We start from the raw sequence: 57,671 nt of genomic DNA on the forward strand, positions 1-57,671 counted from the left end.
TTTTAGTACAACAGATCAATTGAATAAAGATAGTCTATTAAAAGAAGGTTATGTAGTAGAGTTTGCTGGTAAGATTAAGGCATGCTTTGAACTAGCCTCTGTAGAGGACGGTGTGTTTTGGTTGAAGCAGCTGTATATTGCCCAAGAAGAAGCGCAAAAACTGCCAGTCCTATTAGAAACCATTATTGTTTTAGCAAAATCAAAGGAAGCGAAGAAGGTATATGTATTTAGTCACCAACCGGTTGTGGATATATTGCTTGGTTCCTTACAATTCTATCCTCAAAAAGAGGCATTGAATGTAGAGCCTATGAAGAATAAGCAGGGGAACTGGTGGGCTTATGAAGTTTCTTGAAACATGATCTTAGTAGTAGCGTATCTTTACTAGAAAGAATTTTCAATTTATACACATAATCCACATGCACCTGTGTACAAGTTGTGAAAAAACTGTCGATAAATAGAAAAACGGTGGATTGTATGTGGATAATACATGGATAAAGCGTTTAAATAAACGTTAGCTTTAAAAACCTGTGGATAATCTGCGGGTTTTTCTTCATTTTTTGTGGATAACATAATGCTTTGCGAAACCTTCCTTGTTTAGATAAAATGGGGGAAGGAAAAGAGGTAGTTTTCATGATAGATACAAAACGTTGGAATCTAGTGAACGGAAATAACAAAGAAGAAATGATAAAAGAAGCAGCAAAATTACTAAAAGCAGGAAGTACAGTTGCTTTTCCAACCGAGACGGTTTATGGATTGGGAGCAGATGCCACGAATGAAAAGGCAGTAGCGAACATATTCCAAGCGAAAGGTCGTCCACAGGATAATCCACTAATTGCACATGTTGCCACGAAAGAGCAGCTACTTCTGTTAGTGAAGGATGTACCAGAATATGTGAATAGACTAATTGATAATTTCTCGCCAGGTCCAATTACGTATGTGTTACCTAGTAACGGCACTTGTGCAGATAATGTTACGGCCGGCTTAGAAACAGTGGGCGTAAGGATTCCAAGTCATCCAGTGGCAATTGCTCTATTAAAAGAATGCAATATCCCAATTGCTGCACCTAGTGCTAATATTTCTGGGAAGCCAAGCCCCACAGCAGCTGACCACGTATGGGAAGACCTATATGGGAAAATTGCTGGTGTTGTTGATGGTGGTCCGACTGGTGTTGGTGTAGAATCGACGGTTATCGATTGTACACAAGATATTCCCATCATTCTTCGTCCAGGTGGAATTTCTAAGGAAGAATTAGAAGAAGTTGTGGATAAGGTGTTAGTAGACCCTGCCATGTTGAATAAGGAAGAGGGACATGTACCGAAAGCCCCTGGAATGAAATATCAACATTATGCACCAGAAGTACCTTTGTGGTTAATAGAAGGTGGAAGCGAGCGAGTGCAGCGGGTATATGACGAGCTAATAGAAGAAGGAAAACGAGTTGGCATCTTAGCAAGTAGTGTAACGTTGGAACCTTTGCATGTAGATCAGAAAATCTCACTTGGTGAAACGCTAGAGGATGTCGCAGCGAATCTATATGATGGTTTGAGGAAGTTTAGACAAGAGGATGTGGACATTATTTTGTGTGATACATATCCTGAATATGGTATAGGACAAGCGATTATGAATCGATTGCGTAAAGCAGCTAGTCGTTATATCAGTAGTGAAGAGTGACCATTTGTATGGTTGCTCTTTTTTGGTCGTTTTACATATAACAAATCAATGGAAAGCTAGGATTATCTAGTATCAGTAATTGCTATAACAGGTTTTAAATTCTTCCACCCTTACGCGGTGAATCATATTCCCCTTTGTAAAAGCATATAGTGTAAAAGCATGTCCAAGGGGGATATTTCATGGGTGAACTATTATCAATATTCATTATGTCTTTAGCAATTGGAATGGATGCCTTTTCTGTAAGCCTTGGCTTGGGAATGCAGAAGATTCGACTGAAGCGGATTGCCTTAATTGGCATTGTGATTGGATTATTTCATATGATCATGCCTTCTTTAGGTATCATAGCTGGTACGTTGATTTCTACCAAAACTGGTGGATGGACTACATTAGCAGGTGGTCTTTTATTATTTGGAATTGGAGCCCATATGTTATTCTCCGCCTTTAACCATGAGGTAAACAAAGTGATTCAAACAACTGGAATTGGATTAATCATCTTTGCACTAAGTGTTAGTATGGATAGTTTTTCTGTTGGACTAGGCCTAGGATTATCAGGGGCAAAAACGGTACTTATTATTTTATCCTTTGGTGCTGCAAGTATGGTCCTTACCTGGGCCGGAATGTTGATTGGAAGAAAAGTGCACGGGTTTTTGGGAGTGTATAGTGAAATAGTAGGAGGGAGCATCCTTTGTGGGTTCGGTCTCTTCATTATTTTTTAATCAACCATAATTGCCCCCAAGTTAGTAACTTAAGGGGCAATCATTTTTATTAGCTAACTTTACGAAATAATACTATATCTACCATGCCTCACAACAGTGTTAGGCATTTCATAACCTAAAACCTTTGCGGCATCCTTTGATAATTCTACTAAAACGCTATTTTCTCTTACTTGAAATACTTTTCCCTCATACTGCCCGTTTCTTCGATCGAAAAGTACTGTATCCCCTACGCTTGCAGTTTCAGCTTTCTTCATAAATAAAACCCCTCCCAAAGGATAATACCTAAATGAGACTACTCTATATTGTATAAAGAAATAACAAAGGTTATGTGGTGATAATTGGTATTTAGTTTATGTTCATTACTAAATTAGTTACTTAGGTATTAAGTTTATTATGTTAATAGTAATACTTATGGATTATAATTTCCACAAATTTTTATCATTTTTTGACAATTTACTGATTTGTAACTAGGTAAAAAGTACTACAATTCATATGTTCGTAATTCTAAATATTCATTTGTTGTTTTTCTGTCAACTCACTTTATTCTATGGTATATTTTAGTTAGAAATATGATTTTGCCTGGAATTGGAGGATTCTTCATGAAGATTTTATTTGTCTGTACAGGTAATACTTGTCGCAGCCCAATGGCAGAAGCTTTATTAAAAGAGAAAATGCCAAATATAGAAGTGAAATCTGCCGGGATTTTTGCTGCGAAGAATCAACGTGCCTCTCATCATACCATAAAGGTACTCGAGGAGAAGGGAATTATATTAGATCACCAGTCACAACCTGTGGAAGAAAAACTTCTTCATTGGGCGGATGTCGTTTTAACGATGACAACCGGACATAAGCAGTCATTAATGATGCAATTTCCCAATTTTCAGGACAAGTATTATACCTTGAAGGAATTCGTATCTGATTCCGATAAAAAAGTATGGGAAGAACTAAAATCGCTATATGCCGATTATGAACTAAAGCGTTCCCAATTCATTCAACAATATCAGCACAAGCTAAAAAATGACCAACTAGAGGAAAAGCTTGAAGAATACTTACACCCAGAGATAGAAAAAATTAATCAGTTGGAGAGTAGTCTAATTAATTATGATATTTCCGATCCATTCGGAGGCGATATAAGCACCTATCAGAAAACATTAGACGAATTAGAGGATTATATTATGTTATTAATTAAAAAATATAAAAAGTAAAAATGCTGGGGGATAACAAGATGAACAAAAAATATCGCTTTGGGCTACGGTTAAAGCTGGTATTGTTTACAACAATTCTAGCGATGATTACCTACTCCACTAGTGCCTTTTTCCTTTATTTTCTCTATGATTATGTAACAGAGTTTTGGCAAGTATCGATGGAAGTGTATACGATTCTCATTCTTTCTCTAGGGATAATTTGGTCAGGAATATTGGCCTATTTTGCAGCTCGATTGATTACGAAGCCTTTGAATCGTCTGGCAGAAGTAGCGTCCGAGGTTGCAAATGGGAATCTTAATCAGGAAGTGGAGATTCCATCTTCTGATGATGAAATTCGCGCGTTAAGTACTTCTTTTGCCGCGATGGTAACAAATCTAAAAGAAATTGTGCATAATATAGATGTTCATTTCAACAATACCAATCAATCGGTTGTTCAATTGCGGGAAGCTTCTAGTTTAGTATCCCAGCATTCTGAACAAATTAGTGCATCTGTAGAAGATATTTCGAAAGGAGCAGAGAACTCCTCAGAGGCTATTCAACAAACAGTTGAAGCAGTGGAAGAAGCAACAGCCTTAGCAGAAAAGGTTCAGGAAAAAGCTGGCCAATCTAAAGAAAAATCCAATACGATGCTGGAAACATTAAATAACAGTAAAAAGGTTGTTAATCAATTAGTAGATGGCATTCAAAAGCTTGCGAAGGACCAGGAGCTATCGTTAAAGGATGTAGACCACCTAAAAGAAAATGCCCTTCAGGTCGAGTCGATTATTACAATGGTTGGAGAAATTGCAGAACAAACGAATTTACTTGCCCTTAATGCATCCATCGAAGCGGCAAGAGCGGGCGAGCATGGGAAGGGCTTTGCGGTAGTAGCAGAAGAAATCCGCAAGCTTGCTGACCAAAGCGCACAAGCAGTTCAACGTATTTCTGAATTGATTGAAGCGATTCAAGATGATGTAAGTAGAGTAGTGAAGAAGATTAATGAAAATGTACAGCTAGCAATGAAAGAAGCGGACAGCGGTGTAACGACGAATGCTGCTATTGAGCAAATGTCTGGTTCTGTTGAAGAAGTAGCAGGTGAAATTGAAGTAATCTTAAAAATTGTTAACCAGCAATTAGCGTCTATTCAAGCGACAGCATCTCAATCTCAAGAGGTGGCGGCTATTGCTGAAGAAACCTCAGCCGGTGCTGAAGAAGTGAATGCATCGATTCATGAACAAGCAGCATCCATAGGCAAGGTAGATAACTTAGTACATGATTTAGAACAACAGGCTAATGGATTAAACAAGCAAATTCAAAAGTTTAACGTAAACTAATCACAGCTAGAAAAGGAGCTAATAAAATGAAGGTAATTATCTCAGGTGACCATGCCGGAATGACAATTCGTAATGAAGTAAAAAGCTTACTTGAAGAGATGGGTATTGAATATGAGGATACAGGCTGTTCTTGTGAAACCTCTGTAGATTATCCAGACTATGCTTTACCAGCAGCAGAGCGTGTTGCGAATGGAGAGTTTGACCGTGGGATTTTAGTATGTGGAACAGGTATTGGCATGTCAATTGCTGCAAATAAGGTGAAGGGAATTCGTTGTGCATTACTTTCCGATGTTTATAGCGCTAAGCTAACCCGTATGCATAATGATTCGAATATGATTGCTTTAGGGGAGCGTGTACTCGGACCAGGTCTTGCGAGAGAAATCGCAAAAGCCTGGTTAGAAACAGACTTTGAAGGTGGACGCCACGAGAACCGTCTTAACAAGCTTAAAGAATATGAGGATAAAAATCTTTAAGAGTTGGAGGCGAAGTGAAGAGCTTCGTCTGCTTCGTTTAGGCTAGGTGAGCATATGAATAACAAAATTCAAGCAGATTTAGGGGAGATTTTGCACGAGCTTCAACAGGTAGATTACTTGAAAAAGGATAGCATTCTCGTTGTTGGTTGTTCTACTAGTGAGGTTGCGGGAGAAACTATTGGTACCGCTGGTAGTGAGGAGATCGCTGCTTCAATATTTTCCACGTTGAATAAACTAAAGAGGATAAAAGGTGTGCAGCTAGCATTTCAGTGCTGTGAGCATCTCAATCGTGCCATTGTTGTCGAACAGGAAACAGCTGACCAGTACCAATTAGAAGAAGTCTCTGTCGTTCCGGTTCCAAAAGCAGGAGGCTCGATGGCTGCTTATGCATATAAAAATATGGAACATCCGGTAGTTGTAGAACATATTCAAGCGCATGCGGGAATCGACATAGGGGAAACATTAATTGGTATGCATATGAAACATGTAGCTGTCCCAGTACGATTAAAACAACGCTATATTGGGAAAGCAAGAGTGACCATGGCAAAAACGCGTCCAAAGTTAATAGGTGGTATGCGAGCAGTATATGACGTAAGAGGATCGTAATACATGTACTTAGATACAGACAAAACAGGGAGGATTTTACCAATGGAACATTTAAAGCAAACAGATATTGAATTATTTGAAGCAATGGAAGCAGAGAAAAAGCGTCAACAAACGAAAATCGAGCTAATTGCATCGGAAAACTTTGTATCTGAAGCAGTTATGGAGGCAATGGGTTCTGTTTTGACCAATAAATATGCGGAAGGCTATCCGGACAAACGTTATTATGGTGGATGTGAGCATGTTGATGTAGTGGAAAATCTTGCTCGTGATCGTGCAAAAGAACTATTTGGTGCAGACCATGCTAATGTACAACCACATTCAGGTGCACAAGCGAATATGGCTGTTTATTTTTCCGTTCTAGATCCTGGCGATACAGTTCTTGGTATGAATCTTAACCATGGTGGACACCTAACACATGGTAGCCCTGTAAACTTCAGTGGTACATTGTATAATTTTGTTGATTATGGTGTTGATCAAGACACAGAACAGCTTAATTATGATGTAGTACTGGAAAAAGCAAAAGAAGTAAAGCCAAAATTAATTGTAGCTGGTGCTAGTGCATATTCTCGCACTATCGATTTCGCGAAGTTCCGTGAAATAGCTGATGAAGTAGGCGCATATTTAATGGTAGACATGGCACATATTGCAGGTCTTGTCGCAGCAGGATTACACCCAAATCCAGTACCGTTTGCTGATTTTGTTACGACAACGACACATAAGACATTACGTGGACCACGTGGTGGTATGATCCTTTGTAAAGAAGAATTTGCAAAGAAAATCGATAAAGCGGTCTTCCCTGGAATGCAGGGAGGTCCATTAATGCACATCATCGCGGCAAAAGCTACGGCATTCAAGGAAGCTCTATCCGATGACTTTAAAGTATATTGCCAGCAAATCATCGCCAATGCAAAGGCACTTGGCGAAGCATTAGTTGAAGAAGGAATTCGTGTCGTTTCAGGTGGCACGGATAATCATTTATTGTTACTAGATGTAACACCACTTGGTATTACTGGCAAAGTTGCAGAACATGTTTTAGATGAAAGTGGAATCACCGTAAACAAAAACACGATTCCTTTTGATACAGAAAGCCCATTTGTTACAAGTGGTATTCGTATTGGAACACCAGCAGTAACGACCCGTGGCTTTAAAGAAGCAGAAATGCGTGAAATTGCTGCCATTATTTCCATGACATTAAAAAATCACGAAGACGTAGCAGTGTTAAAAGAAGCTGCAGATCGTGTACTAGCGTTAACAGAAAAATCACCGTTATATGTATAGAGTGTGGAGGGGATACCTTTAGGTGTCCTCTTTTTTTGGTGGGAAATTGTAGCTGGTTGTATGTTGAGTGAGGTCGGTCGCAAGATTGGGTGGGTGTGGTGAAGTGTAGGGCACAAGTAAGGATGAACCGGTCGCATGTGGTGAAGTAAAGGTCACAAGCAGGGATGAATTGGTCGCATGTGCTGCAATAAAGGTTACAAGCACTGAAATAAAGGTCACAAGCAAAAGCGAACTGGTCACATGTACTGAACTAAAGATCCCAAGCAAAAGAAAATCATTCGCATGTGCTCTACGTAACCATAATCAAACCCAAATCTCCATGACATCTTATTAACAATTTCAACCTTAACCTTGAATAACTAGTTATTTTTCAGTACAATTTTAAAGATGTAATTAAACTAAAGGAGTGGTCGTCAAAATGGGAAATGTACATGTTTTAGATCATCCGTTGATCCAACATAAATTATCGTTTATCCGTGATAAGAAGACAGGAACAAAGGAATTTCGTGAATTAGTGGATGAGGTTGCTATGCTAATGGCATTTGAAATTACCCGTGATTTACCACTAGAAGAGACCACGATTGAGACACCAGTTACAACTACAAAAACAAAAGTGTTAGCTGGTAAGAAAATTGGCCTTGTTCCAATTCTTCGTGCAGGTTTAGGAATGGTGGACGGAATGCTAAAGTTAATTCCTGCTGCAAAGGTTGGTCATGTTGGATTATACCGTGATCCAGAAACATTAAAACCAGTTGAATATTACATAAAATTACCTTCTGATATTGAAGAACGTGAGCTAATTGTAATTGATCCAATGCTTGCAACTGGAGGATCTGCAAATGATGCAATCGAATCTCTTAAAAAGCGTGGCGCTAAAAATATTCGTCTGATGTGCTTAATCGCAGCTCCTGAGGGTGTAGAAGTAGTTAAAAAAGCACACCCGGATGTTGATATTTATTTAGCAGCCTTGGATGAAAAGCTAGATGATCATGCATATATCGTACCTGGTCTTGGCGATGCTGGTGACCGCTTGTTTGGTACAAAATAATAACTTTATGTTGGAGTGATATTGATGCCAAAACGTCTTAAAGTAATGACGATTTTTGGGACAAGGCCAGAAGCGATTAAAATGGCTCCGCTTGTTCTAGAGTTGAAAAAGCGTTCAGATGAGTTTGAGCCTATTGTTACGGTAACAGCTCAGCATAGAGAAATGCTGGATCAAGTGTTAGATATTTTTAACATTACGCCAGACTATGATTTAAACATTATGAAGAAGGGTCAGACACTTGCTCAGATTACAACTCGTGCACTAGAAGGCTTAGATGAAGTAATGAAAAAAACAAAGCCTGATATGGTGCTAGTTCATGGTGATACAAGTACGACTTTTGCAGCATCACTTGCCGCTTTATATAATCAGATTGCAGTTGGTCATGTGGAAGCAGGACTTCGTACGTGGAATAAATATTCTCCATATCCTGAAGAGATGAATCGCCAGTTAACAGGGGTAATGGCTGATTTGCATTTTGCTCCGACAGAAAAGTCAAAGCAAAATCTATTAAATGAAAATAAACCAGCAGAACGTATCGTTGTAACAGGGAATACAGCAATAGACGCGTTAAAAACAACAGTAGATGAAGCGTATCATAATTCCATTCTTGATGATTTAGACGGGAAGCGATTAGTATTAATGACTGCTCACCGTAGAGAGAATCAAGGAACTAATATGCAGCAAATGTTCCGCGCAATTAAGCGTTTAGTAGAAAAACACCAAGATATTCAAGTAGTGTATCCGGTTCATTTAAATCCAGTCGTTCGCCAAACAGCTCATGATATTTTAGGAAATGATGACCGCATTCAATTAATTGAACCATTAGACGTAGTGGATTTCCATAACTTTGCTGCTCGAGCACATTTAATTCTGACAGACTCAGGTGGTGTTCAAGAGGAAGCACCTTCCTTAGGTGTTCCAGTGCTAGTATTACGTGACACGACAGAACGCCCAGAAGGTATCGAGGCTGGCACGTTAAAGCTTGCTGGAACTGATGAAGAGACAATCTTCCAGTTAGCAGATGAACTACTGTCTGACCAGGAAGCACATAATAAAATGGCTAAAGCCTCTAATCCGTATGGAGATGGGGAAGCATCCCGCCGGATAGCAGATGCAATAGTCGACTATTTTAATCAATAATCCAATTCAGAGACCCATTTGAAGGTCTCTTTTTTTTGTATCAAACCTCTTATTTCTACAAATGCTAAGCATAAGGAGGGATTACGTGCGCTTTTTACTACTAGCAATAATGCTTTGTAGCTCACTTTTGGTTATGCCTAGTAAATCGTTGGCAGACGATAATCTGCAATCGATTATCATTGAAGTAGAAGGAAATCCATCTGAACACAAACGATACTTAGAGACATATCACCCATTTATAACGGTTATTGCGACCTATGAAAAGCTATTTAATGGATTGGCATTACAAGGCTCTCCAGATCAGCTTGAAAAAATGGGCACATTGGATTTTGTTAAAGCTGTTCATTCTGTGCAAACCTATGAAACAACCCAAACACTAGAACCCATTATTCCCTTTGAGGAGATAGAGAAAGATAGCCCGGATATGGTACTTCCTTCTGAACTGAATAACACGACTTATACAGGAAAAGGAATTACAGTAGGGGTTGTAGATACGGGGATTGATTATAATCACCCAGATTTACAGGGAAATTATTCGGGTGGATATGATGTAGTCGATTTGGATGATGATCCGATGGAAACTTTAGAAACAGAAGGAATACCTACGAATCACGGCAGTCATGTAGCTGGCATTATTGCGGCAAATGGAAGCCTCCAAGGGGTTGCACCGAATGCTGAGATTCGAGCATATCGAGCACTCGGGCCAGGAGGAAGCGGTACTTCGGTACAAGTAATTGCAGCAATGGAGCAGGCGGTGGAGGATGGTGTCGATATCATTAATCTTTCCCTTGGAAATTCTGTGAACGGACCAGATTATCCGACAAGTATCGCTGTAAATCGCGCTGCAGATTTGGGGGTAGCCGTTGTGATTGCGAATGGAAATAGTGGGCCAGATAATTGGACGGTAGGCGCCCCAGCCACGGCATCAAAAGCACTCGCTGTGGGAGCATTCGCAAATGCACATACCGCACCAATACTATATGACGCTCTTTCTGGGAAAAAAGTACCCATGACCCTCATGATGGGATCAAATCCATGGGATCTCTCCATGGATTATGAAATTGGCTTAGCGGATGAAGATAAACTAAATGGAAAAATTGCTTTAATCCAACGTGGGGAAATCCCATTTTATGATTTAGCGAAGGAAGCGGAGGAGAAAGGCGCAATTGCGGCCATTATTTATAACAATGAGGAAGGTAATTTTCAAGGTGCAATCACAGGTCCTAATGAGCAAGTTCAAATCCCAGTTGTGTCTGTATCCAAGGAAGATGGTGAATGGTTACAGGAATTTGCGAAGGAAGAGAACCATCCCTATATCGACACGATGTATGAAGAAGTCCCAAGTGGAATTGCTACGTTTAGCTCTAGAGGTCCAGTGACAGTCAATTGGGAATTGAAGCCAGACGTATTAGCACCAGGAACGAATATTGTGAGCACTGTTCCAGGTGGTTATATGCCACTTCAAGGAACGAGTATGGCGGCACCGCATGTTGCGGGTGTCATTGCCCTAATGAAAGAAGCAAAGCCTACATGGACCAATGAACAAATATTTGGCGCTTTAAAAACAACAGCAGTTCGCATGGATGATGAAGCAGGTAACCCAATTGAACCAATAGGGCAAGGTATGGGACTAGTTGATCCAAAGCGAGCCATTGAAACACCGACCATTTTGTATAACCCATCCTTAGCCTTTGGGAAAATTAATGAATATCGGAAAACACAAACAGTAAATCTAACTATCGAAAACACATCCAATCAAGACCAGACCTATTCTTTTCATATACCAAAGAAACGAAAGGGGTTAAGTTGGAAGTTACCAATGACGTTTAGCATCGAAGCCGGAGAAAAAATTGAGGTTCCTGTCGAACTAAGTATTACTTCCCCACAGCTTGAAAAAGGAATTCATCAAGGATGGATTGAATTAGATTCAGAAGGGGAGACGTATCATCTTCCTTATTTGTTTATCAATGAAACAGCAGATTATCCAAAAGCATCGGGATTTGAATTTACCCTAAAACCTTTTTCGAAGAATGAATTTGTCTACCGCCTTTATTTAATAGAGGATACACGATATGTGGAAGTAGAACTCTATGACCCGCAAACATTACTATATGATCGAACACTACTTCGTTTAGAAGAAACACAAATTGGCATGAACGAAGGATATTTAGAACTGAGAGATATCGGTCAAGCAGGTAGCTATCTAGCAGTCATCACCGTGCAACTGGAAGACGGTAGATTCGAAAGCTATGAAACAGAACTGTATATCAGTCCATAGCAATCATCATGTTATTAGGAATGGAACGATAAATCATTCCCCTATTAGCCCCGGAAATAGGCTTTGCTCTTATCGAAGTGAGCGGCGGTATGCCAGATATTATAAGTCTATTTTCGGAGCGATTATATGCTTTATTTATCTTCTAAGATTGTAACATCGTAAAACTAATGAAAATCTTTTAAAAATGTCTACCAAATTCACAAAAATGTCACGAATTACACTAGTTATTTCCGATATAATTAAAGTGTTAAATGAACCATTCATAACCTTCCGAATCATCATCACAAAATACAAAAATTGGAATGGGTGAAAAATGTCAAAAATACTAGGAAACCAATTGACAAAGGAAGGCATGCTAAGGTAAACTGACTTAGTGTGGAATGATAAGGTTTTCATCAAGGTATCTTGACGGTATAATTTTTTTTGCTTACATATGAAATCTTGATAAAAATCTCTCCAAAATGACTCCCCAAAATAAAACTCTAGATTAGGAGTGGACAAAATGGGGAAAAACCCACACCTAGCAATTATATTAGTAAGTGCGGTTTCTGCTAATTTAGCGGGTGGAACACTTCTCGGAATTTTCCTAGGCATAGAAGCTGATAAACTACTATCTACAAAACCAATTTTCACAATAATTGGCCTTTTAGTAGGATTAGCTGCAGGAATCTATGGAATGATTCTGACTGTAAACAAATTCACGGAGCGGGAGAAGAGTAGGGAATGACCAACATTGAAATACAATATGCCCGTCAACGTAAGTGGATGTTTTACCTTCTAGCAATACTCGTACTTGGGGCAGGCTTTACTCCTTATTTACGTATTTTCCTCGGGCTACTTTTAGGAAGTGCCATCAGTTTCTACAATCTATATCTTTTACAAAAGAAAACAATTGAATTTACGGAAGCGGTAGCAAAAAAACAGAAAGCACGAGGATTAGGTACAATTTCAAGGTTTGCCGCAGCTGCGTTAGCAGTCATTATAGCACTTCGCTATGAGGAATACTTCAATATGATTGCAGTAATAATTGGATTAATGACTTCTTATTTGGTCATTATGATAGATTTTATTATAAACAAAAATAAAAACAGCGCTTGAAAGAGGGGTGAATAAGTATGGATCACGGAGCGCCGATAGTACACGACGTCTTTGGAATTAGCTGGCTTTCTTTCAATTTGTCTAACATATTTATGATTACTGTAACATCCTTAATTGTGTTTATCCTTTCTGTTCTAGGTGCTAGGAAGTTACAAATGAAACCAACTGGTGCTCAGAATGTCATGGAGTGGATTCTTGATTTCGTTAAAGGAATCGTAAATGACACTATGAATTGGAAAACGGGTAAGCTGTTTTTACCATTAGCATTAACTCTATTTTCTTATATATTAGTTGGAAATATGTTGGGTGTTATCACAAATGGAGTTTACGATCATAATGTTTGGTGGAAATCACCAACAGCAGATCCTGGTATTACCCTAACTCTAGCAGCAATGGTGATTGTTTTATCTCATTTCTATGGAATCAAACTTCGTGGTGGTAAAGAATATGTGAAATCATATTTCCAACCAATGTGGCCACTATTCCCGATTAAAATTATTGAAGAGTTTTCAAACACATTAACATTAGGTTTGCGTCTATTCGGTAATTTATATGCAGGGGAAGTATTACTTGCCTTATTAGTAGGTTTAGTGTCTTCTGGCTTCTTAGGATTTTTCGGTGGAGCAATTCCGTTCTTAGCATGGCAAGGGTTCTCTGTATTTATCGGAGGTATCCAAGCATTCATCTTCACAATGCTTGCAATGGTTTACATCTCACATAAAGTAAGTGAAGAACATTAATCTCATTAATTAACCAGTTTTAATAGTAATCTGTTAAAACCGGAAATTATTAAAAATTTATTTATACATTTTAAGGAGGATTTTATATTATGGGAGCTTTAGCAGCAGCAGTAGCAGTAGGTTTAGCAGCACTTGGTGCAGGTATTGGTAACGGTTTAATCGTAAGTCGTACAGTTGAAGGGATCGCTCGTCAACCTGAACTTAAAGGTCAACTTCAAACTACAATGTTCATCGGTGTAGGTCTAGTAGAGGCTATGCCTATCATCGCAGTAGTTATCGCATTAATGGTAATGGGTAACTAATTCATATATCTATTAAAATGGCGAAGATTGTCCAATATAACTTCGCCGTTGTTTTTACTCAGAAACTACATGAACAATTAATGATGATTGTTGAATCAGGTTGAAAGGAGTGAATTCAGTGCAAGCATTCACTATATACGCTTCAGGTGTAATTTGGGGATTCCATGTTGGTGACATGTTATATCAATTATTCTTCTTCGCCATCTTACTTTTCTTAGTGCGCAAGTTCGCATGGGGACCAGTAATGAATATGATGAAAAAGCGTGAAGAATATGTAGCTAATGAAATCGAAGCTGCAGAACAAAGTCGTTTAGAGGCTGAGAAAGCAGCGAAAGAAGCTAATGAACAATTAAAACAAACAAAATTAGAAGCTCAAAAAATGATAGAAGATGCTAAAAATGCAGGTGTGAAGCAGGAACAAGATATTATCGAGTCTGCTCGCCAAGAAGCAGAACGCATCAAAAAAGCAGCACAAGAAGAAATTCAAAACGAAAAAGAAAAAGCACTACAAGCACTTCAAGATCAAGTTGCGTCCTTATCTGTTCTTATTGCAAGTAAAGTAATTGAGAAAGAATTAAGTGCACAAGATCAAGAGAAGTTGATCAACGAATACATTAAAGAGGTAGGAGAAGAGCGATGAGTGAAGCAGTAGTTGCCAAACGTTATGCAGATGCTCTTTTCCAACTCGCAAGCGAAAAAGCGACACTTAATGAAGTGTTAGAAGAGTTGCGTGTTGTAAGACAAGTATTCAATGAGAACAGTGAATTACAAACATTCTTAGCACATCCACGTGTTACAAATGATAAAAAGCGTGCCTTCTTAGATGAAGTGTTCAAAGGAGTTTCTAAAGATGTACTAAATACATTAAAGCTTCTTGTTGAACGTCATCGATTAAGTGGAATTTCTGACGTTGTGGATACGTACGAATCGCTTGTTAACGAAGCTAGCGGAGTTGCGCAAGGAAAAGTATATTCTGTTCGTGAGTTATCGGATGCGGAAAAAACGGAGCTTGAAAACTCATTTGCCAAACGTTTAAACAAATCAGTGGTCAAGCTTGAAAACGTAGTAGACCCACACTTGGTTGGTGGCGTTAAAATCCGTATGGGTAATACGATTTATGATGGAACAATTAGTGGTAAATTACGCCGTATTGAGCAAAACATTAAACTTGCGAACATTTGATGATAGGGGTGAAATGGTATGAGCATCAAAGCTGAAGAAATCAGTAAACTGATAAAACAGCAAATCGAAAATTTCGATTCAGATATTGAAGTAAGTGATGTCGGAACAGTTATTGAAATTGGTGACGGTATCGCACGTGCTCACGGTCTTGACAATGTCATGTCTGGAGAGCTTGTTGAATTCTCGAATGGTGTAATGGGTATGGCTCAGAACTTAGAAGAGTCTAACGTCGGTATCGTTATCCTAGGCCCTTACACAGAAATTAAAGAAGGCGATGAAGTTCGTCGCACAGGACGTATCATGCAAGTACCAGTTGGTGAGGAGCTAATTGGTCGTGTTGTTAACCCATTAGGGCAAGCAATTGATGGTGGTAAGCCAATCGAAACGACGAAAACTCGTCCAATCGAATCTCCTGCTCCAGGGGTAATGGATCGTAAATCTGTTCATGAGCCATTACAAACTGGTATTAAGGCGATTGATGCATTAGTACCAATCGGTCGTGGACAACGTGAACTTATCATTGGGGACCGTCAAACAGGTAAAACAACTGTAGCAGTTGATACAATCCTGAACCAAAAAGACCAAGACATGATTTGTATCTATGTTGCAATTGGTCAAAAAGAGTCCACTGTGCGTGGAACAGTTGAAACATTCCGTCGTTATGGTGCATTAGACTACACTATCGTAGTATCTGCAGGTGCATCTGACCCGGCACCACTATTATACCTTGCTCCATACGCGGGTGTAACAATGGGTGAAGATTTTATGTACAATGGCAAGCATGTGCTTGTAGTATATGATGACTTATCTAAGCAAGCAGCAGCATATCGTGAGCTTTCCCTATTGCTTCGTCGTCCTCCAGGTCGTGAGGCATTCCCAGGGGATGTATTCTATTTACACTCTCGTTTATTAGAGCGTGCAGCGAAGCTTAGTGATGCAAAAGGTGGCGGTTCTTTAACTGCACTTCCATTTGTTGAAACACAAGCAGGAGATATCTCTGCTTATATTCCAACTAACGTTATCTCCATCACAGATGGACAAATTTTCTTACAGTCTGATCTATTCTTCTCTGGTGTACGTCCAGCGATTAACGCGGGTCTATCGGTATCACGTGTTGGTGGTTCCGCACAAATCAAGGCGATGAAGAAGGTAGCGGGTACATTGCGTCTAGACCTTGCTTCATTCCGTGAACTAGAAGCATTCGCACAGTTCGGTTCTGACCTTGATAAGGCAACACAAGCAAAGCTTAACCGTGGTGCACGTACAGTAGAAGTATTAAAACAGGGCTTGCATAAGCCACTTAAAGTAGAATATCAAGTAATGATTATCTACGCACTAACGAAAGGCTTCTTAGATGATATCCCAGTTGAAGATATTACTCGTTTTGAGTCTGAATTCAATGTGTGGTTAGATTCTAATAAACCAGAATTACTTGCTACAATTCGCGACACTGGTAACCTACCAGAAACAGAAGATTTAAACAGTGCAATTGAAGCATTTAAAAAGACATTTATCACATCTGACAATTAATAAATACCTTTAAGAGTGATGAGTAAAAAGCTTAGGGATTTACCGAAACGTTTAAGCTTTTTACCTCCTGCACTCTGCCTACGAAAGGGTGGTGAAAGAGCTTGGCATCACTTAGAGATATTAAAAAGCGTATTGATTCAACTACGAAAATGAAAAAAATCACAAAAGCGATGGAAATGGTATCGGCAGCTAAAATGAACAAAGCAGAGCAAAATGCGAAGAAATTTGTTCCTTATAGTGAAAAGATGCAAGAGGTTGTAGCAAACATTGCTAAAAATACCGATGCAACTCATCCGATGCTACAAACACGCGAAGTGAAAAAGACGGGTTATATCGCCATCACTGCGGATAGCGGTTTAGCAGGTGCGTATAATGCGAACATTTTACGTAATTTAAACAATACGATTCAACAAAATCACAAATCTTCCGATGAATATACGATTATTGCAATCGGACGAATGGCAGTTGACTTCTGTAAGAAGCGCAATCTTCCAATGGCTAAAAGTATTATTGGCCTTCCAGATCAGCCGTCATTTGCATTCATTAAAGAGATTGCTTCTGAAACCGTACAAATGTACAGTGATGAAGAAATTGATAAGTTAGTAATTATCTATAACCATTATGTAAGTGCAATATCTCAAGTTGTTACAACGAATCAGCTATTGCCAATTGAAAATATGAATACTGCTGGATCTAGCAGCCAGTACGAATATGAACCAGGTGAAGAAGAAATTTTAGCAGTGCTCTTACCACAGTACGCTGAAAGTCTAATCTATGGTGCATTACTGGATGCAAAAGCAAGTGAACATGCTGCACGTATGACGGCAATGCGTAGTGCAAGTGATAACGCATCTGATTTAATCGATGATTTATCCTTGTCTTACAACCGTGCTCGCCAAGCAGCAATCACACAGGAAATTACCGAGATTATTGGTGGAGCAAGCGCCCTAGAATAGTCTTAAGGAAAGTAAGTTAGGAGGGAAATCGATGAGCAAAGGACACGTTACTCAAGTAATGGGACCAGTCGTTGACGTAAGATTTGATGACGACAAGCTTCCTGAAATTTATAACGCATTAACAGTCCAACTTGATGAAGCAAATGGTGGTGGAACGTTAACACTAGAAGTTGCTCTTCATCTAGGTGACAATTCTGTTCGTACCATTGCGATGGCATCAACAGATGGTCTTAAACGTGGAATGGAAGTCGAGAACTTAGGTAGACCGATTTCTGTACCAGTTGGTGAAGTAACATTAGGACGTGTATTTAACGTATTAGGAGATAAAATTGACTTGGATCCAGATCTTCCAGAAGGAATTCGTTTAGATCCGATTCACCGTCCTGCTCCTAAATTTGAAGAACTATCTACTGAAACAGAGATTCTTGAAACAGGAATCAAGGTAGTTGACTTATTAGCACCATATATTAAAGGTGGTAAGATCGGTTTATTCGGTGGTGCCGGTGTAGGTAAAACCGTATTAATCCAGGAATTAATCAACAACATCGCTCAAGAGCATGGTGGTATCTCCGTATTCGCAGGTGTAGGAGAGCGTACTCGTGAAGGAAACGACCTTTACTATGAAATGAAAGACTCTGGCGTTATCGCGAAGACTGCCATGGTATTCGGACAAATGAACGAACCACCAGGTGCACGTATGCGTGTTGCGTTAACTGGTCTTACAATGGCAGAATACTTCCGTGATGAACAAGGTGCAGACGTACTATTATTCATCGATAATATCTTCCGTTTCACACAAGCAGGTTCAGAGGTATCAGCCTTACTTGGTCGTATGCCATCTGCCGTTGGTTATCAACCAACACTTGCTACAGAAATGGGACAATTACAAGAACGTATTACATCTACTAATAAAGGTTCTGTTACATCAATCCAAGCGATTTACGTACCAGCCGATGACTATACTGACCCGGCTCCAGCTACAACATTCGCTCACTTAGATGCAACAACAAACCTTGATCGTAAACTTTCTGAGCAAGGTATCTATCCTGCGGTGGATCCACTTGCATCAACATCTCGTGCACTTGACCCTGAAATTGTTGGCCAAGAGCATTACGAAGTTGCACGTGAAGTACAGGCTACACTGCAAAAGTACCGTGAACTACAAGATATCATCGCTATCCTAGGTATGGATGAATTATCAGATGATGATAAATTAACGGTTGCTCGTGCACGTCGTATCCAGTTCTTCTTATCTCAGAACTTCCACGTTGCAGAACAGTTTACTGGTCAACCAGGATCGTATGTACCAGTAAAAGAAACTGTAAAAGGATTTAAAGAGATTTTAGAAGGTAAATATGATGATCTACCTGAGGATGCATTCCGTCTAGTTGGTCGTATTGAAGAAGTAGTAGAAAAAGCGAAAAGCATGGAATAATATGTAGGCTAAAGGGGGATTATCCCCCGCAAGTCTCTAGGAGGGGTTACATTGAAAACACTAACTGTGAGTGTTGTTACTCCTGATGGCCCTGTTTTAGAAGATACGTATGAAATGGTTAGCTGTAAAGCAGAAAATGGTGAACTCGGTATTTTACCAGGGCATATTCCATTGGTTGCTCCACTTGCAATCTCAGGCGTTCGCCTTAAGCGTGATTCAGGTGAAGACAAGCTAGCTATTAACGGTGGATTTTTAGAGGTTCGTCCAGATAAAGTAACAATTCTTGCTCAATCTGCAGAGAAACCTCAAGATATTGATGTTGCACGTGCTCAAGCAGCAAAAGAACGTGCAGAACGCCGTCTTCAATCAAAAGAAGATCATATCGATCGAGTAAGGGCAGAATTAGCACTCAGAAGAGCAGCGAACCGATTGGACGTTGCTCAAAGATAATATGTATGAAAAAAACCCCCTACTACTAGAGTGGGGGTTTTTGATATTAGCTAAGATATCACTTTGACATAAACCATGGATACTGCTTACATGTTGTCAGTGACCATATTGGTAATAGGAATCCCCGTATCACCTGCCTGGTTACCCTAACTGAAAACTAAATTAGCGTTGTAATCTAGTTAAGGTTTTCCTTAAGTTCGAAAATGGTATGAAAAAACCTTATATTACTATTCAACTCCAACCTAAATTTTTTGATCAAAAACTTCTCTAACTATATCCAAACAAAATTGAAACAATGTTCAGCATATTTGTCGATATTTCCCGGGAAATGCAAAAAATATTGACTGAAACATTCTATATTGTCGAAGAAGCAAAGCGACTTCAATTCAGTTGACATTATAAGAAATACATGGCATCTTCTAATAGAGTGAAACTAACGCTAAAGGTGGTTATTATGTTGTCAATTGGACAAATTGCGATGATGAGTATTATCTCGCATATCATTTTCATATACATTACATGGCGACTCATCCAGACTATTAATTTTGAGCCTTTAATTCGCAAAGGCAGAGGGATGGAAGCAAGAATTTTAATTCTATTCCTTACTATTGTGATTGGTACTGGTGTGAGTAGGTTCTTCTTAGAGTTTTTACAGTGGTCACTAGATCTTTCTTATCTTCTTTAAAATAGGAGGTACTACAATCTATTAAACTATTAAAAACGATGTATGTAATGTCTCTCTCTTGTTCATACTGATGGTAAGTTGAACAAGGGGGATTTACTTATGAAAAAAGCTTTAGTTATATGTCTAATTGTATTATTTTATGCTAATACAGCCTTAGCGGTTGAAAAAGAACAATACGAGTTAATAGATATTGCTGATTTTATGTTAGAGAATAATTTAGCAATTAAGGAGTGGCAAGTAACATTAAAAGAACATCTTAGAGTGGAAAGATTAGAAGCACTTATACAAGAGCTAAGTACTAGCCATTCCATCACAAAACAAGAAAATGAAAACAGTACTATCTATTTAGCAACAAACACTCAAAAAAATAGTAATGTAAACGTAAATTATAGTGTAATTTTCCCCAAAGACAAGCATTATGAATCAGAATTAGTGATAACAATTAATGGAACTGATTGGAATGAGGATATTCAATCTTCTTATATGCAATTATTGTCGGTATTAACAAAGAAACATTTTACAGATGATATTAAAATATTCTCTTGTATGACTACTATGGCAGATGATATAATGGAAAATGGTTATATTGCGGATTTTTTTATTGAAAAGTTCAATTTGCAACATGTAAAGGAACAATATGACACGATAAAATCGACGAAAAATGCAGAATATATATATGGGTATACCTCGTTTTGGGGACGAAAAATTACCATTCAGGATACGCCAGTAAATGTACAAATTGTTACAGAGATACTTGGCAATGGTGATGTCCAATACACGATTGGAACACCTATCCTAATAAATGAATATTAATATAGGGAAATTGGATCTGAAGGAGATTTGGAATATGGATAAAATCATCGTAAGAGGCGGACAGCAATTGAATGGTAATGTTCATGTAGAGGGTGCGAAAAATGCCGTTCTACCTGTAATTGCTGCGAGTATTCTTGCTAGTGAGGGAACTAGCGTTGTTCATGATGTCCCAGCTCTAGCTGATGTTTATACAATTAATGAAGTGTTACGAAATATGAATGCTGATGTTCAATTTGAAGATAATAAAGTGTTGATTGATGCTTCAAAGGAATTAAAGACGGAAGCGCCATTTGAGTATGTTCGAAAAATGCGTGCCTCCGTTCTTGTTTTGGGTCCATTATTAGCACGTTATGGCCATGCAAATGTTGCCATGCCTGGTGGATGTGCAATTGGCTCACGACCGATTGATTTACACCTTAAAGGCTTTGAAGCAATGGGTGCTAAAGTTCATGTTGGGAATGGCTTTGTAGAAGTAGAAGTTGACGGTAGGTTACAAGGTGCTAAGATATATCTTGATGTACCTAGTGTAGGTGCTACCGAAAATATTATGATGGCAGCGACATTAGCGGAAGGAAGAACCTTCATTGAAAACGCTGCAAAAGAACCAGAAATTGTTGATTTGGCTAATTTCTTAAATAAGATGGGTGCGCGAGTTGTTGGTGCAGGTACGGAAACCATTCGAATCGATGGCGTAGAGAAATTACATGGCACGGTTCATTCTATTATACCAGACCGTATTGAAGCGGGTACATTCATGATTGCAGCAGCAATTACTGGTGGAAATGTATTAATTGAAAATGCCGTTAGTGAGCATTTAAGACCGTTGATTTCTAAACTAGAGGAAATGGGTGTAACCATCTTTGAAGAAGAGAATGGCATCCGTGTTATCGGTCCAGATGTATTAAAAGCAACAGATATTAAAACGTTACCACATCCTGGTTTCCCAACAGATATGCAATCACAAATGATGGCGTTAATGCTTTGTGCCCATGGTACAAGTGTGATTACAGAAACTGTATTTGAAAATCGTTTCATGCATGTGGAAGAATTCCGCCGCATGAATGCGAAAATGAAAATTGAGGGACGTAATGTTATTATCGACGGACCATCAGAACTTCAAGGTGCAGAAGTAGCTGCAACCGATCTTCGTGCAGCAGCTGCATTAATTCTTGCTGGACTTCGTGCAAATGGTTTAACAAGAGTTACAGAACTGAAGCATTTAGATCGTGGATATGTAAACTTTGCTGGGAAATTAGCAAACCTTGGAGCAGATATTGAACGTGTGGATGAAAACGGAGATATCGTAAAACCATACGAAATTAATTATGTAGCAGAGTTATCTTAATAAAATACAAGAGATTAATAGAGTGGAGCACTTTGACTTTGTGCTTCACTTTTTTATTTCTTTACCCCCCTACTAAAACCAATATATTCCATTAATTGAAATAATGATAAATATTATAAATTATCTTGCAATTTAATGATAAAAAAGGTAAAATATTATCATATTAACCTAACTTACTTAAGGGAAAATGTCGAGTTTTGTCACTACTACATGATGACTTCTCCTCCCAAAGCTCGTTATTTTCCTATTGTTATTTGACACTACTCCATTATCCAATCATCTATATCAAATCCAATCATATAATTTAATAAAAACATCTAAAGGGGACATAGTATGAAACTTTATCTATCAGTAGATATGGAAGGTATTACAGGTTTACCAGATTACACATTTGTTAGCGCTTCCATGCATAATTATGAACGTGCTCGCAAAATCATGACCGATGAAACGAATTATGTGGTCGATGCTGCATTTCAATCTGGATGCGCCGAAGTGCTAGTTAATGATAGTCATATGAAAATGAATAATATATTAATTGATCAGCTTCATCCAGAAGCAGAGTTGATTACAGGTGGAATTAAGACCTATTCCATGGTGCATGGTTTGGATGATAGTTTTAGTGGGGCAATGTTTATTGGCTACCATACAAGAGCAGGTATGCCAGGGGTAATGTCACACTCGATGATACATATGGTACGGAATTTCTATATTAACGATACGCAGCTTGGAGAAATTGGAATGAATGCGATGGTTGCAGGATACCATGGTGTACCGGTGCTTTTGGTGTCAGGGGATGATGAAACGGCAAAAGAAGCAGAAGAACTAATTCCTAATATAACGACAGCGGTTGTGAAGGAAGCGGTTTCCAGATCTGCTACGAAGAGCCTCACACCGAAAAAAGCAGGGGAACTATTACAAGGAAAGGTTAAACAAGCAATTGAAAATCGTCATCAAGTTAAACCATTACTTCCGCCGGACAATCCAGTCCTAAAAATAGAATTTGTCAATTATGGTGCCGCAGAATTGGCGCATATGATGCCGGGAACGGAAATTATTCCTGGAACCACAATCGTAACATATCAGGCTAAAGATATTTTGGAAGCTTATCGAGCTCTACTCGTCATGATTGAGCTTGCTTACTATACACAATATGCATAATAGGGGCGAACAGTATTGAAAGTGCTTACGGATCGAATACGTGAAATTACAGTACAAGCTGGAGGCAAATGGGGGATATCATTATTCGACTTAGATCGGAATGAGTCATGGGGGATAAATGAGCAGGAACATTTTTATTCTGCGAGTGTGATTAAAGTACCAATCATGATCGCTGCTTTTGCTCGAAGCCAACAAGGCGAGATTAAGCTTGGTGATCAAATGGTGTTAAAACGGGAAGATATTGTTGGTGGTAGTGGTGTATTACAGTACTTGACCCCTGGGACTAAATTTAGCATCTATGATTTAATCACTCTGATGATCATCCAGAGTGATAATACGGCAACGAATATCCTGATTGACTTATTAGGTACGAAGTATATCCAGGAAACGATGGAAGCTATCGGGTTAGAGAAGAGTAAGTTTTATCATAAGATGATGACGATGGAAGTAGATCGTGAAGGTAGAAATACGATAACAGCACAAGAAATGACAGATATGTTGAGAAAGCTAGTAACAGGAAAGATTATTTCCGTTTATGCTTGTGAGCACATGATAGAAATTATGAAGAAACAACAAATTCGAGATTCGTTACCAGTAAAAATACCAAAAGCAGACGATACGGTGATTGGTGCTTTACCAGAATGGGAGCTCGCTAATAAAACAGGCAATGTATTGGGAATTCGTCATGATATAGGCATTTTTTATGTGGAGAAGCGTACATTTATTGCTTCCATATTAACGAGTGGCTTGGATGAGCTAGAGTCACCAGAACTGATTGGCAGAGTTGGTCTGGAAATCTATCACTATCTTAAACAAGAAAATTAGGATTATCTCATAAAGAGAGTCAAGTTATCATAGCTTATTTTTAGAAGCTTATCTACATTATCTGCGCTTATTTGAGCGTATCGATACAGGAGTTGGAGGCAGTGCTGAAATATATTTTAAAGCGATTATTCATCATGGTCATAACACTTTGGATCATTATAACCTTAACATTCATCCTAATGATCTCAGTCCCTGGGTCCCCCTTTAACAGTGAAGGGAATTCCAATGAGATTGTCCAACAAAACTTAGAGAGACATTACAATCTTGATAAGCCATATCATATACAATATCTTCTCTACTTGAAGTCAATTGTAACATTAGACTTTGGTCCATCAATTAAACAACCGAATCAGACGGTAAATGATTTATTAGGAAGAGGGTTTCCGATATCTGCTGAATTAGGGATTGTTACCATTATTGTTGCGGTTATTTCTGGAATTATATTAGGAATTCTTGCTGCACTACGACATAATGGTGTCATTGATTATTTAGCGATGGGGATTGCAGTACTTGGAATATCAGTACCAAACTTTATATTAGCAACGCTACTCATTCAACAATTAGCGGTTAATTTGGAATGGTTTCCTGTTGCGACTTGGAAAAGCCCAATGCATATGGTCCTTCCCGTAATAGCACTTGCGACAGGGCCAATGGCAATCATTGCCAGGTTAACTAGATCAACAATGCTCGAGGTCCTGACACAGGATTATATAAAAATGGCACGTGCAAAAGGATTACCACCATGGAAAATTATCTTCAAGCACGCACTTCGTAATGCGTTGATGCCGGTTATTACGATAATGGGAACCTTAGTCGCAGGTATTATGACTGGATCCTTTGTTATCGAGCAAATTTTTGCAATACCAGGGATGGGTAAATACTTTGTAGAGAGTATCAATCACCGAGATTTTCCTGTCATTATGGGAACGACAGTATTTTATAGTGCATTTTTAATTATTATGCTATTCCTAGTAGATATCGCTTATGGAATATTAGATCCAAGAATTAAAGTTAGCAAGAAGGAAGGGGAATAATATGAAGGCAAATCAAAATCCCCAATTCTCAAGAGATAATGTACCAGATGAATGGTTTACATGGCGGGAAAAGAACAAGAGTGAACAAGAAATTGTGGCAAGGCCATCACTTTCCTATTGGCAGGATGCATGGCGAAGATTGAAGAAGAACTATTTAGCGATGGCGGGTTTAGTATTTTTAATTCTATTAATCCTGATGGCTATTTTCGGACCGATTCTCTCACCATATGATGCCAATACACAAGTATTATCCAAACAATATCAGCCACCTTCTCTAGAGCATTGGTTTGGAACAGATGGTGCTGGTAGAGATGTATTTACTCGAACATGGCATGGAGCGAGAATTTCCCTTTTTGTCGGGTTTATGGCGGCACTTATTGACGTTACTATCGGTATTATCTGGGGAGGAATATCCGGCTATAAGGGTGGACGTACAGATAATTTCATGATGCGTATTATTGAGATTTTATATGGGATTCCATATTTACTAGTTGTTATTTTGTTACTAGTGGTGTTAGGCCCAAGTTTATCAACCATTATTATCGCCTTGACCGTCACGGGATGGGTCGGCATGGCGAGGATTGTCCGGGGACAGGTCATGCAGATTAAAAACTATGAATACGTCCTTGCTTCCAAATCATTTGGGACGAAAACACCTCGGATTATCCGAAAGAACTTATTACCGAATTCGATGGGCCCAATTATTGTGCAAATGACCTTAACCGTACCATCGGCAATTTTTGCAGAGGCATTCTTAAGCTTTATTGGACTAGGTATTTCGTCACCAAACGCGAGCTGGGGTGTGATGGCCAATGATTCACTTGGTGCCATACTATCTGGTAATTGGTGGACATTATTCTTCCCAGCATTTTTTATATCCTTTACGATGTTTGCCTTTAACGTTCTAGGGGATGGATTACAGGATGCGCTGGATCCGAAATTAAGGAAGTAGGTGTAGTGATGGAAAAAATTCTAGAAGTAAAAAACTTACATGTTACCTTCACAACCTATGGAGGTACCGTTCAAGCGGTAAGAGGTGTGGACTTCCATTTAAATAAAGGCGAAACATTAGCAATCGTTGGAGAGTCTGGTTGTGGGAAAAGCGTTACATCCAATGCGATAATGCGACTTATTCCAAATCCTCCCGGTAAAATTACGGCTGGAGAAATCAAATTCAAAGGGAAAGATTTAACTAAAATTTCGGAGAAACAAATGCGTACTGTTCGCGGTGTAGATATTTCTATGATATTCCAGGACCCAATGACGGCGCTGAATCCTACTTTAACGATAGGGACGCAGCTTACAGAAGGTTTGAAGCAACATCGGAAACTATCCGATAACAAAGCCAAAAAACGCGCTCTGGAGATGATGGAACTAGTTGGTATTCCTAATCCAGTGGAGCGAATGAAACAGTATCCACACCAATTTAGTGGTGGAATGAGACAACGCATTGTCATTGCGATAGCGCTAATATGTGAGCCTGAACTATTAATTGCAGATGAACCAACAACCGCACTGGATGTAACGATTCAGGCCCAGATTTTAGAGTTATTTGAAAAGATTCAAGAGGTTACAGGTGTCTCAATTATCCTGATTACACATGATTTAGGGGTCGTTGCCAAAATTGCTGACCGCATTGCTGTGATGTATGCAGGGAAGATTATCGAAACAGGGACAAAACGGGATATTTTCTATAACCCTGAGCATCCGTACACGAAAGGCTTATTAAACTCCGTGCCTCGCTTGGATATGAAAGGGAAACTAAAGCCAATCGATGGGACACCACCAGATTTATTCTCACCTCCAAAAGGATGTCCGTTTACTGCAAGATGTCCTTTTGCGATGGAGGTGTGTAATAAAGTTTACCCGGAATCTACTACCATTAGTGATTCACACACTGTGGATTGCTGGTTGCAGGATGAACGGGCAAAAAAATTACTGGCCAATATGGTCACAAACTAATGAATAAGGGGGATAAAAGATGAAGAAGTTTCTGTTTCTATTGTTTGCAGTATTAACAGTAGTGGTGTTAGCTGCATGTACTGCCAACGACGATACCGATGAAGAAGATCCTACAGAAAATGTTGATGAGCCAGATGGGGATGATAATGGTGAAACAGCAGATGCAGATGGCAAAGTACTTTACCTGAATAACGGCACAGAGCCAACTTCATTAGATCCATCTATTGGATTTGATGCTGTATCATGGGATCCACTGAATAACTTGATGGAGGGCCTTACAAGACTAGATAACGACCATAGAGCAGGTCCGGGAACCGCAGAAACTTGGGACATCTCAGACGATGGTCTAACGTACACATTCCATTTGCGTGAAGATGCTAAATGGTCGAATGGCGACCCTGTGGTAGCGGAGGATTTTGTATATGCCTGGAAGTATATGCTTGATCCAGAAACAGGTTCTCCTGCAGCATTCTTAGGTTATTTTATCGAAGGGGCTGAAGCCTATAACAGTGGGGAAGGGTCTGCTGATGATGTAAAGGTCACAGCAAAAGATGAGAAGACATTGGAGGTTGTGTTAGCGCAACCAACCGGTTTCTTCCTTGATGTATTAACAAACCCTGCATTCTTCCCGATTAACCATCAAGTAGCACAAGATAATCCTAAATGGCATGCAGAAGCAGATACATTTGTTGGGAATGGACCATTTAAATTGGAGTCTTGGAAGCATGATGAGGAAATGGTGTTCGCCAAGAATGAACATTATTGGGATGCGGATGTCGTGAAGTTAGATAAAGTTCATTTTGCTATGATTAACGATTCCAATACCCAATATCAAATGTTCCAAAGTGGGGACTTAGATACAGCGAGTATTCCACCAGAGCTTTCAGACCAATTAATTGATGGAGATAATGTATTTATCGGTCCATATGGTGGTTTAGAATTCTATCGTTTTAACCTAACAATGGAACCATTCCAAAATAAGAAGATACGCCAAGCGTTTGCCTATGCGGTTAACCGTGAGGACATCGCCCAGTACGTTGTGAAAAACGGAGTAGAACCAGCATTTGGATTCATTAATCCTGGTTATACTAGTCCAACAGGAGAAGATTTCCGTGATGTAAATGGTGATCTTGTACCGTTTGATCCAGAACGTGCCAAACAGTTACTAGAAGAAGGTATGGCGGAAGAAGGCTATGACGAGCTTCCGGAAATTACGTTAACTTACAGTACTAGTGATACGAACAAAGCGGTAGCGGAAGCATTACAGTCGATGTTCCAGGAACACTTAGATGTGAAAGTGGAATTAACTAATCAGGAATGGAATGTATTCGCTGAAGCCCAACAAGCATTAGAACTACAATTCTCACGTAGTTCATTTATCAATGACTACAATGACCCGGTTAACTTCTTAGAGAGCTTTATCACGGATTCTTACATGAACCGTACTGGTTTCTCTAGTGAAGAATATGACGCCTTAATCGCTAAAGGTAAATCCGCAACCGATGAAGAAGAGCGTTGGGAGGCTTTATACGAAGCGGAAAAAATGCTAGCAGATGAAATGATGGCATTCCCGATTCGTTACTACAATACTGTAGTACTAGAAGCAGATGGTGTGGAAGGAATCCTACGCCACCCTGTTGGATACTTTGATTTGAAGTATGCGGATAAGAAATAAGCAAAAGGAATTATGTCTGTAGTTGATGTAGGCAGAAGTAGGAAGGCTTTAATCGAAGCATTGCATATAGGAGAAGGTTTCTCAAGGGATTTTTCGTGTCTTCTGTTTGCATGATTGGTGCTCTACTATGTATACAATTTGAATCTCTCGGAAGTAAACTTTTTTAACGAAGGATTGGCTCACTGATAGTGGTGAGCTACTCCTTTTTCATTCATTATCTACATACAGAAAGAAGGTATTCAGATGCTACTTCCTAAAAAGTTACGTAAAGGTGATACCATTGGTGTAATTGCCCCTGCAAGCCCTCCAGATATGAAACGCCTCCAACAAGCTATTCCTTTTTTCACGAATTTAGGTCTCAACGTGAAGCTAGGGAAATATATCAATCAAACATATGGTTATTTAGCCGGAACCGATGAACAGCGCCTTGCAGATCTGCATGATATGATTGCCGATAAAGAAGTTAGAGCCATTATCTTTGCGCGCGGTGGTTATGGAACCGGGAGAATAGCTGCCTCGATTGATTACGAGTTAATAAAAGACAATCCCAAAATCATTTGGGGTTATAGTGATATTACCTATTTACATACTGCGATTAGGCAAAAGACCGGACTTGTTACCTTTCACGGACCGATGCCCGCCTCTGATATAGCAGACCCGAGTTTTGATGAAATATCTAGCAACTCCTTTTGCCAATTATTTAATCCAATAACACTTGTTTATGACGAGCGTATAGCGCCACTCGATGTTCTAGTAGAAGGAGAAGGTACAGGGGAATTAGTAGGCGGGAATCTTTCCCTTATTACCAGTACACTTGGAACGGAATTTGAAATAGAAACAGATGGAAAAATCCTTTGTTTAGAAGATATAGGGGAGCTCCCATACCGAATCGATTCTATGCTAAATCAATTGAAGCTAGCGGGGAAACTTGATCAGGTATCGGGAATTGTTGTTGGGGACTTTGCCAATGCCGACCCTAATGATAAGCCTTCCTTATCATTAGAAGAAGTATTCGAGTATTATTTTAGTGACTTACATTGTCCGGTAATGACAGGCTTTAAAATTGGGCATTGCTTCCCGCACTTCGCTGTTCCACTAGGTACAGAAGCGACTTTGAATACCGTAAATAAAACCTTAACCATATGTCCGGGGGTTCAAGAATAATGAATATACAGCAAATAGAAACGTTTAGCGCTGCCATTCCTTTGAAGAAGGCTTTTAAAACCGCACTCAGAACCGTGACAGTGGCTGAAACCATTGTAGTAAAGGTTATCTGTGACAATGGAATAATTGGCTATGGGGAGGCACCACCAACCCATGTTATTACAGGTGATACATTAGCTAGTATTAATTATACGCTTACTAACGTTATTTCCCCTGCTCTAATCGGGATGTCCTGCATAGAGCGAGAATTACTTTTTGAAAAGTTGAATCATGTAATCGTTGGGAACACAAGTGCAAAAGCAGCAGTGGATATGGCGATTTATGACTGTATTGCACAACATGCCAATATGAGCCTTGGACAATTTTTAGGAGGCTATCAAACGAATATCGCAACGGATTATACCGTTAGTGTTAACAGTCCGGAAGAAATGGCGCAGGATGCAGAAGCGTATGTGAAGGATGGTTTTTCTGTCCTGAAGGTAAAAGTAGGAAAAGATGTAATCGAGAAAGACATCCAACGTATTCAAGCGATTCGTAAACGTGTAGGGTCGGATATTACGATACGGTTAGATGCTAACCAAGGTTGGAATCCAAAAGAAGCAGTTCGAGCAATTCAAAAGATGGAAGAGCTTGGATTAGGGATTGAATTTATTGAGCAGCCGGTAAAAGCTCATGACCTACAAGGGTTAAAATATGTCACCGATAATACCCAGATTCCAATTATGGCAGATGAAAGTGTCTTTTCTGCAAGAGATGCAAAGACAGTCCTAGAGCTAGGAGCGGCCGATTTAATCAATATAAAACTAATGAAATCTGGCGGCATACAGGAGGCCATTAAAATAGCGAAACTAGCAGATATCTATGGGGTAAAGTGTATGGTTGGTAGTATGATTGAAACGAAAATTGGCATTACAGCTGCAGCACATTTCGCCGCTAGTCAGCCTAATGTACACTATTATGATTTTGACGCCCCATTAATGCTAGCGGCTGACCTAATCCAAGGTGGTATTACATACAGTAATAGCGCTATCTCATTAGGGGAGGAAAGCGGATTAGGAATCGAAGGATTAAATAAGGAGTACCTAGTAGAACACTAAATCATCATTTGGAAAGGGGATATTGATGTATGTTTAAGCAAGATTTTCCATTACCAGATTCATTCCATGTTGCCACAGTTCAGGTGGCAACTGTTTGGACGAATCCCGAATCTACAAGAGAAATAGACCAACTGGGAATTGATAATCCCACTAATATAGAAAAATGGTTAGCGACTCTAACTAACGGGGAAAAAGTGGCCTTATGTAATGATAATCGCGTACAGACCCAGTTGCTATATGGAGAAATCGCTGTTATTACAGAAATAGAGGGGGAATGGGCAAAGGTTACAATCCCAAGCCAGCCCTCGAAAAAGGATGTGAACGGGTATCCGGGATGGGTGCCGTTGAAGCAGTTGCAGCCAGTATCTAAAGACTCCTGGATTCGACCAGAAACCGCCGCAATTCGGAAAAAGCATGCTTGGTTAGAGAATGAATCGGGAGAAAAGCTACTTAAATTGAGTTATATGACGTGCTTACCAGTGGTACGGGTTATGGGTGACCGGGTTGAGGTTATGACACCAGTTGGTTCGAGATTTTTACCGAAGCAGGTAGTCGAAATCTTCCCTACGGATAAAGGTGGTCCTAAAGGGAATGGAGATAGCGTGATAGAAGCAGCTGAAGCGTATGTAGGCTTACATTACCTCTGGGGTGGTATGAGTTCGTTTGGCTATGATTGCTCTGGGTTTGCCTATAATATGCATAAGGCTAATGGTTATCAGATTAGTAGAGATGCATCCGATCAAGCTGCATTTGGCAAAGAAGTTCCTTTTGACCAACTACTCCCTGGTGACTTATTATTTTTTGCTTATGAAGAAGGAAAAGGAAGTATTCATCATGTCGGATTTTATTATGGGGGTGGAAAGATGATTCACTCGCCAATGACTGGAAGAGGAATCGAGATTATTAGTTTGAAAGATACAAAATACGAGAAAGAGCTCTGTATAGCGAGACGATATTGGGAATCGGCAGGTGTGTAGAAAATGGTGGAAGAAAAGATATTAGAAGTTAAACAGTTAAAAAAGTATTTTGACCTGGGGAAGAACCAGGTTTTAAAGGCGGTTAATGATGTCACCTTTCATGTGAACAAAGGGGAAACCTTTGGACTGGTAGGGGAATCTGGTTGTGGAAAGTCAACGATTGGGCGGACGATTATCGGCCTTTATAACCGGACAGAAGGAGAGGTTCTGTTTAAAGGACAGAATGTGCATGAATTAGATGAGAAGAAGATGTTCCAACTACGTCAAAAAATGCAAATGATTTTCCAGGACCCGTATGCATCATTAAACCCACGCTCTACCGTTCGAGAGGTTATTGCGGAGCCAATGGAGGTTCATAAGCTATATAAAACAAAACAAGAACAAACGGAGAGAGTTTATCAATTGCTAGAAGAGGTAGGATTAAACCGTGACCATGCAAACCGCTATCCACATGAATTCAGTGGTGGACAGCGGCAGCGGATTGGTATTGCCCGTGCGTTAGCACTTAACCCCGATTTCATTATAGCGGATGAACCAATCTCGGCACTGGATGTATCGGTTCAAGCACAAGTAGTCAATCTATTAAAGGAACTACAAGAGGAAAAAGGGCTCACGTTCTTATTTATTGCTCATGACTTATCGATGGTAAAGCAAATTTCAGATCGGATTGGTGTTATGTATTTAGGGAATATGGTAGAGTTAACGGCTAGTGAGCATCTCTATGAAAATCCTCTTCATCCTTATACTCAAGCCCTACTTTCCGCTATCCCAATTCCAGACCCGGATATTGAAGAGTCAAGGGAACGAATTATCCTACAAGGGGAATTGCCAAGTCCAATCAATCCACCAAGTGGCTGTGTATTCCGAACTCGCTGTCCATTAGCGATGGATATTTGCGGAAAGGAAAAACCAGAATGGCAAGAGGTAGAGGAGAATCATTATGTAGCTTGTCATTTATATCATGAAAAAGAGAAAAAAGGCCAGATTCGTGAACCAATCGTGAATGTAAGGTAAGCGGTTTGTCAGGAGGGAGCTTTATATTGTAAGTAGATTTTACTTAGAAAGTTTCAATGTCCTGCCTGGCTGGCAAGAGATAAGGGTACATAAATCATTTTGTACCCTTACTATCTATGCCTTCTTATTCAACTCTTTTAAAGTACCAAGGAATTTCCTATCTTTTTATATCCTTTCCTCAAAGGTGATCGAATTGCTGCATTCTCTGCCGCCATTTCAATGCTTTATCTAAGTTTCCATTTTCCTCGTAGATGTCAATTAAACATTGATAGAGTTCCATGTCCGGAGAAAATTGTAACGCTTTTTTTAACTGGTGAATTGCCGAATCATAGTCCTTTTGCTTTTGGTAATGCTGAGCATTCCAGAGAACAAGTTCGATGATGTCTTCTTCTAGTTGCGTATGCCATGCTAGTAGCCAATCGGTGGCTTGGGTATCCTCTATAAGATTTATGGGGAGGGATTGAACTAGCTGGTCAATAAGCTGTTGCCGAATACTTGGTATGCGTTCTTTCATTGCTTCGCGTATTTGTTCCAATAAAGTAGTTACATCGCAATGGATGTCTCCTTGTAGATATACATGGCTACCGTCAATGACTAAAAAGGAGTACTCACTATCGGGAATGGTTAAAAGTTTTCGCAAATGAGATAAATATACTCGTAGATTAGCTCTTGCTTGTTGAATCGGCATATTCGGCCACAAAGCTTCACAAATATTCTCCCTTGTTGTGGAGCGATTAAGTAACAGATAAAGCAGTAATTGTTTTGCAAATCGTTTATTCCATCCGACTTCACTAGGTTTACCTTGAATCGTAACACGAAAATATCCTAGCATTTTAACTTGCAGCTGCTTGTGAGCATGGAGCTTATGAAGCCATTCGTTTTGAATTTGATTGACATACTCAAGCATAGATTCCCCTAAGTCTCGGATGAAAGAATCTTTTATAGTGGGTGTATCATGCTGCTCTGTGACAAAGTCATCGATAATCTGAGCAATCAATTTTGGTTGCTCCAAAACGATGAAGCTTGCAGCATTTGGAATGATTAAATGATGGCAATGTGGAATATGCACGGTATGTAATTTTAAATAATGAAACGGAAATAGCATCTCCTTTGCACCGGATAATATTAGCACGGGGCAGGAAATTTGTTTGATAGGAGTAATCGGATCAGCACTTACACTTAGATCCATCGCTTTAACATATAATTCAAATTCAATTCCTTTAGCATATTCTCGCAGTCGTTTAAGTTCTGAGTGTCCCTTTGGTAATGTGGTGGCCATAGCTTCAAGGTAATCAAAGGGAATCTCCTTTTGATTAGCTGATAATTCCCTGCGATGAGTACGGATACTTTCAATCATATGTGGAGGATGGCATGGCATTGCCATCAACATAACCGTCTTTACCATAGTAGGGAATTGAGCAGCATAGCCTGCGCTAATCAGTGCACCTAATTGCCAGCCTACAAGGTGGACAGACTTTAGGTCTAAGGCGTCTATTAAATCACGTAGGTCCATAATGAAATGCTGAATTGTCAGCTCGTTTATGGGAATATCATTTTCGCTCTTCCCATACCCTCTTAAATCGTAACGTAAAATGGGATAGCTACAGTCTAAAGTCTTGAGGAGTGAATCATAGGCACGCAAATCGACTGCGTTTGAGTGGACAAAGATGAGCGTGTCGTTGGTGCTAGGGTTCGAGGAGGGATTATGCAGCTGATAATGAACGTTCCTACCGTTTATCCTTTTGAATGGCATCCGAATGCCTCCTTTCCCTTATGTTTAATCGGACGTATATGGTTGTGTTTATGTCTAACATTACCGTTAGATAAAATCCTGTAATAGAAGTATATGAAACTACCTTGCTAATATAGGACAAGTTTTAAATGAGAGCTGCAAATTTTATCCAGTTTACCTTGTGTCATGGGAAACAGGATAGGTTAATCTGAGGTGTGGAAAATAATGGGGAAGTATGCTTATACATGTTTCAGTATATAGGAAAAGAAGTATTTTGAGTATTGAGAAGTAACGTGGAACAAGATAATGCTGTTTGTTGTGGTGTACTTACGGCGGGTGAAGAGCCTGTGTTAGGTAAGAATGGGATCAAATGGGGGGTGGTGAGCTCGTATGAGTTTAGGGTGCGTCCAAAGGGTGAGGAGATAGGCCGTTCTCCGGTTAGGATGAGCCCAAACTCCCGCAGAGATGAGCCCGTCTCGGGTTAGGATGGACCCGAAATTGGAATGCATGCGCCCAAGTGAGAGGGACATGAGCCCGAACATGGAGCACATGCCCGAGGGGGAGAAGGACGGACCCGAAATTGGAGTACATGCGCCCAAGTAAGAGTGAGATGGACCCGAACGTGAAGCAGATGAGCCCTTCCCAGGTTAAGATGGGTCCAAACGCCCGAGAGATGAGCCCTTCCTAGGATAAGATGCGCCCAAACGGCCGAGAAATGAGCCCACCCCCAGGTCGAGATGCCCCCAGACCCCCAAGAGAAGATCCCATCTGCAAGTCCAGATGCCCCTAATCCCCGGAACCCCCCCCACCCCTGGTTAGTTGTCCTATTAAATCTTTCAACAATAGATTTTTAATTTCTAGTTCTATTATTTTCACGAACTGTATAAGTTTAATAGTAGGATTACTAGATATGAAAAAGTCTAAAGAGGAGGATGCCCTATTGAAAAATCGTAAAAATTCTATGAAACAAATCCAGAAATTAAAAAAGAAAAAAGCTGCATCAAAGTATCACTCTCTTCAAAGACGGTTGTCGACCGTATCAAATATGAAGCCCCTCCCCATGAATAGAGGGAGCTTAAAATGGAAATATCCGGCTGTATTTCTGTTTACTATATCGTTTCTCATTCTGGCTGTTCCGACATTAGTTGTCCTTCCATTTATCTCGAGTACAGAGGTACTGTCACAATCTATTGAACATAAGCAAACACCGGAACAGGAAGAAGTGTTGGTAGATGATTCGGCTGTAGAAGTTGCAGTAATGCGAGCTCAAAGTGAGGTAGTAGAAAATGTACCGCTAGAGACATATGTAATGGGGGTTGTGGCGTCTGAAATGCCAATTGAATTTGAAACAGAAGCCTTAAAGGCTCAGGCCCTAGCAGCAAGAACCTATATTGTCAATAAAATGATGTACCAAACAGAGGAAGCGGCTTCCAATGTCACGGATACGATTCAAGATCAGGTTTATAATGATGATGCTGAGTTACGTGCGAAATGGGGCAAGAACTATCAGAAGAATATGGAGAAAATATCCGAAGCGGTTATGGCTACAAAGGGGAAAATTATTACGTATAAGGATAAGCCTATCGACCCGCAGTTCTTTTCGACAAGTAATGGGTATACCGAGAATTCGGAGGATTACTATGTGAACGAAATTCCATACTTACGGAGTGTACCAAGCCCATGGGATGAAGCATCACCATACTATTTAGACCAAGAAGTATATTCCTTGGAGCAAGTGGAAGAGGCACTCGGAATTGATTTACCAGCGGAAAAAAAGCTAACTATTGATGTAACTAGAACAGAAAGTAATCGCGTTGATGAATTAAACCTTGCAGGTAATGCCTTTTCAGGTCGTGAAGTACGAGAAAAGCTTCAATTACGCTCAAGCGATTTTACAATCGAACAAAAAAATGACTACCTGATTTTTACGACGAAAGGAAATGGCCACGGAGTTGGAATGAGCCAATACGGTGCGAATGGAATGGCTAAAGAAGGAAAGACATATGAAGATATCGTAAAGTATTACTACAAGGATGTAGAATTAAGCAATCTAGATGATACAGTACCAGCATTGGTTATGCAGTGAAACGAATTTAATACAATGAGAATTGCCTCCGGATCCTTAGTTCTGGAGGTTTTTTGTGCTAGGGACTTTGTCCTTCAGTGTTAAAACATTAACTAGTCTGGTGGATGGTTCCAATAATAATGGGCGAAAGACTAGATCACTTGAAGTCAACTTTCCCCTAAGCTAGTATTACCGCTCACCTATACCTTCTCATCTAATAAATTCCGCTATTAAACCCTCATAACCCCATCCTTTCTACCGCATAAATGTCTTAATATCCCCAAAAGGAAAAGAAAAATGCATGTAAATATAAAAAAAGTGTTAGAGAATGTATAGTTTTTTCCTTTTCTGTTCAGAATGGTTGTTGAGGTGATGTTAGATGAAAGAGGAAAACAAAGCGCCAAAAAAAGGTTGGCAAAGTATTTTCCGTAAAAAATGGTTTTTCCCTGCAGTATACTTAACGATTGCTGCAATTTTACTAGCAGTAGTAGTTTGGTATCAAAATATGGACAATCAATTACCAGAGGCTGGGGATGACCAAGAGTTAAGTGACAATTATAATCCGAATCCACATGAGGATGCACAGCCTGTAATGGAAAATCAAGAAGTTATTAAGATGCCTGTTGCCGATCAGGAACAAGCAGAAATCGTAACGAAATTCTTTGATTACAATGCATCCCAAGAAGATCAAGAAAGTGCACTGATCCTTCATAACAACCGCTATTACCAAAGCACAGGTGTTGACATCGTTTATCCGGACGGTGAAGCATTTGATGTATTGGCAGCACTTAGTGGATCTGTTATGGAAGTGAAGGAAGATCCATTACTAGGAAATGTTGTCATTCTATCACATGACAATGACGTGACAACTTATTATGCTAGTCTTGGAGAAGTTGGTGTGAAAGCAGGGGATGAAATCAAACAGGGTGATGTAATTGGTACTGCTGGTGAGAACATTTTCGGTCAAAACCATGGTACCCATGTACATTTTGAAATTAGAAAAGATGATCAAGTATTTAACCCTGAAGCATTCTTCAACCAACCTGTAAGTAAGCTGGATGAAGGCAAATCGGAGGATGTTTCCGAGGAGCAAGATACTTCTAGTACGTCATCTGAAGAAGTAGATTCTGAAAATGTGGATGAGGAACAACCAGCAGAAAACGATAACGAAAATGATAACGAAGATTCACCGGAAGATACTCCTGATTCATCTTCTGACTCAGAGGAGTAATGAAGAGAAATCCTAGCAATTTACCAAGCTAGGATTTCTTTTTCTGTTTAGAAGATAAGAAGTATAACAGTCTTTCAGGCTGGATAAGTAAAAGTGAATGTGGGCTGGGACACAATTAAAAGAAGTAAATGTAAAACGGAATGATGCAAAATACTAGGTCCAGAAATAAAGGTAAATAAAAATCTGGAGGATAGTGCACATGCCCAGATACCTTGGGCCAACTAATAATGATCCGTAACGAGCTTCTTCGGTGCAAGACCGCACGGAGGATTACCCCTGTAATAGCATGGCATGAGCAGCCGCTAGGAGCAAAGTAGGCACTGCGAGGGTCTTTACTAACAGAAGTCACCCCCGAACTGGAAGTAAGTGCAAGTATATTTCTGGAGCGGGGGCTTAGTTCATCATTTGGTTTTTCCATTATATTAAATCCTTTGTCTAACCTTCCTAGTTATCCGCTAAAGTTACATTAGTCTAACTAGTGAAATTTTCCTATAAATGCAAATTTAACACGATTGCAAAATAACGATGCAATATTATGTAATATTCCTATATAAAAAGTCCCTATCTATCTCCAAAATATCCGATAAATCACCATTTCTCCTGAAAAATATGTCGAACGATTACGACCCTTTTTCACTTGAATGTATGGTAATATGAAGTAGTGAAAAAATACTAGATTTAATATATTGCATAAACACCAACCTACAAGAAATGTACTAATTCATAGATAAAATGTGATATATCGTACAAGTTTGAAAGGGTGGAATAACCAAAAATGAGCTTCGGAAACCTAAATCTCCTAGCAGATAACATAGCGTCAATGGTAGAAAGTCCAGAATTAACAATTGGACAAGTTATCTTATTACTTTCCCAAGAACATGAAGAACAAAAAGTGTTAGAATTAACTAGAAAATTTTGCTTACAATCGTCCTCCAAAGAGATCCAGAAAAAAGGAATGGAGTTTCTATATATTAATGGATATTTTGAAGATCTAAAAATATTAATCGCCAAAAACTCACTATCCAATGATGCCTCCAACCAAACCTGGGCGCAAGTATATCAAATTATGCTAGAACGTCGAATGAATGAGTCTTCCAGTATGGGAAAAATGAGAGCTAGGTTGAAGGATATCAAAACGACAGATGCTGAATTAAGATGCTTAATAGAAATTACCATTATAGATACATATTTTTACCAAATGGATTTTGGGAAGATTGGTAACTTCTTAGAAAAGCAATATGAACTGTTTGAACCAATTCAAGATAATTTCATGCTTTCCTGCTTAAACTTGAGACTATATCAAAAACTATTTTTCTATTATTGGAAGCGAAATGAATTAATAATTGCAAGGAAATATGCGTTTCGTGCATTAAACCAGACAAATAGTTCCCCAACTAAAGTAGGCCTTCATATGAATTTAGGTTTATCTTACACATTTGATACGTACTACCAAGGTATGTACCATATGAAGGAAGCATTGAAAATAGCTAAGCAAAATAATCTCACGGGCTATGTCCGTCAAATAGAGAATTTTTCCATTCCATTTTTAGCTGCACATTTTCGAAAGCCTAATGGCATTACCACCGACGATATAAGTGAACAAGCACATTTAGAAATTGCTAAAGGAAATAATGAGAAGGCAATTACGTTATTAGAGGATATTTATCCGACTAGTCCGTTTAAGATGTACTATATGGGACTAGCGAAACAGGATAAGAACATTTTATCAGAAGCTTGTAGAATGTTTGTGGAAAGAAGTGACTATTTCTTTAGCCGATTACCGATGACAGCCATGCAACATCTTTAATTGGGTTATGATAGGATTCAGCTTATTGAAGGTAATGTCTTATACGAGAGGAGGAATAAAATGGAGAATATTAAAAAGTTTAGCTTTTGCCTATTTCTAAGTTTTATAGTTCTCTTCACGATAATTCAACCGTTTAGTTCAGTAACTGCAGATCCTGAGTATGGTACCGTCGACTAATATAATTTTGATAGCATAATAAGCTGAATCCTTTCATATATAACCAAAAGTGCCTCGTGTACTTTTGGTTATTTTTATGCCTGTTAATGCTAAATAGGGGAATTTTCTAACTAAAATTAAAAAACATCTTGTCCCCCTTGCGATTAAATGGAATTTTAATCATAATCCCCCCCCTCCGTTAATAAAATGTTACAAACCAAGCATTCAGTAAGTCTGAGGTGAGAGCTTATGTGGCTCTTCTATTACACATCGTATTTGCTTGATTACATATAAACCTAACACATAAAATCGCAATGCATTTAAAACGTATACATACATATGAACGTAACGTCTTTTTATTATATTAATTCCATTTTATACCATATATGTAACTAAGTACCTGTTAGTTATCGACGTCACAGCCACGGAACATCCATTCTTTACATTGTAAAGGTGGACAGTCGAAAAATGACCACTATTCATTTTTCGGATCACCTAGTCTCTGGAATGACACCTCAGAAATATTCAACATAGGGAGGCGAAAGGTGTGCACGATTACATCAAAGAAAGAACTATCAGGATCGGAGAGCATATCGTAGAAACGAGAAAGACCGTCCGGGTGATAGCAAAAGAATTTGGTGTTTCCAAAAGCACAGTTCATAAAGATTTAACAGAACGCTTACCAGAGCTAAATCCTGAATTAGCTCTAAAGGTAAAAGAAATCCTAGAATACCACAAATCTATTCGACATTTACGAGGAGGAGAAGCAACCCGAAAAAAATACAAAACCGAAGAAACGGGAGCCTCAGTATAAACAAATACATGCAATGATCATCATCCTCTTAAGGAGGTGAATGGTAGGAGAGTACTTAACGTAAGGAGCAAGGGCTTGGCTAAGAAAAAAGTATTTTCTTATTGCATGGGAGGTATGCAGAAGAGGGAAACGCACCCAGGGAGAGGGGTGCGTTTTTTAGTGGGGGGCGGGGGATGAGCCCGAGTGAGGAGAAGATGAACCCGAAAGAGGTGGCATCAAAGTAAAGGGGGATAGTCCCACAGATTACCCCAAAAAAAGTTGCTGTAAAAAGAGCCTGAAGGTAGAAATAAAAAGGCTCATATTCCTTGGGAAAGAATATGAACCTAAACATGGATTCAATCATTAAATATAGATTGTTTTCCTAATGGTAAGAAAGAATCTTGGGGGAATTTTTCTGATGGGGGGCTATGGTACCTTCTGCCAAAATTTTTACCGGTCAATTCAAGATTCATTGAATAGAGGAGACGTCTTGTTGCTTTAGTGGACTTAAGTTGAAGAATTTCTCGACAACTTTGGTTTGTAATAGTTGGTTCAAAAAGCAAAAAATAACTAATATTTTTTGCTCATGTGCTTTAGCATCCTCTTTGCCGCAATTTAGGCAAACCCATAAACCGAAAGATGAGCCCGCTCCCAGGGAAGAAGCTCCCAACCCTGCCCCCAAGATAGTCCCAATAAACCAAAAGATAAGCCCATCCCAAAAAAAAGATGCTCCCAAACCAACCACATCCAAACCTATACCCCAATCCCAGTTCACCTAAACTAATTTTTACTACTTTTTTCCTAATTTGCAGTTTTATGTAGAATTTTGTGGTATTATATTATATAAGTAGCATTGTGTTTTCTAAACAAGTGCGGAAAGTTTCTTACGAGGAGGATTTTGATGTTTTCAAGGGATATTGGGATCGACCTTGGGACTGCCAATGTGTTGATACATGTTAAGGGAAAAGGAATTGTATTAAATGAACCATCGGTAGTTGCAATGGATCGAAATACAGGCAAAGTACTTGAGGTCGGAGAAGCAGCGAGACGTATGGTTGGACGGACACCAGGAAATATAGAAGCTATTCGCCCACTTAAGGATGGGGTTATTGCTGATTTTGATGTAACAGAAGCAATGTTAAAATATTTTATTAATAAAATCAATGTAAAAGGGTTTCTTTCAAAGCCTAGAATGCTTATATGCTGCCCGACAAATATTACAAAGGTAGAGCAAAAAGCGATTAAAGAGGCAGCTGAGAAATCCGGTGGTAAAAAAGTATACTTAGAAGAAGAGCCAAAGGTTGCGGCTATTGGTGCTGGGATGGAGATTTATCAGCCTAGTGGGAATATGGTCGTGGATATTGGTGGCGGTACGACAGATGTAGCCGTTCTTTCCATGGGTGATATTGTAACCTCAGAGTCGATTAAAATGGCCGGGGACAAATTTGATGTAGAAATACTTCAATACATAAAGCGTAAATATAAGCTTCTAATTGGTGAGCGTACAGCAGAAGATATTAAAATTAATATTGCAACAGTATTTAAAGATGCTCGCCAAGAAGAAATGGATATTCGTGGGCGTGATATGGTTAGTGGACTTCCACGTACGATTACAGTTCATTCTAATGAAATTGAAGAGGCACTTCGCGAGTCAGTGTCGTTGATTGTACAAGGTGCGAAGTCTGTTCTTGAACGTACACCACCTGAATTATCTGCAGATATTATTGATCGAGGTGTTATCTTAACTGGTGGTGGTGCACTAATCCACGGTATAGACCAGTTATTAGCAGAAGAATTGAAGGTACCAGTGTTCCTAGCAGAGGAGCCAATGCATTGTGTGGCAAAAGGAACCGGAATTATGCTTGAAAATATTGATAAAGTAGAACGTAGAAGTATCGTTTAATTTTTTGCAGGTGGAATAGTGTAAAGTTCTTTTCCGCTAGCAAAAAAACTACCATTCGATAAAGGAAGAGCGAATGAGTTTTGCTACTAAGTTTATGCGAGAGCGCATCACAGATTTCGTACGCATAAGGGGAGGCGTAATTGTAATGCTAAGAGGATTTTATACTGCTGCAAGTGGAATGATTTCGATGCAAAGACAACAGGAAGCTTTAGCGAATAATATTTCCAATGCTAATACTCCTGGTTACAAAGCAGATCAAGCGACGCTACGAGCGTTTCCTGAGATGTTAATGTACCAAATGGGGCAAGAGACGCTTCCAACCAAACAACCAAAAAACCTACCAGTTCAAAATCCCATTGGATCTTTGAACACAGGGGTTTATGTGCAGGAATATGTGCCAGATTTTGTTCAAGGTGCTTTAAGGGAGACAGGAGTTTCCACGGATCTTGCATTAATTGATGGTGTATTCCCTGATGAGACTGGAAGCATCTTTTTCACCGTGCAAAATGAAAATGGTGATCCACGTTATACAAGAAACGGTAATTTTACGGTTGATGGACAAGGATTCCTAGTAACAACGGAAGGATATTATGTTCTGAACCAAGCCGGTAACCCGATTCAAACGAACGGGATGGAATTTATCGTGACACCTGATGGGCAGCTTCAATTAGGTGGGCAACAAATCCAGCTTGGAATTGCATATACACCGGATGTCAATCAGTTAGCTAAGGAAGGAAATGGCCTATATAATGGGGAAGCAGGGCCAGTACCTGCAGGGGCTACGTTCTCTGTTCAACAAGGCTTTCTAGAACAGTCTAATGTTGATTCGGCACAAACGATGACGCAAATGATGGAAGCTTATCGTACGTTCGAAATGAATCAACGTGTATTAAAAGCATATGATGAAAGTTTAGGAAAAGCAGTAAGTGAGATTGGGCGAATCGGATAATTACTAGTGGAGAAGGAGGGAACCTCATGTCTAGGTCTATGATTCAAGCAGCAGTAACCATGAATCAGCTCCAACAAAAAATAGACGTTATTGGGAATAACTTGGCAAATAGTCAGACGACCGGATACAAGGCAAGACAAGCTGAATTTTCTTCCTTGTTGTATCAACAAATTAATAATTTGAATGACCCAGCGAACGCTGAAGGTAGATTAACACCGGATGGTGTACGTGTCGGATCGGGTGCAAAGCTTGGTTCCATTAATATTGATTTATCTGTTGGTTCTCTTCAAGAGACTGGTCGTGCCTTAGATATTGCATTATTACAGCCAAATCAGTTATTCCAAGTTTCGGTAACCGAGAATAACGTAACAGAAACACGTTATACAAGAGACGGTTCATTCTATCTAAGTCCAATTGCGAATAACCAAGTCATGTTGACAACAAAAGATGGTGATCCTGTACTAGGAACAACAGGACAAATCATTTTTGAAAACGGATTTGATGATATTCAAATTGCAGATAATGGATTAATTACCGTAAAACGAGGAATGAATACGGAAGTCGTTGGGCAATTAGAAGTAGTCGAAGCAGTTAGACCAAGACTTTTAGAGGCTACTGGCAATAACAATTTCCGATTGCCAACAGATTTAGCGGGACTTGGGTATAATCAGGCAGAAATTATTCAAGAGGTACCAGCACAGTTAAAAAGTGGTACTCTGGAAACATCGAATGTTAATATGGGTAAGGAATTAACAGATCTAATCACGGCTCAACGTTCATATCAATTTAATGCAAGAACAATTTCCATGGGCGATCAAATGATGGGATTAGTAAGTCAACTACGTTCGTAATCCGAATAAGTATTGACGTGCATATCAAGAATAACTTATATTTAGATAAATAATGATTTGTATGGAAATAGGTGAACCAAGTTATGACCACAACGAACCAAGTGGAGAAATCGAATGAAGAAAAATCTACTAGAAGCAGGCGTTTGGAAGTAACCGCAGAAGAAAAAAGTGGTGCAAAGAAAAATGACACAGCGGAAAAAAAACAATCCAAACCACCGGTAAATAAAGAGGAAAGTTCTTCTAGTAAAAAAGCTTCTACTGCTAAAAAGCAACGGAGGAAGAGGTCTGCTAATGCTGAAGCGGAGTTAGACGAAACGTTACAGCAGACTAGGAAACAACAAAAGAAAAAGCGAAAAGAAGAAAAACGTAAGAATAAAAAACCAAGATTACGTATTTTTCCAATTTGGTTACGTCTTATTGTTGTTGCAGGCCTTAGTGTAGTTGCTTTTGCCGCAGGATTAATGATTGGTTATGGCATAATAGGTGATGGGGAACCTGGTGATGCATTAAAATGGGAAACTTGGCAGCATATAATTGATATTGTGAAAAAAGAAAACTAATGAATTGGACCTGTACTACAGATAAGTACAGGTTTTTTATATTTTTTAGAAGGAAAAATTACCCAAAATGTAGAAATAGGATACAAAACCTATTTCGAAATGAGGTGCGTGGATGTTTTTTCTTCAAATGTCAGGCTTTCCTGGTTCGGGAAAATCAACATTAGCAAGAGAGATTGCCCTCCAAACAGGTGCGGTTTTAGTAGATCATCATCTGACGAAAACGGCATTACTAGAAGAAATACCTGATATTGATACAAAACAAGCTGGTAAAGCTTCTTATAAAATGGATTGGGCAATTATTGAGGCGAATCTTTCTATAGGAAATAGTGCCATTTTAGACAGTCCTTGTCTATATCAACCGATGATTGAAAAGGGAGAACGACTTGCGGAGCAATATAAAGCTAAATACAAATATGTGGAATGTTATCTGGATGATTTTCAAGAAATCAATCATCGTCTTAAGCAGCGAGAAAGCTTACCTAGTCAGATAAAGGAAGTCAGCTCAGAGGTTGTTTTTCAAAGCACGCTCCGCAATAGTAAAAAACCAATGAATCATCCAATTTTAGTTATTGATACGAAAAAAAGATTGGATACATATATACAAAAGGTGATGGATTATGTAAAAGCATAAATTACTAATACCTACTACTATTATCTGGTATAATAGAAGAAACATACAAAAAGGAGCGTTTTAACTTGGATATTAATGAAATTAAAAATACGATTCCACATCGCTATCCCTTCTTATTAGTAGATAAGGTTCTTGAAATGGAAGAAGGAAAGCGTGTAGTCGGTTTAAAAAATGTAACAGTAAATGAACCATTTTTCCAAGGACATTTTCCAGATTATCCTGTAATGCCGGGGGTATTAATTGTCGAGGCTTTAGCCCAGGCTGGTGCTATCGCTATTCTAGGGAAAGAAGAAAATCGCGGAAAGCTTGGATTTCTTGCCGGTATTGATAAATGCCGCTTTAAACGACAAGTAAAGCCAGGCGACCAGCTCAAACTAGAGGTAGAAATCGTTCGTGTGAAAGGTCCAATCGGAAAAGGTAAAGGAATCGCAACAGTTGATGGTGAATTAGCTTGTGAAGCGGAAATCACCTTTGCTATTAAATAAAATTAAGAATGCTGCCTTGAAGGTAGCATTTTTTATTTTCTCCAAGGTTTCGGAACTAAAAAGATAATAAAATATTCTTTCTTCCTATAAATACATTAAATTTCCGTAAAAAAATCCGTATCAGATTTGTTATAAAGGGGTAAGCTATTTCCGAAAGTTATTACTACAAGGAGGAAATGTCATGAACAAAAAATGGCTAATTAAACTAGGGGCACCTGTTTTGGCATTATCGCTTATGGCGGCATGTGGAAATAATGATACTGAAGATCCCATTGAAGATGAAGCGCCGCTAAATCAGGAAGACGATAATGGCCTTAACAATGGTTTAGAGAACGATGGTACGAATGATGGTACTGGAACAGATGGTGGTATGGGTGATGGCCAAAACGGTGGTACTGGAACTGATAATGGTACCGGTACTGGCGATGATGGACAAATTAATAATGATGACAATTTATTAGAAGATGAGAATAACAGAAGAGACGACGAAAATAATCAATAATGATGAAATAATCCCCTCTGCACAGTAGGCTAAGGGGATTTTTCATGGTTATAACCGAATATCCACACTTTTACCAAGTGTTGGATGGGGAGCTTGTTGAACAGATTGACTTAGCATCTCCGTCAATTGTGCTCCCTGCTGCTGCATGAGATCTTTAACATTGGCTATCATGGCTAGGCTAGCATCTGAACGAACTTGACTATTTGCCATCACCACTGACATTGCTGCAATATCCATCTTAAAAAACCTCCTCACCCGATACATCAATTGTAACATACTTAACTTTATATGAAACCATCGATACATCAAGGAGCGTGAAGAGCGAGGGAAGGGATTATTTGCTGTTGTAGGGTCGTATGAACAAGTGAACAGGTAACATTTGAGATAGAAACGGTCACAAGGTTGTATGAAAGGGGAGCATCTATCGCGGGCCTGGTCGCATGGAAGGGAGAAACGGGTGCATCAAAATAAGAAAAGGTAACAAGGTTTTCAGGAAAGGGAGCATCTAACATGTGCCCGGTCGCATGAAAGATAGAAACGGTCACAATTACCGTGAGAAAGGTACATCTCCAAGCACCCGAACACATAAAAAATAGAAACGATCACAACATAATCAGAAAATGCCCCAAAAAAGAGCGCACCTACCCCTTACCCAAGCCTATCCACAATAGTTTAAAACCTCATACAAATAAACAAGCATGCTAATCTATTTATCTACTTTTTTTATATGTACCTATGATAAAATATAAGCATCATGTAATTTCAAATGCTTTATGCGATGAGGTGTGAATTATGAATGAAAGATTTTCTGTTTCTTTAGCTAATTATTTACGAGCACGGTTTGCTTTTTTGTCAATCACGACGTGGGAAGAGGATCGACTTATTCGTGATATTAAAGAGGTATGTTATGAGCCTGAACTAATCAAAACTCCGCGGAAGGTGTATACATGGAGTGTAACCGAAGGGTTAGTGGATGACGATGGAAGAGCGAATCATAATACGAAGCAGCCACTACCAGCTCTTGATCAAATCGAAAAAATAGATGAACCGTCTGTTTTTATTCTGAAGGATTTTCATATTTATTTAGGTGGAGAAAATAGAAATCCTGATTTTAACATTGTCCGTCGCATCAGAGATCTTGCATCCGTCTTAGTGAATAGTCCGGTACCTAAAAATGTTATTTTTGTTGCTCCTTCATTTTCTATTCCATTGGAACTGCAAAAGGATATTATTATCGTAGATTACGGATTACCTACATATGATGAAATTAAAAAAGTATTACATCAAATGATTGAAGCGAATAAAAATAATTCTAGAATTCAAATTAATTTAAATAAGGAAGAAGAAGAAAAACTTATTAAGGCTGCATTAGGGTTGACGATACAAGAAGCAGAAAATGCTTTTGCTTTATCGATGGTTTATGATGGAAGATTAGATATTAATACAGTGGAGCACGTACTTTCTGAAAAACAGCAAATCATCAAGAAGAACGGTTTGCTTGAGTATATACCTCAAGATCCAAGTATGGAAGATATTGGTGGGTTAGAAAATATAAAACGGTGGTTAAGAAAACGGGACAATTCATGGTTAGAATCTGCGAGTGAATATGGCCTTCCTGCTCCTAAAGGCTTATTAATAACTGGAGTACCGGGATGTGGAAAAAGTTTAATTGCGAAGGCTGTCAGTTCCTTGTGGAGGCTTCCACTTTTAAAACTGGATATGGGGAAAATATTTAGTGGTATTGTGGGCAGTAGTGAGGAGAATATGCGCAAAGCGATTGAAACCGCGGAAGCAATTTCACCTTCTATTCTTTGGATTGATGAGATTGAAAAAGGATTAGGTGGAACCAATACTAGTGGGGATAGCGGTACTTCCACGCGTATTTTTGGTACGTTATTAACATGGATGCAAGAGAAAAAAGAACCTGTATTCCTAGTCGCCACTGCAAATAATATCCAAGCATTACCTCCTGAGTTACTTAGAAAGGGTCGGTTTGATGAAATCTTTTTCGTCGACCTACCTACACATAAAGAGCGAAAAGAAATCTTTAAAATTCATATTCAGAAACGGTTAACATCTGATAAAGTAAGAGGACATTTTCAACTTAGTGATTTAACCTTTGAAAAATTAGCAGAAGCCTCAGAAGGGTTTATCGGTGCAGAAATTGAGCAAGCAGTTATTTCTGGATTATTTGAGGCATACTCGGAGAAACGGTCACTTCAGGAAGAAGATATTTTAAAGGCAATTGAACGAACGGTTCCTTTGTCGATTACACAATCTGAACAGATCCGTTCTATTCGGGAATGGGCAAACGTCCGAGCGGTTGCGGCAACTCCTCAAGATGATCGAATAGATTATCATCAAGTTATGCACAAGGAAGAGCCAAAAGAAGCGCCGGAAGACGAAGATATTTACCGGTCACGGGGTGGAAGGACTTTAGATTTTTAAGCCTGAAAGGAGTTTATATAAATGAGTTTATCTGTTGTACTTGTTCCGCTTGCTCTTGCAGCAGCAAATTCTGCAGTTTCATTTGCTATAAAGGATAAAGTGGAAGAAGGAGTTCTGTACAGAATTGAGACAAACATGAAGGATGAGAGTATATTAGCAGAAGCGTTAAAAGGCTTCGGCTGCCAAGTGGAATTGAATGAACAAACATTCCATTCGACTATCGGGGAAATTCAAATGGCGTTCCAGCAACAAGAAGATGGGACATTTAGTGGAATCTTTAATGAAAGTGTATCAACCGATGAAGCGACCGAGTTTCTACAAGATGTACAGAAGGAGTATATAAGAATCGTCCAAAAACAAACATATGAAAAATTAATGGCACGAGCAAAAGTAGAGGGATTAGTACTAGAACAAGAAAGTACAAATGAGGATGATTCCATTGTGTTGACTTTTCAGGTAAAGGAGTCGTTAAAGATTGAGTAAAAAAATCAAATTTGAAATAACACCAACAGGTGAGATTCGAGTAAAAACACTCGGAATGAAGGGTGAAGAATGTTTAAGCTATGTTGAATTAATGGAAAGATTAGCTGATGCAACCTCGATAGATTCGGATTTTACAGAAGAGTACTATGAGACTAATATAATTCAAGAGCAACAAATTCGGCAGCATAGTAACTTGAAAGGGGAGTAGAAGGAGATGGATCCAATTACCCCTTTTGGGCGGAAATGGGAATATCGACACTCCTTGTGGCTTAATTGGTTATTTGGCCCATTTTTACTAACAGGATTTATAAGTTTTCTCTATATCGGAATTCGTACGAAGAAAAATAAGTGGATTATTGCAGGTGTTATTTACTTTATTGTAATGGCCCAATACTTTTTTTACTTTGGAAACTATGACAGTGATTCGACTTTTTTTAATTTATCAATTCTGTTGGTATGTGCGGGGTGGGTTGCTGCCTGGGTGCATGCCTTTCAAGCACGGAGAGAATACCTACGGATTATAGCACTCCAAGTCATTAATGATCCTTTACGTCATACACCGCCATATATAGTGAACACAACCTATCCGTTTCCAGGTGCGAAAGAACCATTTGAAAACATAAAACACGTGAAAAAGCAGAAGACCTCTACTTCAGTTACGGAACAAAAAGAACCATTTGTTATTAATATTAATGGTGCTAGTATGCAAGAAATTGCGTCCCATCCTTATATCGGGAATATACTTGCAAGGCAGATAGTACAAGTTCGTGATAAGGTTGGGGAATTCAAATCATTTGCACACTTAGTCGAAGAAACGAATATGAAGCCGCATATTATCGCAAAAGCGAAGCCATATATTCAGTTTAGTGAGGAACTACAAACAACTCCAAGCAATTGGGAAGATAAAGAGAAAAAACCATCAGGCTCAACTGTGAAAAAAGAGCCTACCTCAGGAAGGATTGTCGATTACTAATGGAAGTTAATTTACATCGTTATTTACCATTTACTACTTCCGAAGGCCCTGGAAAAAGGGCGTGTGTATGGGTACAAGGCTGCCCCATCCATTGTAAAGGCTGTGGTGTTCCATGGACTTGGAATCCGAGAAAGGGAACACCTACATCTATAGAATTTCTATGGGAAGAGATTTTGAAAAGTAAGCAGGAGCATGATATTGAAGGAATCACCTTTTTAGGTGGTGAACCGTTTGAACAAGCTGAGGCCTTAGCTATTTTAGCAAAAAGAGCACAGGAGATTGGTCTTACTGTCATGACCTTTAGTGGCTACTATAAAGAGCAGCTAGCTGAATTAAATAAGCCAGGTTGGGAAGCGCTATTGGCTGCAACGGACCTGTTTATAGACGGCCCTTATGAGATGGATAAGCCAGATAAGGAACGACCTTGGATCGGGTCCACCAATCAACGGATGCATTTTTTAACAGATCGCTATCAATCTATTAAAGAAGATATTAATGCAATACCAAACCGATTAGAAGTTTATATAAATAGTGACGGCACAATCGAGGCTAATGGTATGGTCCCATCAGATACTTGGAAACGCATATTAAAAGATTTGTAACGTGGATATATAATCTTCTTATTCCAGGAGAAATCATAAAAAAATACACCTGTAAGCGATATATAAATGCTCTCCATAAGTATACAGATTATCTGTTTATCTTAAGGAGAGCATTTGCCGTGGGATAGGGCACGTGGAGAAAGTATCCGGCGCGCCTGATCCCATGAAAGAGACAAACGGGCGCATCTAAATCAGAAAAGGTCACAAGGTTCCCGTGAAAGGTAGCATCTACCGCGCACCCGGTCCCATGAAAAAGACAAACGGGCGCATCAAACCCGGAAAAGGACAAAAGGTTCCCAGGAAAGGTAGCATCTACCGCGTGCCCGATCACATGAAAAAGAAAAACGGACACATCAACCCAAAAAAAGTCCCAAGCCCCCAGCAAAAGGAGCATCTCCCCCAATCCCATGTATATCTAACAACAAACCAAATAAGCTTACAGTTGTGTTCTTCTTCTTTTTCCAGATGTTTTCCACATAATTTGATTCAATACCTCTGAGAACATAAGTCCCATGGCTATGCCACCTGCAAGTAGCATGACCTTTGTTGAATATTGAAATGCATTATAGTAATCGTTCTGGACAAAGCTTCGCATGGCGTTATATGCCATTCCACCCGGAACGAGTGGAATAATGCCAGAAACGTTAAATATAATAATTGGTGTTTTGTACATTTTGGCAAACATTCGGCTAATGACAGCGACTAGCATGGCACCTAGAATTGTTGCTGCTACTGGGTCCATTCCATAGTCAACTAATACATAATAGACGATCCATCCGGCCATTCCATTAAGTCCACATTGTATTAATACTTTCTTTGGTGCATTAAATAAAATGCCAAATCCTAGCGATGCTACAAAGCTTGTCGCTAGCTGGGCAAGAATTCCCATATCATAACCTCCGATACCCATTGAGACATGAATTCTATTCTAAACCAAACCCCACTGAAACTGCAATCGTCTATCTAAAATAGGTTTAAACACTGACTAGAGAATTGGTCCTCTCATAAGGACACCCCCCCAGATGCTAAATAAATGCTAATATAACAGCGATTCCGGCACCAATGGCAAAGGCGGTTAGTAGTGCTTCCACACCTTTTGATAAACCAGCGACCAGATGCCCTGCTAACAGATCACGTACTGCATTGGTAATGTGTAATCCAGGAACGAGTGGCATGACGGCACCAATAATAATTTTATCAAGCTCTACTCCGATTCCAGTTTGAATGAAAAGGGCGGCTAGTAGCCCAATCATAAAGGAAGCAACAAATTCAGAGATAAAGCGAATTTCTACCAGTTTATCAAACCAAAGAAATCCAATAAAACCGATTCCCCCTGCAAGGAATGAAGGGATAAAGTCTGCCCACAGACCTCCGAACATGATGGTAAAGCTGCCACTTGCAAGGGCAGCAATTAGCACCATGATTGGATTGGAATATAAGGACTTTTTCCCCTCTAGCTGTTGTAGTTCTTTTAATGCTGCTTGTAAATTTAATTCACCAGAAGCGATTTTTCTTGAGACACTATTCACTTCCGCAATTTTATTCAAATCCGTTGTTCGCTTTTCTATCCGCATCATATTGGCAGGCTTTGCTATATCGATGGAAAAATTAATCGCAGTTGGCGTTGCATAACTCTGTGAATTATCTAGACCAAATGCCCGTGCAATCCGATTCATCGTATCCTCCACACGATACGTCTCCGCACTACTTTCCAACATAATTTTTCCAGCAAGCATACAAACTTCGGTGATTCTCTCCTGCTTATTCAAAAATAATCATCTCCGTACAAAAATTCTCTCCCTATTATAGTAGGGATTCGGTTGGGATGGAAGGGATATTTCAATAAAATTGTTTGGTAATAGGCGGGATTTGAAAGTATGACGTTGCCTTGTAGAATTGTTACCGTTCTCACCACCAACATCAAAAGAAAAAACCTTCCTAACAAAGGAAGGCTTTCAGGCTTACGGTAAGATCATAATCAAACTAACTAACGCTATTAATGGAATGGCATTTGCCAGGGCGATTCCGATTAGGGAGAACGTCATGACAGTTTGCTTCGCATTTTCTGGAACGCCTACGGAGCGTTGAAGGAAAATGAATAATGGTGAAAATACTAGAGCGAAAATAACGATGATTCCAGGAATATATAGTTCTTCTATAGAGGCAACAGGCGTCAGGTCCATCATGCCAAAGATGACCAAAATCATGGGAATGACTTCTGCAATAGCGACACCGATAAAGAATTTCGTTTGGATGGCCGCAGTATTTTCAGGGTTTTCTTTGAGTTTTTCGATGTTAATTTTAAAGACTAGTAGAATAGAAACACATGCAAGGATTGCTGCAATTGCGAATAGGTAAGCACTACTCATTTTAAATCACCTTCATTTCAGAATAGTTTTTCTTTGTATCATGGGTATCATAGCATAGGTTTTACTAGTGCTCAACCGAAAGTTAAAGCCAATCTGGTATTTAAGAATAAAACTATTGTCGAATTAGAATTCTCTGATGAATATTACTTAGTATCCATCGCACATTTTCTAGATTATTTAGCCTATTTTTGATCGCGCTTAATTGTAAAAACATGCAGAATATTGTAGATTCATCTAAATATACAGTTATATTTAACTAAGACTTTAGTAACTTGTCCAAGTTTTTGGAATTCTCTATTATTAGAGGTACTAAGTTTTTAGGCTACTAGATTTAGTAGGGGGGCTAAAGACTTAAGTCAAAACTTTTTAGAGGAGGAAGAAAATGCTTAAGAGAATTTCGGTATTATCTTTAATATTTCTTTTAGCGTTTAGTACGGTTACCTTTGCAGCACCGGGTGACATTGTCGTTGATCGTAACCTTGAAAAGAGTGATCTTTCCAAGGAATTAGCAGAGACAATCGATCCTAACGAAATCGTTCGTGTCACGGTTGAAATAGACGGTGAGGCACCGATTGAAAAAGCTACAAAACAAGGAAAAAAGTTTGGTGACTTAAGTGTAGCTGAGAAGAAGAAACTTCTAAATGAAGCGAAAGAAAAGAAAAATAAAGCCAAAAAGGCAATGAAGGATAAGAAAATCAATGCAAAGGTCCTTCATGAATTTGATACTGTGGTGAATGGCTTTAGTGCTGAAGTGAAATACAGTGACATGGAGGAATTAGAAAAACTTCCTAATGTAAAAAGTGTTGTCATTTCAACTAAGTATGAGCGACCAATTGATGAACCGAATATGGCCAATAGTAAGGAATTAGTACAAGCACAGCAAGCTTGGCGTGACTATGGTTTTAAAGGAGAGGGTATGGTTATCGGGGTAATTGACTCTGGTGTTGATCATACTCACCAAGATATGGTGCTTTCAGAAGGTGTTTCTGTAGCCTTATCTGAAGAAGATGTAAATCAAAAGATACAATCAGAAGGTTTACCTGGTCAATATTACACAGAAAAGGTTCCTTATGGATACAACTATATGGATCAAAACCATAATTACACAGATAATTATCCTGGTGCATCCTCACATGGTATGCATGTAGCTGGTACTGTTGGTGCAAATGGTGAGGCTAATGGCGGGATTGACGGAATTGCTCCAGATGCACAAATTTTAAACTTTAAAGTATTTGGGAACGACCCAGGTATGCAATATACGTATGGAGATATTTACATAGCGGCCATTGATGATGGGATTAAATTAGGCGCAGATGTACTAAATATGAGCTTAGGATCAGCATCTGGCTTTGTAGATAGTCAAAATCCGGAGCAATTAGCTGTTACACGAGCAGTGGAAAATGGTATTGTCATGTCTATTTCTGCTGGAAACTCTGCATTGTTTGCTGATGGGTTCTTCTATCCATATGCATCTAATCCAGATTATGGAGTTAGTGGTTCTCCAGGCTTAGCATATGATTCGTTGCAGGTTGCGTCGTTTGAAAATAGTTTCATGACAATTGATGCATTACAATTTGCAATTGAAGGTGGAGAAAGTGGCGTTGCGGCATATATGTCTTCAAGCCAAACAGATCCAGTTGTAGGCAATACATATGAACTGGTAGAAGCAGGTCTTGGTCACCCAGAAGATTATGAAGGGAAAGATCTGGAAGGGAAATATGCGCTCGTTCAGCGTGGAGAGATAGACTTTGTAACGAAAGCATTAAATGCACAAGAAGCAGGAGCATCAGGTGTTATTGTATATAATAATACAGATGGCATGGTAAATATGGCAACTGATCCTACAATAGTGATTCCACAGGTATTCTTATCGAAGGCAGATGGTGACAAACTAAGAGACGCACTATTAAATGGACAAACTGCAAGTGTTACCTTTACTGGGGAACAGACATCTGTACCAAATGCAGAAGCGGGACAAATGAGTGAATTCTCATCTTGGGGATTAACACCGAACCTTGATTTCAAACCAGAAATTACAGCACCAGGTGGACAAATTTACTCTACATTAAATAATGGTGAATATGGTGTGAAATCAGGTACATCTATGGCAGCTCCACATGTCTCTGGTGGTAGTGCTTTAGTATTGGAACGTGTAGATAATGAATTTGGATTTGAGGGTAGAAATAGAGTTGAACTAGCTAAGAACATTTTAATGAATACATCTACTCCTGTAGAGTTTGATGGGGCATTCGTATCGCCGCGTCGTCAAGGTGCCGGCTTAATGCAACTTCACTCAGCACTTTCAACTCCTGTAGTAGTGACAAATGCTGAAACAGGTGAAGCAAAAGTTGCATTGAAAGAAATAGCTGATAACCAAGTTACATTCGAATTAACAGCAGAAAACTATTCGGATGAAGCGGTAAGCTATGAGGTACGTGCAAATGCACAAACTGATACACCAGTAAGTGCTTCTGGATTTATGGTTACAGCACCGAATTTATTGGGTGCCCTTGATTTAGGTGCAGTTACAACGGTTAATGGGGAAGCAAGTAGTACAGTGGAGGTCCCGGCGAATGGTACAACCACATTTGAAGTAACGGTTGATGTTAGCGAGTGGGATGAAGATTTGCAATCCATCTTTACTAGTGGTTATTGGTTAGAAGGATTTGTTACGTTAACAGATCCAACTGATACTAATCCAGAACTAACGATACCTTATGTAGGATTCAAAGGTGCGTGGGATGAAGCACCAATCTTTGATGCTCCATTATGGGATCCAATGTCATATTATGAAATGACTGGAGTAGTAACAACAGTTAATCAAGGATCATATGACTACTTAGGTCAAGACGCTACTAATCTAGCATTTTCACCAAATGGTAATGGTGTACGAGATGATGTAGGTCTAATCCTATCATTCTTAAGAAATGCGAAGGAAGTTAGCTTCAATGTTCTAGATAAGGATGGTAATCTTGTAGAAACAATTTACACCGAATCGAATATACGTAAAGATTACTATGATTCTGGTCGAGCATCCTATTATAAGGTTTCTTCTGATTGGATGTGGGATGGAACGATTGATGGAAACGTAGCACCAGATGGTCAATACTACTTACAAGCAGTTGGAGTTATTGACTATGAAGGAGCTAGAGAACAATCTATTGAAATTCCAGTATTATTAGACACACAGGCACCAACCGTAACATCTGATATCCGACGCGGTAAGCGTGAAGCGCTAATCATGGTAGAAGATGGACAAGGAAGTGGAGTCAGTGAGTTTGAAATCAAGGTAAATGGAGAACCTATTGAAATTCCTGAAGGGGAAACACAACAACTCATTACAGATCTTCATCCAAGCTCAGTAGTAGAAGTAACGGTTACTGATAATGCGGGTAACACTACTTATGAAAGAGTGATGGGACCACAAGGGAAGGCAAAAGGTAAAGTGAAGGTCTTACAATAAACGTACAAAAAAACATACTGAGATTAGTGGGTAAGGTCATCGACGGTTGACTTTGCCCACTATTTTTCTTTTTAGTTTGATGCGCTAACTTTCATGTTCAGTTTATCCTATGTTAGAAATAGTTTTGCCCCAGCCTATTCTTCAAACGGGAACTTACCGAAATGTAGCGCAAACTATCATTAATTCCATTACTCTTCATTTAATCTGTACCAGTCTGTTTAATTCCAAATTTTACTTCAATTTACACACTCTTCACAAACTCTCCATATACACTTAATAGTCTATTTCTATACTTGTAGTAACAAGGAAATCGTAGACTGAGGGGGAAGTTTAATGACGATTCGAGGTATTGCTCACCGAGGTTATCCTGTGAACTACCCAGAAAATACACTATCGTCTTTTCAAGCCGCGATTGATTTAGGATTTTCTCATATGGAATTAGATGTTCATATGAGTAAGGATGGTATTCCTGTTGTCATGCATGATCATACGATTGACAGG

General features: G+C 39.2%; 59 protein-coding genes (2 of these 59 only partly in view). 52 read left to right on the plus strand and 7 right to left on the minus strand.

Translation table 11 applies throughout. The annotated features are described in order from the left end of the window. The 3 genes from KGF86_RS03315 to KGF86_RS03325 all read left to right on the plus strand — a co-directional run. Positions 1-352, plus strand: partial view of a GNAT family N-acetyltransferase gene (locus KGF86_RS03315; protein WP_186868317.1) — the 3' portion only. Its footprint begins 50 nt before the window's first position; only the last 352 of its 402 coding nucleotides appear in the window; the start codon falls outside the window, past its left edge; its stop codon occupies positions 350-352. Positions 353-633: 281 nt separating this feature from the next. Beyond that, positions 634-1,668, plus strand: coding sequence for an L-threonylcarbamoyladenylate synthase (locus tag KGF86_RS03320; protein WP_425516471.1), 1,035 nt, complete (start codon positions 634-636; stop codon positions 1,666-1,668). Positions 1,669-1,847: 179 nt separating this feature from the next. Continuing rightward, positions 1,848-2,384 carry a manganese efflux pump MntP gene (locus tag KGF86_RS03325; RefSeq protein WP_186868319.1) on the plus strand — a complete coding sequence of 179 codons (537 nt, stop codon included), beginning with the start codon at positions 1,848-1,850 and terminating at the stop codon, positions 2,382-2,384. A gap of 59 nt (positions 2,385-2,443) precedes the next feature. Here the strand turns inward: KGF86_RS03325 and KGF86_RS03330 are convergent, their stop codons facing one another. Next, entirely contained in the window at positions 2,444-2,638 is a 195-nt protein-coding gene (locus KGF86_RS03330) for a DUF2187 family protein (protein WP_186868320.1), read from the minus strand. A gap of 345 nt (positions 2,639-2,983) precedes the next feature. On the opposite strand from KGF86_RS03330, the gene KGF86_RS03335 reads away from it, so the two are divergent. From KGF86_RS03335 to KGF86_RS03485, 31 genes are all read left to right on the plus strand, one after another. Then, positions 2,984-3,589: a low molecular weight protein arginine phosphatase gene (locus KGF86_RS03335; protein WP_211741127.1), complete on the plus strand. Its 606-nt coding sequence runs from the start codon at positions 2,984-2,986 to the stop codon at positions 3,587-3,589. A gap of 20 nt (positions 3,590-3,609) precedes the next feature. After that, on the plus strand, positions 3,610-4,902 hold the full coding sequence (locus KGF86_RS03340; protein ID WP_186868322.1) for a methyl-accepting chemotaxis protein: 1,293 nt from the start codon (positions 3,610-3,612) through the stop codon (positions 4,900-4,902). A 26-nt stretch (positions 4,903-4,928) separates the two neighbouring features. After that, positions 4,929-5,375 carry a ribose 5-phosphate isomerase B gene (gene rpiB, locus KGF86_RS03345; RefSeq protein ID WP_186868323.1) on the plus strand — a complete coding sequence of 149 codons (447 nt, stop codon included), beginning with the start codon at positions 4,929-4,931 and terminating at the stop codon, positions 5,373-5,375. Between the two features lie 54 nt (positions 5,376-5,429). Then, entirely contained in the window at positions 5,430-5,981 is a 552-nt protein-coding gene (locus KGF86_RS03350) for a TIGR01440 family protein (protein ID WP_186868324.1), read from the plus strand. Between the two features lie 42 nt (positions 5,982-6,023). Beyond that, positions 6,024-7,259, plus strand: coding sequence for a serine hydroxymethyltransferase (locus KGF86_RS03355; protein WP_186868325.1), 1,236 nt, complete (start codon positions 6,024-6,026; stop codon positions 7,257-7,259). A gap of 418 nt (positions 7,260-7,677) precedes the next feature. Next, positions 7,678-8,307: a uracil phosphoribosyltransferase gene (gene upp / locus KGF86_RS03360; protein ID WP_186868326.1), complete on the plus strand. Its 630-nt coding sequence runs from the start codon at positions 7,678-7,680 to the stop codon at positions 8,305-8,307. A 24-nt stretch (positions 8,308-8,331) separates the two neighbouring features. Then, positions 8,332-9,447, plus strand: coding sequence for a non-hydrolyzing UDP-N-acetylglucosamine 2-epimerase (gene wecB / locus KGF86_RS03365; RefSeq protein WP_186868327.1), 1,116 nt, complete (start codon positions 8,332-8,334; stop codon positions 9,445-9,447). Between the two features lie 85 nt (positions 9,448-9,532). Next, entirely contained in the window at positions 9,533-11,725 is a 2,193-nt protein-coding gene (locus KGF86_RS03370) for a S8 family serine peptidase (RefSeq protein WP_343221413.1), read from the plus strand. Between the two features lie 502 nt (positions 11,726-12,227). Further along, positions 12,228-12,452: an AtpZ/AtpI family protein gene (locus KGF86_RS03375; RefSeq protein ID WP_186868328.1), complete on the plus strand. Its 225-nt coding sequence runs from the start codon at positions 12,228-12,230 to the stop codon at positions 12,450-12,452. After that, on the plus strand, positions 12,449-12,823 hold the full coding sequence (locus KGF86_RS03380; protein ID WP_211741128.1) for an ATP synthase subunit I: 375 nt from the start codon (positions 12,449-12,451) through the stop codon (positions 12,821-12,823). Before KGF86_RS03375 ends, KGF86_RS03380 begins: the two co-directional genes overlap by 4 nt. 17 nt (positions 12,824-12,840) lie before the next feature. Then, a complete protein-coding gene (gene atpB / locus KGF86_RS03385) occupies positions 12,841-13,563 on the plus strand; it encodes a F0F1 ATP synthase subunit A (RefSeq protein WP_186868330.1) in 723 nt (240 codons plus the stop codon). A gap of 89 nt (positions 13,564-13,652) precedes the next feature. Then, positions 13,653-13,865 (plus strand): F0F1 ATP synthase subunit C, encoded by a 213-nt coding sequence (atpE, locus tag KGF86_RS03390; protein ID WP_186868331.1) that lies wholly within the window; start codon positions 13,653-13,655, stop codon positions 13,863-13,865. Positions 13,866-13,983: 118 nt separating this feature from the next. Beyond that, on the plus strand, positions 13,984-14,505 hold the full coding sequence (gene atpF / locus KGF86_RS03395; RefSeq protein WP_339213146.1) for a F0F1 ATP synthase subunit B: 522 nt from the start codon (positions 13,984-13,986) through the stop codon (positions 14,503-14,505). Further along, entirely contained in the window at positions 14,502-15,047 is a 546-nt protein-coding gene (locus KGF86_RS03400; protein ID WP_186868332.1) for a F0F1 ATP synthase subunit delta, read from the plus strand. Before atpF ends, KGF86_RS03400 begins: the two co-directional genes overlap by 4 nt. A gap of 18 nt (positions 15,048-15,065) precedes the next feature. Further along, on the plus strand, positions 15,066-16,577 hold the full coding sequence (gene atpA / locus KGF86_RS03405; RefSeq protein ID WP_211741129.1) for a F0F1 ATP synthase subunit alpha: 1,512 nt from the start codon (positions 15,066-15,068) through the stop codon (positions 16,575-16,577). A 101-nt stretch (positions 16,578-16,678) separates the two neighbouring features. Beyond that, positions 16,679-17,533 (plus strand): ATP synthase F1 subunit gamma, encoded by an 855-nt coding sequence (gene atpG, locus KGF86_RS03410; RefSeq protein WP_186868334.1) that lies wholly within the window; start codon positions 16,679-16,681, stop codon positions 17,531-17,533. A gap of 31 nt (positions 17,534-17,564) precedes the next feature. Beyond that, the gene (atpD, locus tag KGF86_RS03415; protein WP_186868335.1) at positions 17,565-18,968 is read left to right on the plus strand and encodes a F0F1 ATP synthase subunit beta; all 1,404 of its coding nucleotides are present in this window, start codon (positions 17,565-17,567) and stop codon (positions 18,966-18,968) included. A 51-nt stretch (positions 18,969-19,019) separates the two neighbouring features. After that, the gene (locus KGF86_RS03420) at positions 19,020-19,418 is read left to right on the plus strand and encodes a F0F1 ATP synthase subunit epsilon (protein WP_186868336.1); all 399 of its coding nucleotides are present in this window, start codon (positions 19,020-19,022) and stop codon (positions 19,416-19,418) included. A 454-nt stretch (positions 19,419-19,872) separates the two neighbouring features. Further along, positions 19,873-20,103 carry a DUF1146 family protein gene (locus KGF86_RS03425; RefSeq protein ID WP_211741210.1) on the plus strand — a complete coding sequence of 77 codons (231 nt, stop codon included), beginning with the start codon at positions 19,873-19,875 and terminating at the stop codon, positions 20,101-20,103. 99 nt (positions 20,104-20,202) lie between these two features. Beyond that, positions 20,203-20,916 (plus strand): YwmB family TATA-box binding protein, encoded by a 714-nt coding sequence (locus tag KGF86_RS03430; protein WP_211741130.1) that lies wholly within the window; start codon positions 20,203-20,205, stop codon positions 20,914-20,916. Positions 20,917-20,950: 34 nt separating this feature from the next. Further along, on the plus strand, positions 20,951-22,261 hold the full coding sequence (gene murA, locus KGF86_RS03435) for a UDP-N-acetylglucosamine 1-carboxyvinyltransferase (protein WP_186868338.1): 1,311 nt from the start codon (positions 20,951-20,953) through the stop codon (positions 22,259-22,261). A gap of 333 nt (positions 22,262-22,594) precedes the next feature. Beyond that, positions 22,595-23,419 carry a M55 family metallopeptidase gene (locus KGF86_RS03440; protein WP_186868339.1) on the plus strand — a complete coding sequence of 275 codons (825 nt, stop codon included), beginning with the start codon at positions 22,595-22,597 and terminating at the stop codon, positions 23,417-23,419. Between the two features lie 21 nt (positions 23,420-23,440). Next, entirely contained in the window at positions 23,441-24,244 is an 804-nt protein-coding gene (locus KGF86_RS03445) for a serine hydrolase (protein WP_343221419.1), read from the plus strand. Between the two features lie 101 nt (positions 24,245-24,345). Next, a complete protein-coding gene (locus tag KGF86_RS03450; RefSeq protein WP_186868341.1) occupies positions 24,346-25,278 on the plus strand; it encodes an ABC transporter permease subunit in 933 nt (310 codons plus the stop codon). 1 nt (position 25,279) lies between these two features. Then, positions 25,280-26,230 carry an ABC transporter permease gene (locus tag KGF86_RS03455; protein ID WP_186868342.1) on the plus strand — a complete coding sequence of 317 codons (951 nt, stop codon included), beginning with the start codon at positions 25,280-25,282 and terminating at the stop codon, positions 26,228-26,230. An 8-nt stretch (positions 26,231-26,238) separates the two neighbouring features. Beyond that, the gene (locus KGF86_RS03460; RefSeq protein ID WP_186868343.1) at positions 26,239-27,240 is read left to right on the plus strand and encodes an ABC transporter ATP-binding protein; all 1,002 of its coding nucleotides are present in this window, start codon (positions 26,239-26,241) and stop codon (positions 27,238-27,240) included. Positions 27,241-27,259: 19 nt separating this feature from the next. After that, positions 27,260-28,915: a peptide ABC transporter substrate-binding protein gene (locus KGF86_RS03465; RefSeq protein WP_186868344.1), complete on the plus strand. Its 1,656-nt coding sequence runs from the start codon at positions 27,260-27,262 to the stop codon at positions 28,913-28,915. A 243-nt stretch (positions 28,916-29,158) separates the two neighbouring features. Then, positions 29,159-30,079, plus strand: a complete 921-nt coding sequence (locus KGF86_RS03470; protein WP_186868345.1) for a S66 peptidase family protein — start codon at positions 29,159-29,161, stop codon at positions 30,077-30,079. Continuing rightward, the gene (locus tag KGF86_RS03475) at positions 30,079-31,176 is read left to right on the plus strand and encodes a dipeptide epimerase (RefSeq protein WP_186868346.1); all 1,098 of its coding nucleotides are present in this window, start codon (positions 30,079-30,081) and stop codon (positions 31,174-31,176) included. Before KGF86_RS03470 ends, KGF86_RS03475 begins: the two co-directional genes overlap by 1 nt. A gap of 29 nt (positions 31,177-31,205) precedes the next feature. Continuing rightward, the gene (locus tag KGF86_RS03480; RefSeq protein WP_211741132.1) at positions 31,206-32,153 is read left to right on the plus strand and encodes a C40 family peptidase; all 948 of its coding nucleotides are present in this window, start codon (positions 31,206-31,208) and stop codon (positions 32,151-32,153) included. Between the two features lie 3 nt (positions 32,154-32,156). After that, entirely contained in the window at positions 32,157-33,167 is a 1,011-nt protein-coding gene (locus KGF86_RS03485; protein ID WP_222618947.1) for an ABC transporter ATP-binding protein, read from the plus strand. 178 nt (positions 33,168-33,345) lie between these two features. Here KGF86_RS03485 and KGF86_RS03490 read toward each other — a convergent pair whose 3' ends face one another. Next, positions 33,346-34,920 carry an alpha/beta hydrolase gene (locus tag KGF86_RS03490; protein WP_211741133.1) on the minus strand — a complete coding sequence of 525 codons (1,575 nt, stop codon included), beginning with the start codon at positions 34,918-34,920 and terminating at the stop codon, positions 33,346-33,348. Positions 34,921-35,839: 919 nt separating this feature from the next. Between KGF86_RS03490 and spoIID the strand changes: the two genes are divergently transcribed. From spoIID to spoIIID, 4 genes are all read left to right on the plus strand, one after another. Then, the gene (gene spoIID / locus KGF86_RS03495; RefSeq protein WP_246521270.1) at positions 35,840-36,985 is read left to right on the plus strand and encodes a stage II sporulation protein D; all 1,146 of its coding nucleotides are present in this window, start codon (positions 35,840-35,842) and stop codon (positions 36,983-36,985) included. Positions 36,986-37,343: 358 nt separating this feature from the next. Next, positions 37,344-38,195, plus strand: a complete 852-nt coding sequence (gene spoIIQ / locus KGF86_RS03500; protein WP_186868350.1) for a stage II sporulation protein SpoIIQ — start codon at positions 37,344-37,346, stop codon at positions 38,193-38,195. A gap of 775 nt (positions 38,196-38,970) precedes the next feature. Beyond that, positions 38,971-40,002, plus strand: a complete 1,032-nt coding sequence (locus tag KGF86_RS03505) for an AimR family lysis-lysogeny pheromone receptor (protein ID WP_211741135.1) — start codon at positions 38,971-38,973, stop codon at positions 40,000-40,002. A gap of 703 nt (positions 40,003-40,705) precedes the next feature. After that, complete coding sequence (spoIIID, locus tag KGF86_RS03510; RefSeq protein ID WP_186868352.1) at positions 40,706-40,972, plus strand: sporulation transcriptional regulator SpoIIID; 267 nt, start codon at positions 40,706-40,708, stop codon at positions 40,970-40,972. A 448-nt stretch (positions 40,973-41,420) separates the two neighbouring features. Here the strand turns inward: spoIIID and KGF86_RS03515 are convergent, their stop codons facing one another. Further along, complete coding sequence (locus tag KGF86_RS03515; protein ID WP_211741136.1) at positions 41,421-41,702, minus strand: hypothetical protein; 282 nt, start codon at positions 41,700-41,702, stop codon at positions 41,421-41,423. Positions 41,703-41,852: 150 nt separating this feature from the next. Between KGF86_RS03515 and mreB the strand changes: the two genes are divergently transcribed. From mreB to KGF86_RS03550, 7 genes are all read left to right on the plus strand, one after another. Then, on the plus strand, positions 41,853-42,854 hold the full coding sequence (gene mreB / locus KGF86_RS03520) for a rod shape-determining protein (RefSeq protein ID WP_186868354.1): 1,002 nt from the start codon (positions 41,853-41,855) through the stop codon (positions 42,852-42,854). Positions 42,855-42,999: 145 nt separating this feature from the next. Then, the gene (locus KGF86_RS03525) at positions 43,000-43,803 is read left to right on the plus strand and encodes a flagellar hook-basal body protein (RefSeq protein WP_186868355.1); all 804 of its coding nucleotides are present in this window, start codon (positions 43,000-43,002) and stop codon (positions 43,801-43,803) included. A gap of 26 nt (positions 43,804-43,829) precedes the next feature. Beyond that, positions 43,830-44,654, plus strand: coding sequence for a flagellar hook-basal body protein (locus KGF86_RS03530; RefSeq protein ID WP_211741137.1), 825 nt, complete (start codon positions 43,830-43,832; stop codon positions 44,652-44,654). 83 nt (positions 44,655-44,737) lie between these two features. Next, positions 44,738-45,214 (plus strand): DNA-directed RNA polymerase subunit beta, encoded by a 477-nt coding sequence (locus KGF86_RS03535; RefSeq protein ID WP_211741138.1) that lies wholly within the window; start codon positions 44,738-44,740, stop codon positions 45,212-45,214. Between the two features lie 112 nt (positions 45,215-45,326). Further along, entirely contained in the window at positions 45,327-45,845 is a 519-nt protein-coding gene (locus KGF86_RS03540) for a P-loop nucleotide/nucleoside kinase family protein (protein WP_211741139.1), read from the plus strand. Between the two features lie 65 nt (positions 45,846-45,910). Further along, positions 45,911-46,330 (plus strand): 3-hydroxyacyl-ACP dehydratase FabZ, encoded by a 420-nt coding sequence (gene fabZ, locus KGF86_RS03545; RefSeq protein ID WP_186868359.1) that lies wholly within the window; start codon positions 45,911-45,913, stop codon positions 46,328-46,330. Positions 46,331-46,511: 181 nt separating this feature from the next. Continuing rightward, the gene (locus KGF86_RS03550; RefSeq protein ID WP_186868360.1) at positions 46,512-46,832 is read left to right on the plus strand and encodes a hypothetical protein; all 321 of its coding nucleotides are present in this window, start codon (positions 46,512-46,514) and stop codon (positions 46,830-46,832) included. A gap of 48 nt (positions 46,833-46,880) precedes the next feature. On the opposite strand, the gene KGF86_RS03555 is transcribed toward KGF86_RS03550, so the two are convergent. Then, positions 46,881-47,108 (minus strand): YjfB family protein, encoded by a 228-nt coding sequence (locus KGF86_RS03555; protein ID WP_246521271.1) that lies wholly within the window; start codon positions 47,106-47,108, stop codon positions 46,881-46,883. A gap of 516 nt (positions 47,109-47,624) precedes the next feature. Between KGF86_RS03555 and KGF86_RS03560 the strand changes: the two genes are divergently transcribed. From KGF86_RS03560 to KGF86_RS03580, 5 genes are read left to right on the plus strand one after another with little or no spacing between them, the layout of a single operon-like run. Continuing rightward, the gene (locus KGF86_RS03560; protein WP_211741140.1) at positions 47,625-49,280 is read left to right on the plus strand and encodes an AAA family ATPase; all 1,656 of its coding nucleotides are present in this window, start codon (positions 47,625-47,627) and stop codon (positions 49,278-49,280) included. A gap of 21 nt (positions 49,281-49,301) precedes the next feature. Then, the gene (locus tag KGF86_RS03565) at positions 49,302-49,763 is read left to right on the plus strand and encodes a hypothetical protein (RefSeq protein WP_211741141.1); all 462 of its coding nucleotides are present in this window, start codon (positions 49,302-49,304) and stop codon (positions 49,761-49,763) included. After that, positions 49,756-49,971: a DUF2997 domain-containing protein gene (locus KGF86_RS03570; RefSeq protein ID WP_186868364.1), complete on the plus strand. Its 216-nt coding sequence runs from the start codon at positions 49,756-49,758 to the stop codon at positions 49,969-49,971. Before KGF86_RS03565 ends, KGF86_RS03570 begins: the two co-directional genes overlap by 8 nt. A 6-nt stretch (positions 49,972-49,977) precedes the next feature. Beyond that, positions 49,978-50,736: a helix-hairpin-helix domain-containing protein gene (locus KGF86_RS03575; protein ID WP_186868365.1), complete on the plus strand. Its 759-nt coding sequence runs from the start codon at positions 49,978-49,980 to the stop codon at positions 50,734-50,736. Continuing rightward, positions 50,736-51,338, plus strand: a complete 603-nt coding sequence (locus KGF86_RS03580; protein WP_186868366.1) for a 4Fe-4S single cluster domain-containing protein — start codon at positions 50,736-50,738, stop codon at positions 51,336-51,338. Before KGF86_RS03575 ends, KGF86_RS03580 begins: the two co-directional genes overlap by 1 nt. 436 nt (positions 51,339-51,774) lie before the next feature. Here KGF86_RS03580 and KGF86_RS03585 read toward each other — a convergent pair whose 3' ends face one another. The 3 genes from KGF86_RS03585 to KGF86_RS03595 all read right to left on the minus strand — a co-directional run bounded on the left by KGF86_RS03585 (position 51,775) and on the right by KGF86_RS03595 (position 53,707). Then, a complete protein-coding gene (locus KGF86_RS03585) occupies positions 51,775-52,227 on the minus strand; it encodes a threonine/serine exporter family protein (RefSeq protein ID WP_186868367.1) in 453 nt (150 codons plus the stop codon). Positions 52,228-52,363: 136 nt separating this feature from the next. Further along, complete coding sequence (locus KGF86_RS03590; RefSeq protein WP_246521272.1) at positions 52,364-53,107, minus strand: threonine/serine exporter family protein; 744 nt, start codon at positions 53,105-53,107, stop codon at positions 52,364-52,366. Positions 53,108-53,299: 192 nt separating this feature from the next. Beyond that, complete coding sequence (locus KGF86_RS03595; protein WP_211741142.1) at positions 53,300-53,707, minus strand: hypothetical protein; 408 nt, start codon at positions 53,705-53,707, stop codon at positions 53,300-53,302. A gap of 382 nt (positions 53,708-54,089) precedes the next feature. Here KGF86_RS03595 and KGF86_RS03600 point away from each other — a divergent pair, with 382 nt between their 5' ends. Beyond that, positions 54,090-57,170, plus strand: coding sequence for a S8 family serine peptidase (locus KGF86_RS03600; RefSeq protein WP_186868369.1), 3,081 nt, complete (start codon positions 54,090-54,092; stop codon positions 57,168-57,170). A 333-nt stretch (positions 57,171-57,503) separates the two neighbouring features. Further along, positions 57,504-57,671, plus strand: the start of a protein-coding gene (locus KGF86_RS03605; protein ID WP_186868370.1) for a glycerophosphodiester phosphodiesterase. It continues 531 nt past the right edge of the window; 168 of the gene's 699 nt are visible here — the first part of the coding sequence; its start codon is at positions 57,504-57,506; its stop codon lies off the right edge, out of view.

This window comes from Ornithinibacillus massiliensis, from assembly GCF_018310345.1.
In the GTDB taxonomy this organism is placed as follows: Bacteria; Bacillota; Bacilli; order Bacillales; family Amphibacillaceae; genus Ornithinibacillus; species Ornithinibacillus massiliensis.

Bases quoted from the DNA above. Each gene is read 5' to 3' on its own strand.
- KGF86_RS03425 (WP_211741210.1), top strand. From the start codon at position 19,873: ATGTTGTCAATTGGACAAATTGCGATGATGAGTATTATCTCGCATATC.
- KGF86_RS03350 (WP_186868324.1), top strand. From the start codon at position 5,430: ATGAATAACAAAATTCAAGCAGATTTAGGGGAGATTTTGCACGAGCTT.
- KGF86_RS03335 (WP_211741127.1), top strand. From the start codon at position 2,984: ATGAAGATTTTATTTGTCTGTACAGGTAATACTTGTCGCAGCCCAATG.
- atpB (WP_186868330.1), top strand. From the start codon at position 12,841: ATGGATCACGGAGCGCCGATAGTACACGACGTCTTTGGAATTAGCTGG.
- rpiB (WP_186868323.1), top strand. From the start codon at position 4,929: ATGAAGGTAATTATCTCAGGTGACCATGCCGGAATGACAATTCGTAAT.
- KGF86_RS03485 (WP_222618947.1), top strand. From the start codon at position 32,157: ATGGTGGAAGAAAAGATATTAGAAGTTAAACAGTTAAAAAAGTATTTT.
- atpA (WP_211741129.1), top strand. From the start codon at position 15,066: ATGAGCATCAAAGCTGAAGAAATCAGTAAACTGATAAAACAGCAAATC.
- KGF86_RS03555 (WP_246521271.1), bottom strand. From the start codon at position 47,108: ATGTTACAATTGATGTATCGGGTGAGGAGGTTTTTTAAGATGGATATT.
- KGF86_RS03505 (WP_211741135.1), top strand. From the start codon at position 38,971: ATGAGCTTCGGAAACCTAAATCTCCTAGCAGATAACATAGCGTCAATG.
- KGF86_RS03600 (WP_186868369.1), top strand. From the start codon at position 54,090: ATGCTTAAGAGAATTTCGGTATTATCTTTAATATTTCTTTTAGCGTTT.
- KGF86_RS03380 (WP_211741128.1), top strand. From the start codon at position 12,449: ATGACCAACATTGAAATACAATATGCCCGTCAACGTAAGTGGATGTTT.
- KGF86_RS03440 (WP_186868339.1), top strand. From the start codon at position 22,595: ATGAAACTTTATCTATCAGTAGATATGGAAGGTATTACAGGTTTACCA.
- wecB (WP_186868327.1), top strand. From the start codon at position 8,332: ATGCCAAAACGTCTTAAAGTAATGACGATTTTTGGGACAAGGCCAGAA.
- KGF86_RS03330 (WP_186868320.1), bottom strand. From the start codon at position 2,638: ATGAAGAAAGCTGAAACTGCAAGCGTAGGGGATACAGTACTTTTCGAT.
- upp (WP_186868326.1), top strand. From the start codon at position 7,678: ATGGGAAATGTACATGTTTTAGATCATCCGTTGATCCAACATAAATTA.
- KGF86_RS03595 (WP_211741142.1), bottom strand. From the start codon at position 53,707: ATGAGTAGTGCTTACCTATTCGCAATTGCAGCAATCCTTGCATGTGTT.
- atpD (WP_186868335.1), top strand. From the start codon at position 17,565: ATGAGCAAAGGACACGTTACTCAAGTAATGGGACCAGTCGTTGACGTA.
- KGF86_RS03430 (WP_211741130.1), top strand. From the start codon at position 20,203: ATGAAAAAAGCTTTAGTTATATGTCTAATTGTATTATTTTATGCTAAT.
- KGF86_RS03400 (WP_186868332.1), top strand. From the start codon at position 14,502: ATGAGTGAAGCAGTAGTTGCCAAACGTTATGCAGATGCTCTTTTCCAA.
- KGF86_RS03460 (WP_186868343.1), top strand. From the start codon at position 26,239: ATGGAAAAAATTCTAGAAGTAAAAAACTTACATGTTACCTTCACAACC.
- KGF86_RS03550 (WP_186868360.1), top strand. From the start codon at position 46,512: ATGAACAAAAAATGGCTAATTAAACTAGGGGCACCTGTTTTGGCATTA.
- KGF86_RS03355 (WP_186868325.1), top strand. From the start codon at position 6,024: ATGGAACATTTAAAGCAAACAGATATTGAATTATTTGAAGCAATGGAA.
- KGF86_RS03580 (WP_186868366.1), top strand. From the start codon at position 50,736: ATGGAAGTTAATTTACATCGTTATTTACCATTTACTACTTCCGAAGGC.
- spoIIQ (WP_186868350.1), top strand. From the start codon at position 37,344: ATGAAAGAGGAAAACAAAGCGCCAAAAAAAGGTTGGCAAAGTATTTTC.
- KGF86_RS03525 (WP_186868355.1), top strand. From the start codon at position 43,000: ATGCTAAGAGGATTTTATACTGCTGCAAGTGGAATGATTTCGATGCAA.
- KGF86_RS03340 (WP_186868322.1), top strand. From the start codon at position 3,610: ATGAACAAAAAATATCGCTTTGGGCTACGGTTAAAGCTGGTATTGTTT.
- KGF86_RS03325 (WP_186868319.1), top strand. From the start codon at position 1,848: ATGGGTGAACTATTATCAATATTCATTATGTCTTTAGCAATTGGAATG.
- mreB (WP_186868354.1), top strand. From the start codon at position 41,853: ATGTTTTCAAGGGATATTGGGATCGACCTTGGGACTGCCAATGTGTTG.
- KGF86_RS03530 (WP_211741137.1), top strand. From the start codon at position 43,830: ATGTCTAGGTCTATGATTCAAGCAGCAGTAACCATGAATCAGCTCCAA.
- KGF86_RS03565 (WP_211741141.1), top strand. From the start codon at position 49,302: ATGAGTTTATCTGTTGTACTTGTTCCGCTTGCTCTTGCAGCAGCAAAT.
- KGF86_RS03560 (WP_211741140.1), top strand. From the start codon at position 47,625: ATGAATGAAAGATTTTCTGTTTCTTTAGCTAATTATTTACGAGCACGG.
- KGF86_RS03465 (WP_186868344.1), top strand. From the start codon at position 27,260: ATGAAGAAGTTTCTGTTTCTATTGTTTGCAGTATTAACAGTAGTGGTG.
- atpE (WP_186868331.1), top strand. From the start codon at position 13,653: ATGGGAGCTTTAGCAGCAGCAGTAGCAGTAGGTTTAGCAGCACTTGGT.
- KGF86_RS03375 (WP_186868328.1), top strand. From the start codon at position 12,228: ATGGGGAAAAACCCACACCTAGCAATTATATTAGTAAGTGCGGTTTCT.
- KGF86_RS03585 (WP_186868367.1), bottom strand. From the start codon at position 52,227: ATGGGAATTCTTGCCCAGCTAGCGACAAGCTTTGTAGCATCGCTAGGA.
- KGF86_RS03455 (WP_186868342.1), top strand. From the start codon at position 25,280: ATGAAGGCAAATCAAAATCCCCAATTCTCAAGAGATAATGTACCAGAT.
- KGF86_RS03540 (WP_211741139.1), top strand. From the start codon at position 45,327: ATGTTTTTTCTTCAAATGTCAGGCTTTCCTGGTTCGGGAAAATCAACA.
- KGF86_RS03535 (WP_211741138.1), top strand. From the start codon at position 44,738: ATGACCACAACGAACCAAGTGGAGAAATCGAATGAAGAAAAATCTACT.
- KGF86_RS03475 (WP_186868346.1), top strand. From the start codon at position 30,079: ATGAATATACAGCAAATAGAAACGTTTAGCGCTGCCATTCCTTTGAAG.
- murA (WP_186868338.1), top strand. From the start codon at position 20,951: ATGGATAAAATCATCGTAAGAGGCGGACAGCAATTGAATGGTAATGTT.
- KGF86_RS03575 (WP_186868365.1), top strand. From the start codon at position 49,978: ATGGATCCAATTACCCCTTTTGGGCGGAAATGGGAATATCGACACTCC.
- KGF86_RS03490 (WP_211741133.1), bottom strand. From the start codon at position 34,920: ATGCCATTCAAAAGGATAAACGGTAGGAACGTTCATTATCAGCTGCAT.
- KGF86_RS03470 (WP_186868345.1), top strand. From the start codon at position 29,159: ATGCTACTTCCTAAAAAGTTACGTAAAGGTGATACCATTGGTGTAATT.
- KGF86_RS03480 (WP_211741132.1), top strand. From the start codon at position 31,206: ATGTTTAAGCAAGATTTTCCATTACCAGATTCATTCCATGTTGCCACA.